The 55,422-nt window shown below is 62.7% G+C and carries 57 protein-coding genes and 1 tRNA gene (2 of these 58 only partly in view); 26 read left to right on the top strand and 32 right to left on the bottom strand.

Features of this window, described 5'->3' with window-relative positions; genetic code table 11:
* Both glcE and BLU15_RS07705 read right to left on the bottom strand, forming a co-directional pair.
* Positions 1-235, bottom strand: the start of a protein-coding gene (glcE, locus tag BLU15_RS07700; RefSeq protein WP_089044717.1) for a glycolate oxidase subunit GlcE. Its footprint begins 977 nt before the window's first position; 235 of the gene's 1,212 nt are visible here — the first part of the coding sequence; it begins with the start codon at positions 233-235; its stop codon lies beyond the left edge, outside the window.
* Complete coding sequence (locus tag BLU15_RS07705) at positions 232-1,671, bottom strand: FAD-linked oxidase C-terminal domain-containing protein (RefSeq protein WP_060584051.1); 1,440 nt, start codon at positions 1,669-1,671, stop codon at positions 232-234. The genes glcE and BLU15_RS07705 overlap by 4 nt, the downstream gene beginning before the upstream one ends.
* Positions 1,672-1,777: 106 nt before the next feature.
* Between BLU15_RS07705 and BLU15_RS07710 the strand changes: the two genes are divergently transcribed.
* Positions 1,778-2,674, top strand: a complete 897-nt coding sequence (locus tag BLU15_RS07710) for a LysR family transcriptional regulator (RefSeq protein ID WP_034800931.1) — start codon at positions 1,778-1,780, stop codon at positions 2,672-2,674.
* 72 nt (positions 2,675-2,746) lie between these two features.
* Here the strand turns inward: BLU15_RS07710 and BLU15_RS07715 are convergent, their stop codons facing one another.
* Positions 2,747-4,021, bottom strand: coding sequence for a DUF3422 family protein (locus tag BLU15_RS07715; RefSeq protein WP_034800929.1), 1,275 nt, complete (start codon positions 4,019-4,021; stop codon positions 2,747-2,749).
* Between the two features lie 287 nt (positions 4,022-4,308).
* Between BLU15_RS07715 and BLU15_RS07720 the strand changes: the two genes are divergently transcribed.
* The 6 genes from BLU15_RS07720 (at position 4,309) to BLU15_RS07745 (ending at position 10,883) form a co-directional block, all read left to right on the top strand.
* A complete protein-coding gene (locus BLU15_RS07720) occupies positions 4,309-5,097 on the top strand; it encodes a FadR/GntR family transcriptional regulator (RefSeq protein ID WP_244546716.1) in 789 nt (262 codons plus the stop codon).
* A 313-nt stretch (positions 5,098-5,410) separates the two neighbouring features.
* Positions 5,411-5,917, top strand: a complete 507-nt coding sequence (locus BLU15_RS07725; RefSeq protein WP_060516578.1) for an NUDIX hydrolase — start codon at positions 5,411-5,413, stop codon at positions 5,915-5,917.
* A gap of 137 nt (positions 5,918-6,054) precedes the next feature.
* Complete coding sequence (locus BLU15_RS07730; protein ID WP_060584345.1) at positions 6,055-7,560, top strand: inorganic phosphate transporter; 1,506 nt, start codon at positions 6,055-6,057, stop codon at positions 7,558-7,560.
* Positions 7,561-7,571: 11 nt separating this feature from the next.
* The gene (locus tag BLU15_RS07735) at positions 7,572-8,309 is read left to right on the top strand and encodes a 16S rRNA (uracil(1498)-N(3))-methyltransferase (protein WP_090294897.1); all 738 of its coding nucleotides are present in this window, start codon (positions 7,572-7,574) and stop codon (positions 8,307-8,309) included.
* Between the two features lie 243 nt (positions 8,310-8,552).
* Complete coding sequence (locus BLU15_RS07740; RefSeq protein WP_034800925.1) at positions 8,553-9,926, top strand: glutamate--cysteine ligase; 1,374 nt, start codon at positions 8,553-8,555, stop codon at positions 9,924-9,926.
* Between the two features lie 126 nt (positions 9,927-10,052).
* Positions 10,053-10,883, top strand: coding sequence for a DUF937 domain-containing protein (locus BLU15_RS07745; protein ID WP_090294898.1), 831 nt, complete (start codon positions 10,053-10,055; stop codon positions 10,881-10,883).
* 301 nt (positions 10,884-11,184) lie between these two features.
* On the opposite strand, the gene BLU15_RS07750 is transcribed toward BLU15_RS07745, so the two are convergent.
* Positions 11,185-11,481: a DUF1127 domain-containing protein gene (locus tag BLU15_RS07750; RefSeq protein WP_034800920.1), complete on the bottom strand. Its 297-nt coding sequence runs from the start codon at positions 11,479-11,481 to the stop codon at positions 11,185-11,187.
* A 207-nt stretch (positions 11,482-11,688) separates the two neighbouring features.
* Here BLU15_RS07750 and BLU15_RS07755 point away from each other — a divergent pair, with 207 nt between their 5' ends.
* Positions 11,689-12,639 (top strand): LysR substrate-binding domain-containing protein, encoded by a 951-nt coding sequence (locus BLU15_RS07755; protein ID WP_034800917.1) that lies wholly within the window; start codon positions 11,689-11,691, stop codon positions 12,637-12,639.
* Positions 12,640-12,730: 91 nt separating this feature from the next.
* On the opposite strand, the gene katA is transcribed toward BLU15_RS07755, so the two are convergent.
* Positions 12,731-14,215: a catalase KatA gene (katA, locus tag BLU15_RS07760; RefSeq protein WP_090294900.1), complete on the bottom strand. Its 1,485-nt coding sequence runs from the start codon at positions 14,213-14,215 to the stop codon at positions 12,731-12,733.
* 183 nt (positions 14,216-14,398) lie between these two features.
* Here katA and BLU15_RS07765 point away from each other — a divergent pair, with 183 nt between their 5' ends.
* Complete coding sequence (locus BLU15_RS07765) at positions 14,399-15,310, top strand: hydrogen peroxide-inducible genes activator (protein ID WP_090294902.1); 912 nt, start codon at positions 14,399-14,401, stop codon at positions 15,308-15,310.
* Between the two features lie 12 nt (positions 15,311-15,322).
* Here BLU15_RS07765 and BLU15_RS07770 read toward each other — a convergent pair whose 3' ends face one another.
* The 5 genes from BLU15_RS07770 to BLU15_RS07790 form a co-directional block, all read right to left on the bottom strand.
* Positions 15,323-16,198 carry a dienelactone hydrolase family protein gene (locus tag BLU15_RS07770; RefSeq protein ID WP_034800909.1) on the bottom strand — a complete coding sequence of 292 codons (876 nt, stop codon included), beginning with the start codon at positions 16,196-16,198 and terminating at the stop codon, positions 15,323-15,325.
* 149 nt (positions 16,199-16,347) lie between these two features.
* Positions 16,348-17,376, bottom strand: coding sequence for an alcohol dehydrogenase AdhP (gene adhP, locus BLU15_RS07775; RefSeq protein WP_060602043.1), 1,029 nt, complete (start codon positions 17,374-17,376; stop codon positions 16,348-16,350).
* 142 nt (positions 17,377-17,518) lie between these two features.
* Entirely contained in the window at positions 17,519-17,935 is a 417-nt protein-coding gene (locus BLU15_RS07780; protein WP_090294904.1) for an MAPEG family protein, read from the bottom strand.
* Between the two features lie 83 nt (positions 17,936-18,018).
* Positions 18,019-19,521 carry an IMP dehydrogenase gene (guaB, locus tag BLU15_RS07785; RefSeq protein ID WP_034800902.1) on the bottom strand — a complete coding sequence of 501 codons (1,503 nt, stop codon included), beginning with the start codon at positions 19,519-19,521 and terminating at the stop codon, positions 18,019-18,021.
* A gap of 204 nt (positions 19,522-19,725) precedes the next feature.
* Positions 19,726-20,712, bottom strand: coding sequence for an MBL fold metallo-hydrolase (locus BLU15_RS07790; RefSeq protein ID WP_244546717.1), 987 nt, complete (start codon positions 20,710-20,712; stop codon positions 19,726-19,728).
* 186 nt (positions 20,713-20,898) lie between these two features.
* Between BLU15_RS07790 and BLU15_RS07795 the strand changes: the two genes are divergently transcribed.
* Positions 20,899-22,308: a DHA2 family efflux MFS transporter permease subunit gene (locus tag BLU15_RS07795; RefSeq protein ID WP_034800899.1), complete on the top strand. Its 1,410-nt coding sequence runs from the start codon at positions 20,899-20,901 to the stop codon at positions 22,306-22,308.
* Positions 22,309-22,359: 51 nt separating this feature from the next.
* Here the strand turns inward: BLU15_RS07795 and BLU15_RS07800 are convergent, their stop codons facing one another.
* The 4 genes from BLU15_RS07800 to BLU15_RS07815 form a co-directional block, all read right to left on the bottom strand.
* On the bottom strand, positions 22,360-24,126 hold the full coding sequence (locus BLU15_RS07800) for a peptidoglycan D,D-transpeptidase FtsI family protein (protein ID WP_034800896.1): 1,767 nt from the start codon (positions 24,124-24,126) through the stop codon (positions 22,360-22,362).
* A 298-nt stretch (positions 24,127-24,424) separates the two neighbouring features.
* Positions 24,425-24,805 (bottom strand): VOC family protein, encoded by a 381-nt coding sequence (locus BLU15_RS07805; protein ID WP_090294905.1) that lies wholly within the window; start codon positions 24,803-24,805, stop codon positions 24,425-24,427.
* Between the two features lies 1 nt (position 24,806).
* A complete protein-coding gene (locus BLU15_RS07810) occupies positions 24,807-25,544 on the bottom strand; it encodes an RlmE family RNA methyltransferase (protein ID WP_034800892.1) in 738 nt (245 codons plus the stop codon).
* Positions 25,541-27,130, bottom strand: a complete 1,590-nt coding sequence (locus BLU15_RS07815; RefSeq protein WP_060516471.1) for a Ppx/GppA phosphatase family protein — start codon at positions 27,128-27,130, stop codon at positions 25,541-25,543. Before BLU15_RS07815 ends, BLU15_RS07810 begins: the two co-directional genes overlap by 4 nt.
* A gap of 317 nt (positions 27,131-27,447) precedes the next feature.
* Here BLU15_RS07815 and BLU15_RS07820 point away from each other — a divergent pair.
* The 8 genes from BLU15_RS07820 to BLU15_RS07855 all read left to right on the top strand — a co-directional run bounded on the left by BLU15_RS07820 (position 27,448) and on the right by BLU15_RS07855 (position 35,069).
* Positions 27,448-27,521: transfer RNA gene (locus BLU15_RS07820), tRNA-Gln, on the top strand.
* Positions 27,522-27,734: 213 nt separating this feature from the next.
* Positions 27,735-30,713, top strand: coding sequence for an ATP-binding protein (locus tag BLU15_RS07825; protein WP_090294907.1), 2,979 nt, complete (start codon positions 27,735-27,737; stop codon positions 30,711-30,713).
* A 6-nt stretch (positions 30,714-30,719) separates the two neighbouring features.
* On the top strand, positions 30,720-31,886 hold the full coding sequence (locus tag BLU15_RS07830) for a YcaO-like family protein (protein WP_090294908.1): 1,167 nt from the start codon (positions 30,720-30,722) through the stop codon (positions 31,884-31,886).
* Entirely contained in the window at positions 31,876-32,634 is a 759-nt protein-coding gene (locus BLU15_RS07835) for a TfuA-like protein (protein WP_090294910.1), read from the top strand. Before BLU15_RS07830 ends, BLU15_RS07835 begins: the two co-directional genes overlap by 11 nt.
* Before the next feature lie 62 nt (positions 32,635-32,696).
* A complete protein-coding gene (locus BLU15_RS07840) occupies positions 32,697-33,908 on the top strand; it encodes a gluzincin family metallopeptidase (protein ID WP_090294911.1) in 1,212 nt (403 codons plus the stop codon).
* A 16-nt stretch (positions 33,909-33,924) separates the two neighbouring features.
* Positions 33,925-34,431: a hypothetical protein gene (locus tag BLU15_RS07845; protein ID WP_090294913.1), complete on the top strand. Its 507-nt coding sequence runs from the start codon at positions 33,925-33,927 to the stop codon at positions 34,429-34,431.
* Positions 34,432-34,466: 35 nt separating this feature from the next.
* Entirely contained in the window at positions 34,467-34,736 is a 270-nt protein-coding gene (locus tag BLU15_RS07850) for a hypothetical protein (RefSeq protein ID WP_060601971.1), read from the top strand.
* Positions 34,737-34,820: 84 nt separating this feature from the next.
* Positions 34,821-35,069 (top strand): hypothetical protein, encoded by a 249-nt coding sequence (locus tag BLU15_RS07855; RefSeq protein ID WP_090294915.1) that lies wholly within the window; start codon positions 34,821-34,823, stop codon positions 35,067-35,069.
* A gap of 31 nt (positions 35,070-35,100) precedes the next feature.
* Here BLU15_RS07855 and BLU15_RS07860 read toward each other — a convergent pair whose 3' ends face one another.
* Entirely contained in the window at positions 35,101-36,273 is a 1,173-nt protein-coding gene (locus BLU15_RS07860; RefSeq protein ID WP_244546718.1) for a fumarylacetoacetate hydrolase family protein, read from the bottom strand.
* Between the two features lie 228 nt (positions 36,274-36,501).
* Here BLU15_RS07860 and BLU15_RS07865 point away from each other — a divergent pair, with 228 nt between their 5' ends.
* On the top strand, positions 36,502-36,918 hold the full coding sequence (locus tag BLU15_RS07865; RefSeq protein ID WP_210336665.1) for a hypothetical protein: 417 nt from the start codon (positions 36,502-36,504) through the stop codon (positions 36,916-36,918).
* A 127-nt stretch (positions 36,919-37,045) separates the two neighbouring features.
* Here BLU15_RS07865 and BLU15_RS07870 read toward each other — a convergent pair whose 3' ends face one another.
* Positions 37,046-37,663 carry a TetR/AcrR family transcriptional regulator gene (locus tag BLU15_RS07870; protein WP_090294918.1) on the bottom strand — a complete coding sequence of 206 codons (618 nt, stop codon included), beginning with the start codon at positions 37,661-37,663 and terminating at the stop codon, positions 37,046-37,048.
* Between the two features lie 105 nt (positions 37,664-37,768).
* Between BLU15_RS07870 and BLU15_RS07875 the strand changes: the two genes are divergently transcribed.
* Entirely contained in the window at positions 37,769-38,509 is a 741-nt protein-coding gene (locus tag BLU15_RS07875; RefSeq protein ID WP_090294919.1) for a 3-oxoacyl-ACP reductase family protein, read from the top strand.
* 74 nt (positions 38,510-38,583) lie between these two features.
* Here the strand turns inward: BLU15_RS07875 and BLU15_RS07880 are convergent, their stop codons facing one another.
* The 3 genes from BLU15_RS07880 to BLU15_RS07890 all read right to left on the bottom strand — a co-directional run bounded on the left by BLU15_RS07880 (position 38,584) and on the right by BLU15_RS07890 (position 40,725).
* On the bottom strand, positions 38,584-39,837 hold the full coding sequence (locus BLU15_RS07880) for an NAD(P)/FAD-dependent oxidoreductase (protein ID WP_090294921.1): 1,254 nt from the start codon (positions 39,835-39,837) through the stop codon (positions 38,584-38,586).
* Positions 39,838-39,901: 64 nt separating this feature from the next.
* Positions 39,902-40,405, bottom strand: coding sequence for a TIGR00645 family protein (locus BLU15_RS07885; protein WP_090294923.1), 504 nt, complete (start codon positions 40,403-40,405; stop codon positions 39,902-39,904).
* A gap of 155 nt (positions 40,406-40,560) precedes the next feature.
* Positions 40,561-40,725, bottom strand: a complete 165-nt coding sequence (locus tag BLU15_RS07890) for a DUF1328 domain-containing protein (RefSeq protein WP_034800864.1) — start codon at positions 40,723-40,725, stop codon at positions 40,561-40,563.
* 224 nt (positions 40,726-40,949) lie between these two features.
* Between BLU15_RS07890 and BLU15_RS07895 the strand changes: the two genes are divergently transcribed.
* Positions 40,950-41,159 carry a hypothetical protein gene (locus BLU15_RS07895; RefSeq protein WP_090295124.1) on the top strand — a complete coding sequence of 70 codons (210 nt, stop codon included), beginning with the start codon at positions 40,950-40,952 and terminating at the stop codon, positions 41,157-41,159.
* Between the two features lie 91 nt (positions 41,160-41,250).
* On the opposite strand, the gene BLU15_RS07900 is transcribed toward BLU15_RS07895, so the two are convergent.
* Both BLU15_RS07900 and BLU15_RS07905 read right to left on the bottom strand, forming a co-directional pair.
* Entirely contained in the window at positions 41,251-41,448 is a 198-nt protein-coding gene (locus BLU15_RS07900; RefSeq protein ID WP_090294925.1) for a CsbD family protein, read from the bottom strand.
* A 61-nt stretch (positions 41,449-41,509) separates the two neighbouring features.
* A complete protein-coding gene (locus BLU15_RS07905) occupies positions 41,510-41,833 on the bottom strand; it encodes a hypothetical protein (protein ID WP_034800858.1) in 324 nt (107 codons plus the stop codon).
* Positions 41,834-42,324: 491 nt separating this feature from the next.
* Here BLU15_RS07905 and BLU15_RS07910 point away from each other — a divergent pair, with 491 nt between their 5' ends.
* Positions 42,325-42,573, top strand: coding sequence for a glycine zipper domain-containing protein (locus BLU15_RS07910; protein WP_034800856.1), 249 nt, complete (start codon positions 42,325-42,327; stop codon positions 42,571-42,573).
* Positions 42,574-42,619: 46 nt separating this feature from the next.
* Here the strand turns inward: BLU15_RS07910 and BLU15_RS07915 are convergent, their stop codons facing one another.
* On the bottom strand, positions 42,620-42,838 hold the full coding sequence (locus BLU15_RS07915; protein WP_060584014.1) for a NepR family anti-sigma factor: 219 nt from the start codon (positions 42,836-42,838) through the stop codon (positions 42,620-42,622).
* 188 nt (positions 42,839-43,026) lie between these two features.
* Here BLU15_RS07915 and BLU15_RS07920 point away from each other — a divergent pair, with 188 nt between their 5' ends.
* A complete protein-coding gene (locus tag BLU15_RS07920) occupies positions 43,027-43,824 on the top strand; it encodes a response regulator (RefSeq protein ID WP_034800852.1) in 798 nt (265 codons plus the stop codon).
* A gap of 18 nt (positions 43,825-43,842) precedes the next feature.
* On the opposite strand, the gene BLU15_RS07925 is transcribed toward BLU15_RS07920, so the two are convergent.
* The 8 genes from BLU15_RS07925 to BLU15_RS07960 form a co-directional block, all read right to left on the bottom strand.
* Complete coding sequence (locus BLU15_RS07925; protein ID WP_370689547.1) at positions 43,843-44,973, bottom strand: AI-2E family transporter; 1,131 nt, start codon at positions 44,971-44,973, stop codon at positions 43,843-43,845.
* 137 nt (positions 44,974-45,110) lie between these two features.
* Positions 45,111-45,281 (bottom strand): hypothetical protein, encoded by a 171-nt coding sequence (locus tag BLU15_RS39475; protein WP_089044705.1) that lies wholly within the window; start codon positions 45,279-45,281, stop codon positions 45,111-45,113.
* A gap of 177 nt (positions 45,282-45,458) precedes the next feature.
* Positions 45,459-45,806, bottom strand: coding sequence for a RidA family protein (locus BLU15_RS07935; RefSeq protein ID WP_060516475.1), 348 nt, complete (start codon positions 45,804-45,806; stop codon positions 45,459-45,461).
* Between the two features lie 180 nt (positions 45,807-45,986).
* Positions 45,987-46,817: an ABC transporter ATP-binding protein gene (locus BLU15_RS07940; RefSeq protein ID WP_034800847.1), complete on the bottom strand. Its 831-nt coding sequence runs from the start codon at positions 46,815-46,817 to the stop codon at positions 45,987-45,989.
* Positions 46,814-47,656, bottom strand: a complete 843-nt coding sequence (locus tag BLU15_RS07945; RefSeq protein ID WP_090294927.1) for an ABC transporter ATP-binding protein — start codon at positions 47,654-47,656, stop codon at positions 46,814-46,816. Before BLU15_RS07945 ends, BLU15_RS07940 begins: the two co-directional genes overlap by 4 nt.
* A gap of 2 nt (positions 47,657-47,658) precedes the next feature.
* On the bottom strand, positions 47,659-48,567 hold the full coding sequence (locus BLU15_RS07950; protein WP_034800846.1) for an ABC transporter permease subunit: 909 nt from the start codon (positions 48,565-48,567) through the stop codon (positions 47,659-47,661).
* A gap of 10 nt (positions 48,568-48,577) precedes the next feature.
* Positions 48,578-49,582, bottom strand: a complete 1,005-nt coding sequence (locus tag BLU15_RS07955; RefSeq protein ID WP_034800844.1) for an ABC transporter permease subunit — start codon at positions 49,580-49,582, stop codon at positions 48,578-48,580.
* A gap of 204 nt (positions 49,583-49,786) precedes the next feature.
* Positions 49,787-51,382, bottom strand: coding sequence for an ABC transporter substrate-binding protein (locus tag BLU15_RS07960; RefSeq protein ID WP_034800843.1), 1,596 nt, complete (start codon positions 51,380-51,382; stop codon positions 49,787-49,789).
* A gap of 647 nt (positions 51,383-52,029) precedes the next feature.
* Here BLU15_RS07960 and BLU15_RS07965 point away from each other — a divergent pair.
* The gene (locus BLU15_RS07965) at positions 52,030-52,743 is read left to right on the top strand and encodes a helix-turn-helix transcriptional regulator (RefSeq protein ID WP_051659566.1); all 714 of its coding nucleotides are present in this window, start codon (positions 52,030-52,032) and stop codon (positions 52,741-52,743) included.
* Between the two features lie 10 nt (positions 52,744-52,753).
* A complete protein-coding gene (locus BLU15_RS07970) occupies positions 52,754-53,209 on the top strand; it encodes a response regulator (RefSeq protein ID WP_090294929.1) in 456 nt (151 codons plus the stop codon).
* 64 nt (positions 53,210-53,273) lie between these two features.
* On the opposite strand, the gene rirA is transcribed toward BLU15_RS07970, so the two are convergent.
* Positions 53,274-53,738, bottom strand: coding sequence for an iron-responsive transcriptional regulator RirA (rirA, locus tag BLU15_RS07975; protein ID WP_034801384.1), 465 nt, complete (start codon positions 53,736-53,738; stop codon positions 53,274-53,276).
* Positions 53,739-53,951: 213 nt separating this feature from the next.
* Here rirA and BLU15_RS07980 point away from each other — a divergent pair, with 213 nt between their 5' ends.
* On the top strand, positions 53,952-54,971 hold the full coding sequence (locus BLU15_RS07980; protein ID WP_370689548.1) for a Fe(3+) ABC transporter substrate-binding protein: 1,020 nt from the start codon (positions 53,952-53,954) through the stop codon (positions 54,969-54,971).
* Between the two features lie 80 nt (positions 54,972-55,051).
* On the opposite strand, the gene BLU15_RS07985 is transcribed toward BLU15_RS07980, so the two are convergent.
* Positions 55,052-55,422: the end of a M48 family metallopeptidase gene (locus BLU15_RS07985; protein WP_090294930.1), read on the bottom strand. Its footprint extends 685 nt past the window's final position; only the last 371 of its 1,056 coding nucleotides appear in the window; its start codon lies off the right edge, out of view; the stop codon is at positions 55,052-55,054.

The following is a 55,422-nucleotide window of genomic DNA, read 5'->3' on the forward strand; positions in this document are numbered from 1 at the left end:
CGCCGATCTCGCGCAGTGGCGTTCCCGCAAGCGCGGTAATCGTCATTTCGGCCGGATTGTAGCTGACGATGCCGGAAAGGCGGCGGGTCGACAGCACCCGATCGGCGCGCACAGGATTGCCGAGGCCGGAGCGCGTGTTGCCGCCGATCACTACGAGCGACGCCTTGTCCGCCGCCATGGCGCGAACGACGGTCGCAATCCCCTCTTCGCTGGCCGGTTCGAAATGCACGATCATGCGGCGGGACGCCCTTTAAGAGGGAAGACCTTGGACGGGTTCAGGATCCATTGCGGATCGAAGGCGGCGCGCGCCGCCATCTGCTGGTCGAGGTCGATCTGGTTGTACTGATGCAGCATGAGATCCCGTTTTTCGATGCCGACACCATGCTCGCCGGTGAGGCAGCCACCCGCGTCGACGCAAAGCTTCAGGATATCGTTCCCGGCAGCCTCGGCGCGCGCCGCATCCTCCGGGTCGTTGATGTTGTACAGGATCAGCGGATGCATGTTGCCGTCGCCGGCGTGGAAGACATTGGCGACGCGCAGGCCGTAGCTCGCGACGATCTCACCGGTGCGGGCAAGCACATGGGAGAGTTGGCTGAGCGGCACGGTGCCGTCCATGCAGATATAGTCGGCGATGCGGCCGGTGGCGCCGAAGGCGGATTTCCGGCCTTTCCAGATCGCCGCCGCTTCCATGGCCGACTGGCATTCCTTGATAGTCGCGACCCCGTGACGGCGCGCGACCGCGACGATGCTCGCGAGCATCGCATCCATCTCCGGCTCGGAGCCTTCGACCTCGACGATCAGTAGCGCTTCGACATCGAGCGGGTAGCCGGCGTGGGCGAAGGCTTCGCAGATCTCGATCGCCGGCTTGTCCATGAACTCGATCGCGACGGGAATGATGCCGGAACCGATGACATCAGCGACGCAGGCGCCGGCCGCCTCCGACGAGGCAAAGCCGAAGAGCACCGGGCGGGCTCCCTCCGGTTTGGCGATCAACCGCACCGTCGCCTCGGTGACGATACCGAGCTGGCCTTCCGAGCCGCAGACGAGGCCAAGCAGATCATAGCCCGCCGCATCCAGCGCCTTGCCGCCGAGATCGACGACGGTGCCATCGAACAGCACCATCTTCACGCCGAGCAGATTGTTGGTGGTGACACCGTATTTCAGGCAATGAGCACCGCCGGAATTCATGCCGATGTTGCCGCCGATCGTGCAGGCGAGCTGCGAGCTCGGGTCGGGTGCATAAAAGAAGCCATCGGCGGAAACCGCCTCGGAGATGTTGAGGTTGGTAACGCCCGCCTGAACGGTGGCGGTGCGATTGAAAAGGTCGACATCGAGGATGCGCGACATCTTCGAGAGGCCGATGACGACCGCATCCTCTTGTGGGATGGCACCGCCCGAAAGCGAGGTACCGGCCCCGCGCGGCACGACCGGAACGCCGTAGCGGCTGCAGTATTTCAGGAGCGCGGCCACCTGTTCGGTGGTTTCCGGCAAGGCGACCGCCAGGGGCATGCGGCGATAGGCGATGAAGGCATCGGTCTCGAACGGTTTCAGTCCGCGCTCGTCGCTGATCAGACAGCCCTCGGGCAGGAGGTCCGAGAGGTCGGCGATAATCTCGCGGCGCCGGGCGATAACCTCTGGTTTCGGCTGCAGAAAACCGATTGTCTCCGCCATCAGCTCCTCCCGCCGCATATCGATTGGTTCATTTTCTTTACCACTAGGACAGAGGCCTCGCAAATGCTATTGAGCTTTTCCGTTTTGGAAATAATGGCAACGATTGATGACGAATTTAGGCGATCTTGAGATTTTTGCACGGGTCGTTTCCACCGGCAGTATGTCGGCAGCGGGGCGGGCGCTGGGGTTTTCCCCAGCTGTGATCTCCAAGCGCATCAAGAGACTCGAAGACCGGCTCGGCACGCGCCTCCTTCAACGCACGACGCGCCAGATTTCGCTGACGGAAGCCGGCCAGGGCTTCTACGACCGGGTGCTCGGCATTCTGACCGGCATCGAGGAGGCGGAAGCCTATGCGTCGGGCCGCTCGTCGCATGCGCTCGGGGTGCTGCGGATATCGGCGCCCACCTCCTTCGGCCGCATGCACATCGCGCCGCATCTGACCAAGTTCATGAAGGACCATCCGGATCTGAAATTGCACATCGTGCTGACGGACGAATTCACCGACATCGTCGCGGAAGGCTTCGACATGGCGGTCCGGATCGGCGAACTGGTGGATTCGTCGCTCGTCGCCCGTAAGCTTGCCCCCGTCCGCCGGCTGCTCTGCGCCTCGCCGGACTACATCGCCCGCAACGGCGCACCGAAAGAGATCGGCGACCTCGCCAACCACCTCTGCCTGCCGGCGCATAACAACGACAATTGGAAGCTCGAAGGGCCGGAGGGCGCGCTGGTCTGGCACCCGGAAGGGCCGCTCGTCACCAATTCCTCGGAGATTGTGCGCGCCGCCGTCATCGCCGGCGCCGGCGTTGCACTGCGCTCCACCTGGGATATCGGCCCGGAATTGCGCAGCGGCCAGCTGGTGCAGGTGCTACCGCAATGGGAAGGTTCGAAGCAGCTGACGCTTTCGGCCGTCTACCCAAGCCGCCAGTTCCTCCCGGCCAAGGTGCGCCTCTTCATCGACTATCTCGCCGAACTCTACGGACCGATCCCCTATTGGGAGCAGTAGGCGAACCGGCCTGGCATCTTTGTTTTCCGCAATTCCGGACGCAAAACCGCTGCACACTTTTGCTGGAATTGCTTACTTATGCTCGCTGTCCTCGTGGTGGCGGCGAATGCGGCGCACGATCAGCCAGACCCCGGCAACGGCGAAGGGCACGGCAAGCCCGGTCAGGAGACCGGGATCGATCGGCAGCTCGTGGCTGACCGCCTTGGCGAGATAGCCGAACAGCCCGACCACGTAATAGGAGATGGCGGCGACCGACAGGCCTTCGACGGTCTGCTGCAGGCGCAACTGCAACCTGGCGCGCCGATCCATCGAGTTCAGAAGCGCGCTGTTCTGCCGTTCAAGCTCGACATCGACCCAGCTTCGAAGCAGCGCCGTGGCGCGGGCGAGCTTGCGCGACAGGTTCGCCTGGCGCTCCTCGACCGACTGGCAGGTGCGCATGGCCGGCGCCAAACGTCGTTCGAGGAAGGTGCCGATGGTCTCGTAGCCCGGCACCGGCGTTTCGGCGAGCGTGCGGATGCGCTCCTGGACGATGCCGTAATAGGCGCGGCTGGCGCCGAAGCGATAGAGGCTGAGCGCGGCACCGGCCTCGAGATCGGCCGCGAGCCGAGTGATTTCGGCCAACATGTCGTCGGCCTCCTCGCGCACGTTTTCCTTCATGCGCTGGGTCACCGCCGTCAACCCGTCCTCCGTCCGGCGGATTTCCGGCGACAGCGACTGCGCAAGCGGCAGGCCCATCATCGCCAGCGTCCGGTAGGTTTCGATATCGAGCAAGCGCTGGACGAGAGCGCCGGTACCGGCTTCCGTCATGCCGCGATCGATCACCAGGATCTGCGTCAGGCCGTCACCGTTCTGGCGGAAGTCGGTGACGATCACCGCCTGGCCGTTCTTGGTCTCGCTGTAACAGAGGCTCGTCGGATCGAAGAGGCCGATGGCCTCGCGTGTCTCGGGCGTATCCGGCCGGATCTCCAGGCGGATGCCCGAGATCAGAGACCCGGGCGGCGAAAAGCCGTCGCCGAACGGATGGATCGGTACATCGCCGCCGAATTTCTCCGGCGGCGGCGCGTCCCAGAAATAGGTGGAGAATTCGGTATGACGCTCCCAGCGCAGCGTGCCCTGCCCCCAAGGCATCGCGTGATGGTTGGCGTCACGGCCGGGCGGCGCGATGCCGCGGGCCCGCGAAAGCTCCGACAGCACGGCGTGATCGACGATCGAGCCACCATCTGTCAGGAAGGCGAGCTGAAAGATCACCCGCGGCGTGGTCACCAGCGCATAGGGGCGCGAATGAACCTCGCCCAAGGCCAAAGCGCGCATCGGCGCCACCGGAAATGCAAAACTACCCTTTGCCATGAAGCGCCTTGTCCCCCTCACGCGTTCATCACAACTTTCTTATCAACGGAAAGAGCAAAAGAACAAAGGACGCATTGCCGCAGTTTGACTTTTGTCAGTCGCAACCAATCGGACGCACCCAAGTGGACAATCAAATTGACCACTTTGCGCGACCTGCCTAGATTGCGGCGCTGACAGGAGGAGGCGCTGAGCATCGACGCTCCTTCCGCCCTCGCCGCATGCAAACCGACCACATTCGCGATTTCGGACGAACCCGGGCCGAAATCCTCGTGATCTGGAGACCAGACGTGACCAAAGACCAGATCGACCTTTTCGCCCGTATCAGCCATAGCCGCACGGCGGACGAGGTCGTGCAGCAGATCGAGCTTTTGATCCTCGAAGGCGTATTGCGGGACGGCGACCGTCTGCCTGGCGAGCGGGAACTCTCCAAGCGCTTCGACGTGTCACGGCCGATCCTGCGCGAGGCGCTGAAGGAACTCGAAGGGCGCGGCCTGGTCGAAAGCCGCCACGGCGGTGGCACCTTCGTCGCCGACGTCGTCGGGCAGATCTTCTCCAGGCCGCTGATCGATCTCATTGCGCGCCATCACAAGGCGACCCAGGACTACCTCGAATACCGGCGCGAGCTCGAAGGCTTGACCGCGGAACTCGCCGCCACCCGCGCCACGGATTACGACCGGGACATCCTGACACGGATCATCGAGCGCATGCGCAGAGCGCACGCCGCCGGCGATTTTGACGCCGAACTCGAAGCCGATATCGAGCTGCACCAGGCGATCGGCGAAAGCGCCCACAACATCATTCTCCTGCACACGCTGCGCGCCTGCTACCGGCTGCTCCAGCAGGGCATATTCTTCCATCGCAATTCGGTCTTCGATGCGCCGGGGGCGCGCGACCGGCTTCTTGTGCAGCACGAAGCGATCTACGAGGCGATCATGGCAAGGGATCCGGCGAAGGCGAAAGCCGCCTCGCAGAGCCATATCGACTTCGTCGCCGCCGCCACCCGCGAGGCGGAACGCACCGGAGAATGGAACCGCATCGCCCGACTGCGCATGCAGCAGCGCGACCGCGCGAACTGACAGATCGGGCCCGCGCCCGACCCCCGGCTCTACCCTGCAGCCGCCTCTCCGGTCGGAATCAATCGCCCTTGCGATCTCGAACCGTTCCACCCCGAAACCAATCGTGATCCGACGACAACGTATGGCTGTCGGTCGGTTTGCAAATATGCCGCGAAAACACCATATCCTGTCGTATCCGGACCACAGTTCTGCGCAAAGCAAACCGCATATCCGGCTGCCGAATGCCCGCGACATTTACACGCTGCAGGACGCTGCCATACTGGTCGGCAAAGCAATTAAAGCCACTGATTCGCCGAGAGGAGCACAGACGACCTTGAACTTCTTGAACAGGCTCGCATCGGATGTCCAATTGATGCTGCGTCGACCGGCGCGCATGCAGTATGCCGCGCTCTGCTATCGGATCCGCAAGAAGACCAAGGCCCTCGAAATCCTCCTGATCACCAGCCGCGATACCGGCCGCTGGGTCATTCCCAAGGGATGGCCGATGCAGGGCAAGCGCGCCCATGAAGTGGCCGAGCGCGAAGCCTACGAGGAAGCCGGCGTCAAGGGGCATGTGCAGAAGGCGACCGCCGGCTACTATCTCTACCAGAAGCGCATGGATCACGGGCTGAAGATTTCGGTCAAGGTGCAGGTGCACGCGTTGGAAGTCGACGATCTCTGCAAGCACTTCCCCGAGGAAGGGCGCCGACAGCTCGAATGGGTCGACTACAAGGAAGCGGCCTCGCGGGTTGCCGAACCGTCTCTGAAAGATCTCATCCTTGCCTTCGGTGAACGCATGGGGAGCGCGTCGAGCCCGATGCCGAAGGCTGTGAACGGCTAGCCTTTTCAAGCATTCCAAGAGCATTCGACGCCGCCAGACGCGGGTTCCCGGCCTGCGCCATACGGATGTCCATCAAATCCACTTGAATGCGTGTCGCTGTGGCCTTAGTGGCCGTCGTGACAATGGAGTTCCAGGTAGTGGCACAGCCGCGCATACGCCTCGCAAAACAAACGATAGACAAAGACCTCGACAAGCTCAGCCTTGCCGAAGAGGCGTCGCAACATGTCAAGCGCAGCCTTGCGGCACCTGCGCTCGCCGGGCTGTTCCTGCTCTTGAGCATGGCCTTCGCCGCGAGCTTCGTGACGAGCTCCGCCAGCGCGCCGATCATCATCGCGGCGGCTGCCATTGCCGGCTACATGGCCATGAACATCGGCGCGAACGACGTGACCAACAACGTTGGCGCCGCAGTCGGCGCCAAGGCGATGTCGATGGCGACGGCGCTCACCATCGCCGCGATATTCGAGATCGCCGGGGCGCTGCTTGCCGGCCGGCAGGTCGCGCTGACGATCGAGGCGGGCATCGTCTATGGCGAAGACGTGCTCGGACCACAGGCAATCGTCTGGATCATGATGTCGGCACTCGCTTCCGCGGCGGCCTGGATCAACATCGCCACCTATTCCGGGGCACCGGTCTCGACCACGCACTCGATCATCGGCGGCATCGTCGGGGCAGGCATCGCGGCGGCCGGCTTTTCGAGCGTGCAATGGTGGTCGCTCGCCGGCATCACGCTCAGCTGGTCGGTCTCGCCGCTACTCGGCGGCGCCATCGCCGCAGCCCTCCTCGCTTTCCTCAAAGAATTCATCATCTACCGCGAGGACAAGATCGCCGCGGCCAGGCGATGGATGCCGGTCATCCTTGGCGTCACCGCCGGCTGCTTCATGGCCTATCTCGCGGTGATCGCACTGGTTCAGGTGGCCGCGATCACCATGCCCGTGGGTCTTGCTGCCGGCGGCGTCGCCGGTTTTGCGGTCTATCTGCAGGCAAAGCCCTGGATCGCCAGCCAATCGGAAGGGCTCGAAAACCGCAACCAGTCGCTGCGCCGACTCTTCCGCCTGCCTTTGATCGTAGCGGCGGCACTGCTTTCCTTCGCTCACGGCGCCAACGACGTCTCCAACGCCATCGGTCCCTTGGCTGCGATCGTCTCGGCGCTCGACGGCGTCATCACGACGGACAAATCACCGGCGCCCCTGTGGGAACTTGCGATCGGCGCGCTCGGCATCTCGATCGGTCTGCTGCTCTACGGCCCGAAGCTCATCCGAGTCGTTGGCCAGGAGATCACCAAGCTCAATCCGATGCGCGCTTTCTGTGTGGCACTGGCCACCGCGGTCACCGTGCTGCTGGCATCGGCGCTCGGCCTGCCCATCAGCTCGACGCACACGGCCGTCGGCGCCGTCTTCGGCGTCGGCTTCTTCCGCGAATGGTACATCCGCAATTCCAAGCGGCGGCTCGAATATGTCCGGCAAAAAACGGGACAGGCGGATTTCATGGAATCGGCGGAAACCAACTTTGCCGAGGTGCGGCGCCGGCATCTCGTCCGTCGCTCGCATTTCCTCACCATTATCGGCGCCTGGGTTATCACCGTCCCGGCCTCTGCCGCCCTGTCGGCCGTACTTTATTTCATCCTCTCCGGCATTTTCACCTGAAGGCCTCCTCAATGCGCGCCAATTTTCGCATGCAGCGACTGTTCGTCGAACACCCCTTGAGTGCCGGCTCGGCGCACGAGGCGTCCAAGGAACAGTTCAACTACCTGGTGAACGTGCTGCGTTACGAAGAAGGCGCCTCGATCCTCGTCTTCAACGGGCGCGACGGCGAGTGGCGGGCCGAGCTTTCCTTCGCCAGCAAGAAGCGCTTGGTGCTGACGCCCGTCGAGCAGACGCGCCCCCAGCCGGCGCCTTGCGATCTCGTGTATCTCTTTGCCCCGCTCAAGGTCGGACGGCTCGACTATCTCGTGCAGAAGGCCGTCGAAATGGGCGCCGGCACTTTGCAGCCGGTCATGACGCAACATGTGCAGGGCAAGCTTGGCAACATCGAGCGGGTTCGCGCCAACGTCATCGAGGCGGCCGAACAATGCGGCGTACTCGGCATTCCCCATGTCGAGGAACCACGCCGGCTCGAAGACCTGTTTGCCACCTGGCAGAGCGACCGGCGCATCATTTTCTGCGACGAAGGCAGCGACAGCCAGAATCCGTTGCCGATCCTCGCCGGCATCAAGGAAAAGAAGCTCGCGCTGTTGATCGGCCCGGAAGGCGGCTTCTCGGAAGCCGAGCGCACGCTGCTGCACAGCCTCGATTTCGTCACCGCCATTCCGCTCGGGCCCCGCATCCTCAGGGCCGACACGGCAGCCGTCGCCGCCATGGCGGTCATCCAGGCAACTGTCGGCGACTGGCGATAGCCGGTCGTTCCCGGGCAAATCGGACACCGCTCGCTCCCCTAGAAGGGGACGATCTCTCCGGCAAGGCAGGATTGGGTCACCAGTACCCATTTCCGCGGTGCTTGCTCCAGAGCAAGCAAATGTCCTACTTTTTTTGATGAGATCTTGAAAGAAATTGACTTGCACCGCACCTGATTACGGTTCAAGCAGCCTCCATCAACTCCCGCTAACCTGCGGGAGCCGCCCAAACAAAAGAAGACGCTCATGGCCCGAGATACCACCGACCAGACGCCGGTAACCTCTGTCGCTGACCTGACCGCCTACCTGGCAGAAGGTTCGAAACCGGAGGAGCGGTTCCGGATCGGCACGGAGCACGAAAAGTTCGCCTTCTTTAAGGCGGACAACAGCCCCGTCCCCTATTTCGGCGAGGCCAGCATCCAGGCGCTTCTGAACGGCATGGCGGCGAAAAGCGGCTGGGAACCGATCATCGACGAAGGCAACATCATCGGCCTTGCCGAACAGTCGGGCAATGGCGCGATCTCGCTGGAACCGGGTGGACAGTTCGAACTTTCCGGCGCGCCGCTCGAAAACCTGCACCAGACCTGCAAGGAATCGAACCAGCATCTGGCGGTGCTGCGCGAAGTCGCCGAGCCGCTCGGCATCCGCTTCCTCGGCATCGGCGGCAGCCCCAAGTGGACCTTTGATGAGACCCCGCGCATGCCGAAATCGCGCTACGGCATCATGAGCCGCTACATGCCGAAGGTCGGCACCCAGGGCCTCGACATGATGTATCGCACCTGCACGATCCAGGTGAACCTGGACTTCTCCTCGGAAGAGGACATGCGCCGCAAGATGCAGGTGTCCTTGAAGCTGCAGCCACTCTCGACCGCGCTGTTTGCAAGCTCGCCCTTTACCGACGGCAAGCCGAACGGGCTTCTCTCCTGGCGCGGCGACATCTGGCGCGACACCGACAACCAGCGCGCCGGCCTGCTGCCGTCCGCCTTCCGTCCCGATTTCGGTTTTGCCGACTACGTGGAGTGGGCGCTCGACGTGCCGATGTACTTCGTCGTGCGCGACGGCCACTACCACGATTGCACCCACATCACCTTCCGCCAGTTCATGGGCGGCGCACTCAAGGGCGAGGTCGCCGACTGGCAGCCGAACATGGGCGACTGGACCAACCATCTCTCGACGCTGTTCCCCGACGTGCGCCTGAAGCGCTTCCTCGAAATGCGCGGCGCCGATGGCGGCCCGTGGCGGCGGATCTGCGCGCTGCCGGCCTTCTGGGTCGGCCTGCTCTACGACCGCGAGGCGCTCGACGCCGCCGAAGCACTGACGCGCGACTGGACCTTCGAAGAGGTGAGCGCCATGCGCAACGCCGTGCCGGCTCAGGCGCTTGCCGCCAAGTTCCGCACCGGCACGCTTTACGACGTTGCCCGCGAGGTCATCTCCATTTCGCGCGGCGGTCTGAAGCGCCGCAACAGGCTGAACGGCGATGGTATCGACGAAAGCCAGTTCCTGGCGCCGCTCGACGAGGTGCTGGCCAAGAAGGCAACGCTCGCGGAAGACCTTTTGGCGCTCTACAATGGCCGCTGGAACGGCTCCGTAGACCCGGTCTTTGCCGAGTACCAGTATTAAGGCCCGAACAGGGGCGCGGCGCTCGTCGCGGCCCTCTCAAAAAGCGGTTCCCAGTCCCTGATTTCCCGTTATAGTGCAAGGATATGCGTCGCTTAGAGCGCCGCGCGTCCATAAAGGGGAACTGGGATGGCACCGCTTTTCGACATGTTCGCGCAGGCGCAGAACGGCAAGGCCATCGAGCTGATGGCGCAACAGTTCGGCATCGCCCAGGAGCAGATGACGAAGGCGACGGCGGCGCTGCTGCCGGCCTTCTCAGCGGCCTTCAAGCGCAACACCGCCAACCCCTACGACTTCGGCGCCTTGCTGACGGCGCTCGGCAGCGGCAACTACGCCAAATACTTCGAAGACATGAGCCAGGCCTTCACGCCGCAGGGCATGGCCGACGGCAACGGCGTTCTCGGGCAACTGTTCGGCTCGAAGGAAATGTCGCGCGCGATCGCCGCACAGGCGGCCCAGGTCACCGGCGTCAGCCAGGAGATCTACAAGCAGATGCTGCCTGTGATGGCCGATACGCTGATGGGCGGGCTGTTCAAGCAGACAACCGGGCAATTTGCCGCCGCAAGCGATGCCTTTGCCAACAACCCGATGGCGACCGCGATGCGGCAATGGATGGAAGCGGCCGGTTTCGCCAAGAAGCCGGAACCGCAGCCGAACCCGTTCGACAACCCCTTCACCCAGGCGATGCAGGGCTTCTTCGGCATGGCCCCGAAGAAGGAAGAGAAGCCGAAGACAGCCGACGTCTTTGCCGACAACCCCTTCGTCAAGGCGTTTCAGGACATGATGCAGGCGGGTGCCGCCGGCGCGCAGAAGCCGGCACCCGACAATCCGGCGCTGGCCCAATTCTCCCAGGTCATGAACAGCATGTTCGACACCGGGCTGGAGATGCAGAAAGAATACCAGAAGAACGTCGAGGCGCTGTTCGACCTTTACAAGACCGGGCCCGGCACGAAGAGCTGAGGCCAAGCCTCCCCGTCAGCACATCCCGCGCCTCCATCGGACGCAGCGATCGCCCGCGCGTGTGGGCGTCAGCGCGTTGTTTCGAACAGCTTCGGAAAGAAAAAGGCCCGGTGCATGTCTTGGTCATGCACCGGGCCAAGCGGCAGGGTCTATTGGCTCTACCCTGCGGGGAACGTTTGGGCGCGCGACCGTTGAGGTCAGCGGCACCGAATTTCGCAGCATGACCCGCGGCGGCGGCAGGCTTTCGCGGATCATGCTCGACTGGCACATCTCAAGCGGCGGGATGCGCCATTGGGGACGATCAGTCGTGGCGGGCCCCTTTGTAGAAGAGGCTCGCCCGGTTTCGCGACGCGCGTGTCAGGTAACTCGCCGGATTGTCGAAGAAGGGCGAGGTAATCGCCTCGCGCACATCTTCGCGTTTCAGCCCCATGTCGAGGAGCTGGCGGTCATCCAGGTCGTTCAGACGGCCGATCGCATAGCGATTTCGGAGGAGCTGCCATACGGACGTTAGCATGCCTGTCACGCCGACGGCGCGGGAGGCATAGGACTGCGTTCCGGCAACGAGGTCGAGATCGAGGGCGTGCTGTGTCGTGCGCATGACAATTTCTCCTTTCAGGCACGAAGAGGCCCATCCCCTGCGGGGAGATCAAACGCAGGGGCGGGCCAAAGAGTTTGGGATTCGCCGGCGAAATTGCCGGCCGGGGATCGATGAATTTGCTTCCGATAGATCGCAAATCCTTATTGATCAGTCCAACGAATGTTTTTAATGATATTCATCAAACAATCTTATGGATGCATTACGGCCATGTCCGCACCCCTTGATATCGATCAGCTCCAGACCTTTGTCGCGATCGCCGACACGGGCAGCTTCACCAAGGCGGCCGACCGGGTCTTCAAGACCCAATCCGCCGTTTCCATGCAGATGCGCCGCCTGGAAGAGCGCATCGGCAAGGCGCTGTTCATGAAGGACGGCCGCGGCAACCGGCTGACAGTCGAAGGCGACCGGCTGCTCAATTTCGCGCGCCGGATGATCCGCCTCAACAACGAGGCGATCGCTTCCTTCGACGACAATCGCCTCGAAGGCACGCTCCGGATCGGCACGCCCGACGACTATGCCGACCGCTACATGCCCGAGATCATCATGCGTTTTGCCAAGACGCATCCGAATGTCGAGCTTTACATCATCTGCGAGCCCTCCGTGGACCTCGCCGAGAAGATGGCCAAGGGCGACCTCGACATCGCGCTCGTCACGCACAATCCGCGTGCCCGCGCGTCGGACGTGGTGCGGACCGAACCGCTCTGCTGGGTGAGCTCGATCAACCACCCGCTGCCCGAGAACGCACCGATCCCGCTTGCTGTCGGCCGGCGCGACTGTCTGTGGCGCCAGGCGGCCTGCGCCGCGCTCGATGCGACGGGTCGGGAGTACCAGATCCTGTTCACCAGCTGGTCGTCGACGGTCGTCGCCGCCGCGGTGCTGGCCGGCATGGCCGTCTCTGTCCTGCCGGAATCGGCGCTTCGTCCCGGCATGAAGGTGCTGACGCTTGCGGACGGCTTCCCGGCCTTGGCGCCGGTGCAGATCGGCATCATGAAGCGTCCGGGCCTTTCGCCCTCGCTTTCGAACGCGATCAGCAACCACATCACCGCCTGCCTCGACAACATCACGCCGATCAGCGCCAACGACGACCTCGAGGCCGACATCAAGGGCTTCCCGCGTTATCCGCGCCTCCGGCAGAGCCATATGCTGCCGGGCTGGTAAGAGCTGCAGAAAGCGGAAAAGGCCACGCACCAAGCCGGTGCGTGGCCTTTTTTTGTCCAGAGATCAGCACGCGGCCGACTCGATACCGAGTCTATTCGGCTGCCGCGCCGACAGCGTCGGCTTCGTAGCCGTGGGCCGCGTGAAGGGCGGCGCGCACACCGGCCTCATAGTCCGGGTGGACGCGCTTGAAGTGCGCAAGCTGGCGCTCGACGATCGGCCCCGGCACGCCGCCCATCGCCGCGGCGATGTTGGAGAACAGGCGCGCCTTCTGGCCGGCATCGAAGAGGTTGAAGAGCGCACGCGGCTGGACGTAGTCGTCGTTGCCTTCGCGGTGGTCGTAGCGGGCCATGTCGCCGCTGATGCGTAGCGGCGGTTCCATCGCGGAGGGCTGCTCGACCGGGCCGTTGAACGAATTCGGCTCGTAATAGGCACTCGGATTGCCGGTCTGAATGCCGCCGAACGTGTTCATCTGGCCATCGCGGTGATAGTGATGCACCGGGCATTTCGGCCGGTTGACCGGAATGTGCTCGTAATGCGTTCCGAGCCGGTAGCGGTGGGCGTCGGCATAGGAGAACAACCGGGCCTGCAGCATCTTGTCCGGCGAAAAGCCGATGCCGGGCACGATGTTGGACGGCGAGAAGGCGGCGTTCTCGACCTCGGCGAAATAGTTCTCCGGGTTACGATTGAGCTCCAGCACGCCGACCTCGATCGGCGGATAGTCTGCATGCGGCCAGACCTTGGTGACGTCGTAGGGATCATAGGCCGTCTTCTCGGCTTCGAGCTCGGGCATGATCTGCACCTGCAGCGTCCAACGCGGATAGTTACCCTCTTCGATCGCGCCATAGAGCGCTTCCTGGTAGCTTTCGCGCGTCCGGCCGATCACGTCTGCCGCCTCGGCGTTGGTGTAGTGCTTGTGGCCGTGCTGGGTCTTGAAGTGGAACTTGACCCAATAGCGCTCGCCGGCGTCGTTCCAGAACGAGAAGGTGTGCGAGCCGTAGCCGTTCATGTGCAGCGGCGACACCGGACATCCGCGATCTGACATCAGGATCGTGACCTGATGCAGGCTTTCCGGCGACAGCGACCAGAAATCCCACATCGCGGTCGCCGAACGCAGGTTGGTCTTCGGGTGGCGCTTCTGGGTGTGGATGAAGTCCGGGAACTTGTAAGCGTCGCGAACGAAGAAGATCGGCGTGTTGTTGCCGACGAGGTCCCAATTGCCCTCGGGCGTATAGAATTTCAGCGCGAAGCCGCGCACGTCGCGCTCGGCGTCGGCAGCACCCAGTTCACCGGCAACAGTCGAGAACCGCGCCAGCATCGGCGTCTCGGCGCCGGGCTGCAAAACCTTGGCCTTGGTGTATTTCGAGATGTCGCCGGTGATCTTCAGCGTGCCATAGGCGCCCCAACCCTTGGCGTGTACGGCGCGCTCGGGAATGCGCTCGCGGTTTTGATGCGACAGCTTCTCGATAAGCTGATAGTCCTGCATCATGACGCCGCCGCGCGGGCCGGCCGTCAGCGAATTCTGGTTGTCCGGCACCGGGGCTCCGGCACTCGTCGTCAATATGGGTCGATCAGACATCGCGTCCTCCTGTCAAAGGTTTCGCGTCCGGGTGGTCGCACAGGACCGACGGCAGCCGTGGCGACTGCCGGCCGCAAACTGCGCGGCGATCAAAGCCCGAACGCTCTGGCAAGAGGTTTTTCCCACGGCGCTTCGATAAGCTCCAATTGCATAAAAATTAAAAATCGATAAGATTTTCCTATCATGCTTACACTCAGACAGATGCGCTATTTCGATGCGCTCGCCTCCGCTCGCCACTTCGGCAAGGCGGCCGAACTCGTCCATGTCAGCCAGCCGGCGCTCTCCGCCCAGATCATGGAAATGGAGAACCACTTGGGCGTGAAGCTGGTGGAGCGCAGCCGCAGCGGCGTTCTCTTGACCCGCAAGGGCGAAGAGGTTTTGGCCCGTACCCGCGCCATCCTCTCTGAGGTGGATCAGCTGGAGTTGAGCGCGCGCGCCAGTTCCGGCACGCTCGAAGGGCGGATCCGCATCGGCGTCATCCCGACGCTTGCCCCCTACCTCGTGCCGCGGCTGGTGCCGCACCTGCGCCAGGTCTACCAGGCAATCGAGATCGAACTGAAGGAATCGGTGACATCAAGACTGGTCGCCGATCTCGGCGAGGGCCTGCTCGACGCCGTCGTCGCCGCCTTGCCGATCGAGGCCGACGGACTTTCGACGAAGCCGCTCTTTTCCGACCGCTTCTACATGGCAATGGCGGACGACGAGCGAAACATCCTGATGTCGCCGCTGACTGAAGACCAGGTGGATGTCGAACAGTTGCTCCTGCTCGAAGAGGGCCATTGCCTGCGCGATCAGGCGCTCGCCGTCTGCAGCACGGCCGGCAAGCGCCGTCTCGTCTCGTTCGGCGCGACCTCGATGACGACGCTCCTGCAGATGGTCGCCAACGGCATGGGCATGACGCTCATCCCCGAGATCGCGATCGCGACCGAGGCGGCGCGCAACTCCATCCGCATCGTACCCTTCGCCGCGCCTGAACCGGCGCGCGAGATCGGGCTTATCTGGCGGCGCAGCAGCCCGCGCGAGCGCGACATGGAAGCGCTCGCAGCGGCGATCAGCGGCTGCGCCGACGATATTCTCCAGGCGGCAGCGGCCTGAGCGTAGCAGCGCTCAGGCGAGCTTGGCCTTCAGGAACTCGACCGTCCGGCTCCAGGCGAGATCGGCCGCGGCCTTGTCATACCGCGCTGCCGAGGTGTCGTTGTTGAAGGCGTGGTTGACGCCGTCATAGACATAGATCGTCGCGTCCTTGCCGTTGTCTTTCAGCGCCTTCTGATAGGCGTCGATGCCGGCATTGATGCGTTCGTCGAGGCCTGCATAGTGCAGCAGCAGCGCCGCCTTGATCTTCGGCACGTCCTCGGCCTTGGGCTGCGCACCATAATAGGCGACGCCAGCCTTCAGATCCGGGGATCCGACCGCGAGCCGGTTGACGAGACCGCCGCCCCAGCAGAAGCCGATGGCGCCGACCTTGCCGGTCGATTGCGCGTGTCCTTCCAGAAACGCCACGGTCGCCGCCGCATTCGCGGTCGTTGCCGCCGCATCGAGCGCACCGATCATTTCGCGCGCCTTGTCCTCGTCCGTCGGCGTGCCGCCCGCAGGCGACAGGAAATCCGGCGCCAGCGCCAGGAAGCCTTCGAGCGCCATGCGCCGCGCGACGTCGCGGATATGCGGGTTCAGCCCGCGGTTCTCATGGATGACGATGACCGCCGGCAGCTTGCCGCTCACCTCTGCCGGACGAACGAGATAGCCTTTCATATCGCCGGCAGCGCCGGGATAGGTGATGTCCTCGCCGGTCACCCGGGTGTCGTTTGCAGCCACGATCTCCGCCTTGGCACCATTGGCCGCCAGCAGCGGCGCGATCGCCGCGGCCGCAGCCGCGGAACCGGCGAGACCGGTGAGCTTTTCCATGAAGCGACGGCGATCGAGGGTCAGATGCGTGTACTCGTCATAGGCGTCGATCATCGCCTGCGTGATTTTCGGTTCCTGCATGCCAGCCTCCTTCGGTTCTTATCTCCCGCGGCGGCAGACAGAACCGCCCGCGACAGAATAGGTCGGCGGGCGGTCTGGAACATACAAACTTGCGTTACTGCCGCGTGTTTCCTTTCGCCCTCACAGGTCGAGGGTCCCACGCACACCGATCAGCCGTTGAGGTCGAGCACGATGCGACCGTCGATCTTGCCTTCCTCCATGCGCTTGAAGATGGCGTTGATGTTCTCGATCTTGTCCCAGGTGAAGTGCGAGGCGACCTTGCCTTCACCGGCGAACTCGAGCGATTCCTCCAGATCCTGCCGCGTCCCGACGATCGAGCCGCGGATGGTGATGCGCTTCAGAACCGTATCGAAGATTGGCAGGCACATCTGGCCGGGCGGCAGGCCGACCAGCGCCATGGTTCCCTTGGAGCGGAGCATGTTGAAGGCCTGCTCCATCGCCTTGGGCGCGACGGCCGTCACCAGGGCACCATGCACGCCCCCGGTCGCATCTCGCACCTGCTCGACCGCATCCTTGTCGCGCGCATCGACGACGAGGTCGGCACCGAGTTTTCGGGCAAGCTCCAGCTTGTCCGGGAAGATATCGACGGCGGCGACATGCATGCCCATGGCCTTGGCATATTGCACCGCCATGTGCCCGAGTCCGCCGATGCCCGAGATCAGCGCCCATTCGCCCGGACGCACTTCGGTTTCCTTCAAGCCCTTGTAGACGGTGACGCCGGCGCAAAGGATGGGGGCCGCGGGCCCGAATTCGAGCTTTGCCGGCAGGCGGCCGACGAAGTCAGGATCGGCGAGGCCGTATTGCGCAAACGTGCCGTTGACGGAATAACCGGTGTTCTGCTGGCTGCCGCAGAGCGTTTCCCATCCGGTGCGGCAAGGCGTGCAGCCGCCGCAGGCGGTGTGCAGCCACGGAACGCCGACGCGGTCGCCTTCCTTCAGCCGCGCAACGCCGCTGCCGAGCTTGGCGACATAGCCGACGCCTTCATGTCCGGGGATGAAGGGCGGCTTCGGCTTGACTGGCCAGTCGCCGTTGGCGGCGTGCAGGTCCGTGTGGCAGACGCCCGTCGCCTCGTATTTGATCAGCACCTGGCCGGGACCCGGCTCCGGTATCGGCACATCCTCGATTACCAGCGGCTTGCCGAATTCGCGCACCACGGCGGCTTTCATCGTTGCGGTCATCTCGTCCTCCGATGCGTTGTTGCCCAACGCCGGAGAGACTACGCGCAAAAGCGGCATCGGGTAATTGATACGCATCAAGACGGGAAGATGAAGGCGCAGACTGTCTCAGATCTGCGTCAGAATGGCGGTGCGCCTATCCGGATCAGCTCATCGCCATCCAGACGGCAAGCCACACCCACATCGCAAACAGCGTTGCAACACCGCCCATGAACAGCGGGCGCCGGTAGCGGAGGCGATTGCTGGTGACATGCACGAAGGCGTGCACATAGCGCAGGGCAACGAAGAGCCAGGCAAGAGCGAGGGAGACGATGTTGTCGGCCTCGGTGATGTAGAGCAGCACGCAGCAGAGGTAGAAGAGAACCGGCAGCTCGAACTGGTTGGCGATGCTGTTCTTCACCACCAGGCTTTCGCCCGGCTCGTCACGGTTTTCGCGAAACTGGCCGGCATTCGCCTTACCGGCGCGCACCAGGCCCATCCGGCGGAAGGAGAGAAGAGCATAGAGGCAGAAGACGAGGAAGACATGAGCCACGATCGGCCAGAAAATCTCGAAACCCGTCATTACGCTACTCCCTCAAACACGCTTACTCTGAAATAGCGAAGGGCGCCGCGCGATGGCGCGGCGCCCTTCGAATGCAATCGCAATCAGTGCGCGCCCGGGTAGTTCGGGCTTTCGCGAGTGATCGTCACGTCATGGGCGTGGCTTTCGCGCAGGCCCGCGCCGGAGATGCGCACGAACTGGGCGCGCTCCTGGTATTCCTTGATCGTCGGGCCGCCGACATAACCCATGGAGGCCTTGAGGCCGCCCGCGAGCTGGTGCAGGACGCCTGCGACCGGACCCTTGTAGGGGACCTGGCCTTCGATGCCCTCGGGAACCAGCTTCAGCGTGTCGCGCACTTCCGCCTGGAAGTAGCGGTCCGCCGAGCCGCGCGCCATGGCGCCAACGGAGCCCATGCCGCGATAGGCCTTGAAGGAGCGGCCCTGGTAGAGGAACACTTCGCCCGGGCTTTCATCGGTGCCGGCAAGCAGCGAGCCGATCATGACGGCCGAAGCACCGGCGGCGATCGCCTTGGCAAGGTCGCCAGAGAACTTGATGCCGCCATCGGCGATGACAGGAATGCCGGCCGCCTGGGCGGCTTCGACGGCGCCCATGATCGCAGCGAGCTGCGGCACGCCGACACCGGCGACGATGCGCGTGGTGCAGATCGAGCCCGGGCCGATACCGACCTTGACCGCATCCGCACCGGCATCGATCAACGCCTTGGTGCCGGAGGCAGTCGCGACGTTGCCGGCCATGATGCGAACCGAGTTCGAGAGTTTCTTGACGCGGGCGACCGCGTCGAGAACGCGCTGCGAGTGACCATGGGCGGTGTCGACGACGATCAGGTCGACGCCGGCATCGATCAGTCGCTCGGCGCGCTCAAAGCCGTCATCGCCGACCGAGATGGCGGCGGCGGCACGAAGGCGGCCCTGCGCATCCTTGGAGGCGTTCGGGTTCAGCTGTGCCTTCTCGATATCCTTTACGGTGATGAGACCGACGCAACGGCCGTCGCCGTCGACCACGAGCAGCTTTTCGATGCGATGGGCGTGCAGCAGGCGCTTCGCTTCCTGCTGGTCGACGCTTTCCTTGACCGTGACCAGGTTCTCATGGGTCATGAGTTCGTGGATCTTCTGGTTCGGATCAGAGGCGAAACGAACGTCGCGGTTGGTGAGGATACCGACGAGGCGGCCCTGCTTCTGGCCACCGGCACCGCCGTTTTCAACGACCGGGATGCCGGAAATGCCATGCTGCTTCATCAGGCCGAGCGCATCGGCGAGCTTGGCGTCGGGACCGATGGTCACCGGATTGACGACCATGCCGCTTTCGAACTTTTTGACCTGGCGAACCTCTTCGGCCTGCTCGGCCGGCGTCAGGTTGCGGTGGATGACGCCGATGCCGCCGGCCTGCGCCATGGCGATTGCGAGACGCCCTTCGGTCACCGTGTCCATGGCCGACGACAGGATCGGCAGGTTCAGGTCGATGTCCTGGGCAATGGTGGTCGCGATGTTGGTCTGACCCGGCATGACTTCGGAATGCCCGGGCAGGAGCAGGACGTCGTCGAAGGTCAAAGCCTCCAGACCAGTTGCCGTTTCGATGATGCGCGCCATGGCCAATTCCCTTCAAATAGCGAAAATCCCCGGGGACGGGCTGCGATTTGTCCACCGGGCGACTTCAAAGCGTGTCTTGGAAGTTGGCGAGGGCTCGTAACACGGATATGTCAGGATGAAAATAGCCAAAGCCGGGAAATGTCCCGCCGTCGGCCGATATTTGTTGCAGAGCAGCAATTTCGCGCGAAGAGGCGCGGCAACCGATCAGATATCGAGCTGATAGCTTGCAGGCACGAAACGGTAACCCTCGCCCTGCTTCTCGACGAAACCGACCGCAGGAAACGGCATGTGGTAGCCGATAAAGGGCAGCCGTTCGCTGGCGATCATGTCGAACACCCGGCGGCGCGTCTCTGCTGCCTTCGCCTTGTCCATGTCGAAGCGCACTTCCCAGTCCGGCCGCTGCAGCGACAACACATAGTGGTTGGCGGTATCGGCCGTCAGCATCAGCGCTTTGCCGTCGGAATCGAGACGGAACACCATGTGCCCCGGCGAATGGCCGAAGGCGGCAATGGCCGAAATGCCCGGAACGACCGCGGCACCGTCGCCGATGAAGGTGGTCTTTTCCGCAAGCGGCACGACCTTTTCCAGCACGGCCTTGTGACCGTTTTCTGCTGGCGTGCCGGCGCGCGCCGGATCTTTCCAGAAGGCGTATTCGACTTCGCCCATCACATAGCGGGCATTGGCGAAGGCCGGTTTTTCGGCCTCCATGAGGCCGCCGATGTGATCGCCATGCATATGGGTTACCACGACAACCGAGACCTGCTCCGGCGAATAGCCGGCAGCGCGGATCCCGTCGAGCAGGCGGCCAGCGCCGGTCTCCCGACCGCCCTCGCCCATGCCGGTATCGAAGAGCACGAGGTCCGATCCGGTATCGACAAGAACCGGCGAATAGCTGTTGAGCAGCGCATCGGTCGGCAGGAAGTTCTGCTGCAGCAGTTCGGCCACCGCCTGTTGCGGCTGGTTGGTGCCGTAGGTCTCGTGCGGCTTGTCGCTGACGCGAGTGCCGTCATTGACGACAACGATCTTGAACGCGCCAAGCTTGAGCATTCTTGTCGGAGGGCTGGCTTTCATGCCGGTGTTTTCCGATTTTTCCTGAGCGACTGCAATGCCCGTCATCAGCGAGGGCGCTGCGAGCACGCCGAGCGTTCCCGCTCCCATCAAGGTCCTGCGCTTCATCGACATTTCACTCATGGTTCGTTTCCGCTTTCTGTTGGATCCGTTGCCATCGGCGGCAACTCGGCCAGAACTAGCGTCTTGACAGCAAAGGCCAGTCGGGATCACAGGCTTTTGATCCGCAATCACCGGTTTTGCCCCGACAAAAGCCATGACCGGCATTATTAGCTTCTGCTTATCGCTGACCGTCCGAAGCATCGTTTCATGAACCGTATCGTCCCGATGATCCTTGCCGTCGCTCTTTTCATGGAGCAGATGGACTCGACCGTGATTTCCACGTCGCTGCCGGCAATCGCCCGCGACATCGGCGTCGGGCCGATCACGCTGAAGTTGGCGCTGACCGCTTACATGGTGGCGCTGGCGATCTTCATCCCCTTGAGCGGCTGGATGGCCGACCGCTTCGGCGCCAAGAGGATCTTTCGCGCGGCGATCCTGGTCTTCATTGCCGGATCGATCTTCTGCGCCATTTCGAACAGCCTGCCCGCCTTCGTCTTCTCCCGGTTCCTGCAGGGAATGGGCGGCGCGATGATGACGCCGGTCGCTCGCCTCGTGCTGGTTCGCGGGACACCGCGCAGCGAACTGGTGTCGGCCATGGCACTGTTGACGATCCCCGCGCTCGTGGGTCCGCTTGCCGGACCGCCGCTCGGTGGCTTCATCACCACCTACTTCTCCTGGCACTGGATCTTCCTGATCAACGTGCCCGTGGGCATCGCCGGCTACATCCTGTCGGGCATCTACCTGCCGAAGATGGAGCCGCTCGATCCGCCGCCGGTCGACGTGCTGGGCTTCCTGCTCGGCGGGATTGCTGCCTCCGGCATCGTCTTCGGCCTGTCGGTGATCAGCCTGCCTGCCCTGCCCCCCGTTGTCGGCATCGCCTCGGTAGCGATCGGCCTTGTTTCGGCCCTGCTCTACATCCGCCATGCGCGGCGTCATCCGGCCCCGGTCCTCGACCTGAAGCTCTTCCGCGACAACGCCTTTCGCGCCGCTTCGATCGGCGGCACGATCTTCCGCATCTCGGTCGGCGCCGTTCCCTTCCTGATGCCGCTGATGCTGCAGGTGGGGTTCGGCCTCAATCCGTTCCAGTCCGGCCTCATCACGTTCATCGGCGCGGTCGGCGCGATTACCACGAAGTTCTACGCGCGGCGCGTTCTGGCCTTTGCCGGCTTCCGTACCACGCTCATCATCGCTGCGATCATTGCGGCGATCACCACCTTCGCCAACGGCTTCTTCACGCCGGAGACGCCCTATCTGGTGCTGATCACTATCCTCCTGATCGCCGGCTTTGCGCGCTCGTTCTTCTTCACCAGCGTCAACGCGCTGTCTTTTGCCGATATCGACGATGCGGATGCCAGCAAGGCGACCTCGATGAGCGCGGTGCTGCAACAGATCAGCCTGGCGCTCGGCGTTGCGGTCGCCGGCGCGATCCTCGAAATCGAGACGAAGCTCAGCGGCGGCCCGTTGCAGCTCGACGATTTCCACACCGCTTTCATGATCATCGCCGCCGCCAACCTGATCGCGGCGATCCCGTTCCTCACCATGGCGAAGAACGCCGGCTCCTCCGTGTCGGGACACCGGCTGCCGGCGCGCGAAGTCGAGACGGCTGCGGGGAAATGATCCCTTGGGCACCGACTGATCGACGGTGCCTTCCCAGCAACGGTGCCGGCCTTAGTAGTTGGCCAGCCACTGTTCGGCGCCCAGGTCTCCAAACCGGGGCTTCACCCCAAGGAGCGGCGCAGACCGACCGATGATCGACTTCACCATCGGAGCGGCGTTGGCCGCGGCCGTCCGCCCGCCGTTTTCTCCGGTTTTCGGCGCGTCGATGATCGACAGCACGATGTATTTGGGCTTATCCATCGGGAAGGCCGCAAGGAAGGCGTTGAAGTTGATGTCCTTGGCATAGCGGCCGTTGATGACCTTGTCGGCCGTGCCGGTCTTGCCGCCGACATGGAAGCCTTCCACCTGCGCCCGCCTGCCGGAGCCCTTCACGCCGTTCCAGTTGTAGAGGAAGCGCATGTCGGCGCTGGTCGTTTCCTTGATCACCCTTTGCGAGACGAACTTCGTTTCCTCCGGCGAGCGCGGCAGGAAGGTCGGCGGGATCAGGTGTCCGCCATTCATCAGCGCCGCGGCGGCGACGGCCGTCTGCAACGGCGTGGTCGCCACGCCGTGACCGAAGGAGATCGTCACTGAATTGATCTTCTTCCACGTGCGCGGTTGGGTCGGGATGGCGACCCCCGGCATTTCGGTTTGCATGCGGGACAGGAGGCCCATCTTCGTCAGGAACTGCTGGTGACCTTCGATCCCGACCATGTCGGCAACCGCCGCGGTGCCGATGTTGGAGGAGTACTGGAAGACCTCCGGGATCGATAGCGGACGGTTCTTGCCCTTGAAGTCCTTGATGGTGAAGCCGCCCATGCGGATCGGCCGCGACGCGTCGACGACCGAGTTCAGGTTGACCTTGCCCGCGTCGAGGCCCATCGCCAGCGTGAAGCTCTTGAAGGTCGAGCCCATCTCGAACGTGGCGTTGCTCATCCGGTTGAACCAGCCCTTTTCGTACTCCTTGTCGACGCCGCCGCCAGGCAAGGTTCGCGAGGGTTCGTTCGGATCGTAGTCGGGTACCGAGGCCATGGCGAGCACCTCACCGGTCTCTGCATCGAGAACCACAGCGCCGGCCGCCTCGGCCTCATAGTCGGTCATCGCGTTGGCGACCACTTCGCGCACGATGTTCTGGACGCGCAGATCGATCGACAGCCGCACAGGCTCGAGCGAGGCGTTGCTGGTAAGGCCAGCGGCCCGCAGATCGGCAAAGCCCTGCTGGTCGAGATAGCGCTCGATGCCGGCCAGCCCCTGGTTGTCGACATTGACGTGACCGAGGATGTGCGAAGCGGTGACGCCGCCGGGATAGAAACGGCGCTTTTCCGGGCGGAAGCCGATGCCGGGTATGCCGAGCGCCAGAATGTCCGACTGCTGCTTCGGCGTGAGCTGGCGTCGCAGCCACTGGAATGCCGATCCGGACTGGAGCTTGCGGTGCGTATCGCGCCAATCGAGATTGGGGATCACGGTCGCGAGCTTCTCGACGACCTCGTCGGCGTCGACGATCTTGCGCGGTTCCGCATAGAGCGACATCGTGTTGAGATCGGTCGCCAAGAGATGGCCGTTGCGGTCGACGATATCCGGGCGAGAGGCGATGACATGGCCGCTGCCGCCGATCGACGCGGTTTCGGCCGGCGCCGACAGGCCATATTGAACCAGCCGCCCGCCGACGACGAGAAAGACGACGGCAAAGCCGGCGATCAGGATCCCCACCCGCTGCCGCGCCTGGTTCCTGCGGCCGGCGCTGGTGCCGATGATCACCCCCGGCTTGCCGGCACCATTCCTCTTGACGGAAAAATGCGCGCGGCTTCTGAGCCGAACGGCAAGCGAAATCATCGACATCCAGGTACTTCCACATGCAGCCAACCGGGCACGTGCTCGACCCGTCGCCAATCGTCGATCGGCAGCCAGCGCTCGGTGAAATTTAAACCTTAGGAGGTCCTAATGGACCAGATAGTAACACCAGAGTTGCACTCAACTGGTTAATGGCCGATTAACCACGATGCGCCGTCTTTGGGGGGACCGGGTTTTGGAGGGCGATCAGGAGTGCGGCCGATCGGCACAAGCCGGCCTGGCCCCGTGGCGCCTGCGTGCTTTCGCCATCAGGAAATCGTTGGAAACTCGGCGCCCAAGCGGCAGGTTACTCCGGCCGCTCGCAGACGGCGGCGATCTTGTTGCCGTCGTGATCGCGAACCCAGGCACCATAAAAATTTGCGTGAAACGGGCGTAGGCCCGGCGCACCCTCGTCCGTGCCGCCATTGGCAAGGGCTGCGGCATGAAAAGCGTCGACGGCGGCGCGGGTCTCGGCGGCAAGCGCGATGCTCACGCCATTGCCATAGGTGGCAGGCGCGCGGTCGAAGGGCGTCACAACCCAAAAGCGGATGCGATCGCCCTCAGCGCCATAGCCGATCTCGGTCTCGTCCCGGCGCTGCCGGTGGTAGCCAAGGGTCGGCATTACCGCATCGTAGAACGCACCGGCGCGTGTCAGATCGTTGCTGCCGACGGTGACGTAAAGCAGCATGTTATTTGGCCGCTTCGTCTTCGGTTTCCGTTTCGCTGCCGGCCTGCTGGCGCCCCTTGAAATCCTTGGCAAGCAGGAACATCTCGACCGATTCGGCGCGCGAGGAGGCCGGCTTCACATGGATGACCTGACGGAAATTCTGCTTGAGCATGTTGAGCAGCTCGCGCTCGGTGCCGCCCTGGAAGGTCTTCGCCAGGAAGTGCCCGCCCTTGGCCAGCACGTCGACGGCGAAATAGGCCGCGACCTCGCACAGATGCATGGTGCGCAGGTGGTCGGTCTGGCGGTGGCCGGTCGTCGGCGCCGCCATGTCGGAGATCACCAGATCAGGTGTTCCGCCGATCGCTTCCATCAGCTTGCCCGGCGCTTCCGGATCGAGAAAATCCATCTGAAGAATGCGCACGCCCGGAAGAGGGTCGACCTCGAGGAAGTCGATCGCCGCAACGCGCGGATCGGTATCGGTGGAGTTGGTGACCTTGGCGGCAATCTGCGACCAGCTGCCGGGGGCAGCGCCCAAGTCGATGATGCGGCGCGCGCCGCTCAGGATCTTGTGCTTCTCGTCGATCTCCAGGAGCTTGAACGCCGCGCGGGCGCGGTAGCCCTCGAGCTGCGCCCGCTGCACATAGGGGTCGTTGATGTGGCGCTCGATCCAGCGGCGGGAGGATGCCTTGAGCTTGCCCTTCTTGACCTTCTGGCCAAGCTTGCGGCCGCTACGGTTGGCGCCGACGGGGGGTTTCGTCATGGTTTGTTTCCTTCGTGGCTGCCGGAGGCATTGGAACCGCGCTGGTGGCGGCGCGGCCGCGAGCGGCGCCAGGCGCCGTCGTCCGCCATCATATCGGTGAGCAGGCCTTCGCGCAGGCCACGATCGGCAACCCGCATGCGGGTCGACGGCCAGCGCCGGCGGATCGCTTCGAGGATGGCGCAGCCGGCAAGCACCAGATCGGCGCGATCAGGGCCGATGCAGGGATTGGCGGCGCGCGCGTCGAAATCCCAGGAGAGAAGCCGCGCCTGCATGGCCGAGACTTCGTCGTCCGTCAGCCACAGGCCATCGACGCGGCGGCGATCATAGCGCGGCAAGTCGAGATGCACGCCGGCAAGCGTCGTCACCGTGCCTGACGTGCCGATCAGGTGGAAACCGCTGCCCGACGTGCCGTTCGCCAGAGCTTCGACAGGCGGGCTGTCGAAGCGGGAAAGCATGCCTTCCACTTCCTGCACCATCGCCTCGAAGCTTGCCGGCGTCACATGCTGGCCGCCATGGCGCTCCGAAAGCGTCACGACGCCGACCGGCAGCGAGGTCCAGTGGGTGATGTGGTTGGCGAGCCGGTTCGAGCGCGAATCACCGATGCGGATGACGGCGATCTCGGACGAGCCGCCGCCGATATCGAAGAGCACGACCGAGCGCGTCTCGCGATCCACCAGCGACGAGCAGCCGGAAACGGCAAGCCGTGCCTCGGTTTCGCGGTTGATGATTTCGAGATCGAGACCGGTTTCGCTCGCAACCCGCTCAAGGAAGCTTTCACCGTTTTCAGCCGCGCGGGCAGCCTCCGTCGCAATCAGGCGGCTGCGGCGAATGGTACGGGCGCCGAGCTTCGACGCGCAGATCTTCAGCGCCTCGACGGCACGCTCCATCGCCTCGTCCGACAGCCGGCCGCTGGCACCGAGCCCTTCGCCGAGACGGACGATGCGCGAGAAGGCGTCGACCACCCGGAACTGGCCGGGACGGGTCGGCTGAGCGATCAACAGACGGCAATTGTTGGTGCCGAGATCAAGTGCGGCATAGAGCGGCGCGGGCGGTTCGCTAGCAGCGATATAGGGTGCACGCGGTTGTTCGCCGCGATTGCCCGAACGCGGCTGTGCGCCCGCCTGACCGCCGCCGGCGGCAGAAGTCTGCCGCGCATTGCCGCCGCCATCGGCGCCACGCTGCTGCGCCGGCTGGCGCTCGCCGCTCGTCAGCGGGCGCCCCTGGAGCCCGCGGCGGTGCTTGGCCTTCTTGCTGCGCTTGTGGCCCTTGCGTTCGCCAAGCGACGCATCGACGACCTGAACGCCGCTGCTTTGCGACGCGGATCCGGCCTGAGCCTGCTGTTTTGCTGATTTCGAACGACGCCGCCGCTTGCGCTTGCGCGCCGGCTCCGTTTCGTTCTCTCCTGCGGGACGCCCTGCCAAACCGGCTGCGCCGGACTGGCTGGCAATTGCAGACGGCGAAGCAGACGACTTGCGTCGTTTACGCTTGCCCTTGCCGTTGCGCGGACCGAGCTTCGATCCATCACTGCGGCCTGCTGCCGACGCCCCGGATTCGGACGGCTTATCGCCGTGATCGGGGTCTTTCACTTGTTTCAACCATGGCGCCGCGCAAGGCCTTAGGGCCGCTCAAGGCGCTCTCTCGATTTTTCGTTGGCGCGACTGTACCAGCGCAACCCCCATTCGCCAAACTTTTTTTGAGAACCGGCTTGTGCACAACAAAGGCGTCGGGCGCCCGAACCCAGCAAACACACCGGGTTGAGCACCTGGGTCCCTGTTCCGGCCACCCTCGATGGCTGCGATCTCACTTCAGCCGCGATTTTTTTTGCAAAAGGTATTTGCATCAGCCGCCGATTTGTTTATAAGCCCGCCAACCACACCGACGGGCTTCGCTCCGACGGCGGCTTTGGGGAATAGGTTAACGGTAGACCCACGGACTCTGACTCCGTTAGTCCTGGTTCGAATCCAGGTTCCCCAGCCAATCTTCTCTCTTTAAATCCTTGATTTTCAGATCGCGCTGGATGTCGCTTTGACATCATTGGCGGCCCGATACGGCGCCGAAATCCCTGCCCACCGTAAGCTCCGTCACCTCTGAGGTAGGAATATTAGGATATTCTGCCCCATGGTCGCTTGCCTATGCGTGGCAAATGGAGTGGGATGTGGTCAACTCGGCTGACGTTGGGCGATGGCGAGAATGAAGGGGTCCGATTCGCAAATTCAGCTCGGCGGCGAAAGGCGCCAGGTGACGGCGGTTTTCTACGATATCGTCGGTTCGACCGAGCTGTTGCTCAGCAACGACCCGGAGAAATACCTCCGCTCCATCGCCAGTCTCCACAACAGTTCGGAAGACATCATTCGCCGCCATGGGGGCAATCTTAGCCGGCGGCTTGGCGACGGCGGATGCGGCTACTTCGGCTATCCGGCGCAGGTCGAGGACGCAGCCGAAATGGCCGTCCAGGCGGCTCTGGAGCTCATTGAGATGGCGACCCGGCAAAGCCACCGCCCGCGCACGGTACCCTTCAAGTTGCGCGTCGGCGTCGCAACCAGCGTCGTCGTCCTCTCCTCCGACGGCAAGGATATTGTCGGCACCGCACCGATACTGGCGGCGCGGCTTCAGGCGGAAGCGCAGCCTGATACGGTCCTTGTTGCCGAGGCAACCTACCAGCTCACTCGAAACAGGTTCGACTATACTTTCTTGCGCGACGCCGCTCTCAAGGGCTTCTCTGAACCGTCGGCGCTGTGGCAGCCTCTTGCCAGAAGCCCCGGATCTCTCCGCGACCGGTCGAACCCGGCGCGCGGCGCGCCGATGGGCGGGCGCGAGAAAGAACTGGCGCGGCTCACAATCGAGTGGAACGCCGCAAGCAGCGGCGCCGGCAGATCGGTCGCCGTCACCGGGGAAGCCGGTATCGGCAAGTCCCGGCTCGTCGCCGAACTGCGCCGCTCGCTCGGGCGCGAAAACGATGCCGATATTCTTCTGCAATGCGATGCACGGATGACCGGCGAGCCCATGCAGCCGCTGATCGGCTTTCTGGAAGCAAGCGTGGGAAAGGATGTCCTGCAGCGCGGCAACGCACCGCAACTGCGGGAGGCCCTGCACGGCATAGGGCTTCCCGTCGATGAGCGCGCGGCGCGCGCGATCGCCACGTTTACCGGCGGCGATTCGCGACGCAAGGCCGGCAATATCCAGGTTGCCGATCTCTCCGGCGAGGCGTTCCGAAAGGATGTCATCCGGGCGGCCGTGCAGATCCTGTGCGCCGGCGAGGCGGCCAAGCTCATCGTGATCGAGGACGTGCACTGGGCCGACAGCATGACCCTGACGATGCTCGAGCACCTGGTGAGCCACGCTCGCCATCGTCCGGTTCTCGTGGTCCAGACCTCGCGTGGACCGACGGCGGTTGCAGCCGCCGAAAGCCTGCCCCTCCAAGGCCTCGGAACCGCGGCGATGAAGAGCCTAGTCGCCTCCGTATGGGGCGGCGCGCCACCCGCAGGCCTAGTGTCCTTCATTCTGCAGCAATGCGACGGACTGCCGCTTTATGCCAAGGAGCTCGCGCTTCTGCTTCGCAGCCGGCATTCCGTCGCGCCTGCCGCCGCCAGCTGGACGAAGCTGCTCGTCGAAGAAGGCGTTTCGTCGCTGAACGATCTCCTAGCCGTCAAGCTTGCGAAGGTTGGAAGCGCCCGCCGCGTTGCCCAACTGGCAAGCGTCATCGGCAGGGAGTTCAGCGTCAGCCTGCTCAATCGGCTGCTCGATGGCGCAGCTGCAGCCTCGCTCGAAGCGGACCTTGCCGCACTCGTCGCGCATGGCGTGATCGAACAAGGCGCCACATCCAACGACGCCTTCCAGTTCCGCCACGTGCTGCAGCACGAGGCGACCTATGGCAGCCTGCTTCGCACCGACCGCCGCAGGTTCCACAAACGCATCGCCCAATTGCTAAGCGAGGAGGACGTGCCGAGCGTGCCGCCAGCCGTGGCCGCCTGGCAATGCGCCGAAGCTGGCCTCCATCTCCAGGCGGCGCAATTTGCAATGAAGGCGGCGGAGGCGTGCGTCCTGCGATCGGCGATGCGCGAGGCCCGCCAGTCGCTCAATCTTTGCGCCCGCGAGATCGCGGCGATGCGGCGGCACGTGGATCGCCGTCAGTTCCTGCTGGACCTGCTGCAGCTTCAGGGCGTCGTGGCGACGGCGCTCGAGGGCGAAGGGTCGCAACTGGCCCGCCGGACCTACGCGCGCGCCATTTCACTGCTCAAACGCGACGGCTCTGCCAACCGCGAAGAGCGCCTGCCGCTCTATTGGGGCTGGTGGTTCACCGCTCCGAACATTTCTCTGCAACAATCGCGGGCGCGCGTGCTGGTGAGCGACATGGAGGGCGCCCGGGATCCCGAAACGCGGCTTCAGGCTTATCATTGCGGCTGGGCGACGAGCTTCCATGCAGGCCATCACGACTACTGCCTGGACTGCGTCGGCAAGGGCATCGCCCTATATGACGCGGAACGGGCGCTTCGCAATCGCGCCTTCTACGGCGGCCACGACGCCAAGGTCTGCGGCCTTGGTGAAAGTGCCTTGTCCTACCTTCTGACGGACGCGCACGAACCGAGCGAGGCGGCCATCCGGCAATGCCTAGAGTGGGCCGACAGGACGGAGCATGTCGGCAGCATGGTGCATGCGCTCTACTACGGAATCGTGTTGCGTCGCTGCCAGCAGCGATATGAAGACGTGCACAGCCTCGGCGAACGCATGCTGGCGCTCGCCGACGAAAATGGCCTGGTGGCGAGCCAGGCGCGCGCCAATATGTATTGCGGCTGGGCGGAAGCCATGGCCTCGTCACCGGAGCGGGGCGCTGCGCGCTTCGAGGAAGGGCTGCGCCTCCAGAAGCTCACGGGGACCGACGACAATCTGTCGATCCACAGCGACATGCACTCCGAGATCCTGGAACGCATGGGAGATCCCGGAGCGGCGGTCGTCCCGATCGAGAACGCCATCGCGCTTGGCCGCAAGAGCGGCCAATGGTTCTGGCTTGCGGAGCTCTACCGGCGAAGGGCGCATCTGCGGCTGGCGCTCGGCGACGCTCCTGCGCGGGCACGGCGCGACCTGCGATATGCCTTGCAATCGGCCGAGACGCAGGGCGCCGAATGGCTGGCCAAGCGCGCCGGGCACGATTTGCGACATCACTTCGGCTAGTCGGCGATGGCGAGCGTTCCGATCCAGGACCGATCGCTCGAGGGCGTGCTGAACGCCCCCTCCCCAGCCCCTCCCGACACTTGGCAAACCGTGGAGAAAATTCTCGCCCTCCGACGGGATTTCGGGATCACCCGGCTCGGATCGGTAACCGGGCTCGATCGGATCGGCATACCGGTCGTGCAGGTGGTCCGCCCGGCCTCGCGCTCGGTTTCGGTCAATCAGGGCAAGGGCCTCAACTATGCCCAAGCCGCCATTTCCGGCCTGATGGAATCGCTTGAAGGATGGGCATCGGAGCGCATACCGGCCGAGCGCGTGTGGCGGGCCAGCCTTGCAGACATGAATGCCGGCGGGATGTGGTCGCATCTCCATCCGGCTGCAACGCCGCCGGCCGACAGCAACGATCTCGCCTGGATTTCAGGCTGGGATCTGATCTCCGGCTCTTTCCGGCCCGTGCCGCTGGCGGTGGTCGACACAAATTACGTCATCCCCTCGCCGCATCCGCAATGGCTTCAACGCAACACCACCGGGCTTGCCGCAGGCACGAGCCTGCAGCAGGCACTGATTCACGGCTGCCTTGAGATCCTCGAACGCCACGCGCATCATCTGGCCACCAGGCGGCCGCATTTCTTCGACCGCTACCAGATCGGTGTCGACACCATTGGCGGGGGCAAATCCGGCGAAATCCTTGGCCGGCTGCGCCAGGCGGGGCTGGCTGCGGGCGTATGGGCGTTACCAAGCCCGAGTGGCCTGCCCGCCTATTGGTGTCATGTCATGGAAGACCCGGCGCGGGTTCCGCTGGCCCCCTTGCCGGCGTCTGGCTTCGGCTGCGACATCGATCATGACCGCGCCCTTGCCAAGGCTCTTCTCGAGGCGTGCCAGTCGCGCCTCGGCGCCATCGCCGCGACCCGGGAAGACGTGATTGGCCGCTTCTACGCCCCACCGGAACGAAGCGAACTGATCGCCTGGTTCGAAACCCTGTCGCGCGGCGGTCTGCCTTTTCCCGAAAACGCGTCTGCGCACGGGGGCGAAAACCCGTTACCGGCCATTCTCCAGGCGATGGTCGCCGCTGGTGTCAAAGCGGTTGTCGTCGTGGTCCTGTTCTCGGACGAAGCGGTCCCTCTGCATGTGGTCAGGGTGGTTGCCCCGCCCCTGGAGGTCAGCATTGAAGAGTGAGACGATCGTCTTCCTCGGACCAACGCTGAGTGCCGCCGAGGCGCGAGCACAGCTCGATGCGACCTATCTTCCGCCCGCCGGGCAAGGGGACGTCGTGCGCGCCGTGCTGAAACATCGCCCGGCGGTGATCGCGATCATCGATGGCGAGTTTGCGCAGCGGCCAGCGGTTCGGCACAAGGAGATCCTCTGGGCCTTGGCAAAGGGCGTGTATGTCTTCGGCGCATCCAGCATGGGCGCCGTCCGCGCGGCGGAACTCAGCGACGAAGGAATGATCGGCTATGGCTTCGTCTACCGATGGTATCGGCGCACGAGGCTTGCCGACGACGCTGACGTCGCCGTGGCGATGGCGCCACCCGAACTGGGGTCAAAGGCGCTCACCGAAGCCCTCATTGACATCAGGCTGACACTGAAACAGTCTGAACGGAGGGGCATCATCACACGCGAACTGCGCGTTGCACTCGAACAGGCGGCGCGATCGCTTCACTATTCAGAGCGCAGCTACAGCACCATCCTCGACAGTGTCAGGAATAATAACAACGACCTTGATATTGAGCGATTAAGACGTCATCTCGCAATCGGATTACCGAGACAGAAGAAACTTGACGCGATCGAACTACTAAAATCGATCTCCGCCTTTAAACTTCGGCGCAAAGGCCCGGACAAAAGCAACGCGTTCGAGATGACCGAGGCTTTTGCATACGATCTTCAATACGCTGAGCTGCTCGATGAAATATTCCGAGCGGATTAGTACGAACAAGTTAATCGAATTTTACAATCACAGGTGATATTGAAACCGCGAGGGAGGCCAACATGGATGCCGCCGCTCACACGTCCGACGCCGACCCGGGCAGAGCCGCTTCACCGCGTCTCGGAACGCGCTTTCTTGTCTTTCCGCAACCCCCATACATTCCAGGTTACGAGAAACCCGAGGTGGTCTGGCTCGCCCCTTCGGCAGGCGGAATTACGGCCGGCCCGTCCGACCGGCGCATGTATGTCGCCGATCCGCTCGAAGCCAAGAGGCCCTATGCCTACCCTATCCTGCCGCCCTATGCCGGCGCACTCTGCCCGCCGGTGGAACCGGACGCTGACGGACATTTCGATTACATCACGCCGGACTCGCCTGCCTTTCTGGCGACACACAGCTTTGCCTGCGCACGGCGCGTGCTGGATATCTTCGAGGGCTATGTCGGGCGCGAAATCAGATGGTTCTTCGAACCGACCCTGAGCCGGCTGGAGATCATTCCGCACATTGCCGACTGGGACAACGCACAATCGGGCTTCGGCTTTGTGGAATTCGGGGAAAGCGAACCTGCGAGAGTGACGTCGCGATTCGCGCTCAATTTCGATTCCGTCGCCCATGAGATGGGCCACCTGATCCTTCTCAGCGAACTGGGCCTGCTTGAGGGCGACGGCGCCGGCAGCGAGTTTTTTGCCTATCACGAAGCGGTCGCCGACTTCGCATCGCTGCTCGGCTTGCTGCATTTCGATACAGCCGCGGATCGCATCCTGCGCCGCACCGGCGGCAACCTTTTGATCAACAACGAACTCGATCGCTTCGCCGAGCTCAGCGACGAAAGGCAGATCCGCACCTTCAACAATTCGCTGCGCGCGGGCGACGTCAGCCATGAAGTGCACGATCATTCCAAGCCATTTGCCGGAGGGCTCTTCGACTGCTTGGTCGAGGTCTATCAGACACTGCTCTTCGAGCGAGGACTGTCCGACCTCGATCCTCGCCAGTTCGGCAACCTGCGCCAGCAACTGGCGCCTGAACTCATCGAAGCGACACTGCGTCCGTCAAGGGCGGACTACGAGCTGAAGCACTTTGCCAGCAAGGCTGCCCTAGAAGAGGCACGGGACATCGTCGGCGAGAGCGTCGTTCGCTCCTGGCGGTTTCTGGAACCCGACGACGTCACCTTCGAAGCGGCAGCGGAAGCCTTTTTGACGGCAGCCGATCGGGGGCGTGGTCGAGCCTATGTCGAACAGTTTGAAGATTGCATGCGATGGCGCGAAATTCTTTGGTGAAACGGAGGGAATTGTGATGACCGATGTGAGCGTACCTGCACCTGCCAAATCAGGCCCATACCACGCAGAAGCGATCATACTATACGGCGTGAAACTGAATGCCACAGAAGACTATGGCAGCTTCGATATGAGTCAGGGCTCCAATGCCGAATTGCGAGTTCAGCTATTCAGGGCGGGCGACGCGCAAACCAAACAGAAATACTCAGTTGTGTTGGCCTATGGTTATGCCTTCGAAGGTCATTGCTACAGGTTCGACGCAAATCGTATTTTCATCGTCACAGGCCCCGCAGGCGAGCCAGCTGTTGGCTGCGGCTTTGATGCTTTGCCGGGTGCGAAAGAATCGGATCCCTCCTATCAGATGTGGCGGATACGAGCTTCGACCGATCTACTCGAAGTCGCTGTCAACTTTGACGACGCAAAGACCCTCATTCTAGACGCGAACCTACCCGGCAAAAGATCACCGACCTCGTATGCCATCACGCAATCCATGGCACACCGCAACGGTCGCCTTTCTCGCGACTAGTCGCATTCGCCTTTGCCTGTGAAAGGAGAAGCCCTATGTTTGAAGCGACCGTGGAGTTCACGAAAAACCTAACAAACGTATCAATAAGAGATTACGTCGATGGCGGAAAACCGCTCTGCAAGAAGAAGGATGGTACTGTCATTGAGAACATTTCCGCGTCCGCCAAGACAACAATAATATTTCTTGCGGAGCAGTTCGACGGTACGATGTCAGGATATGTTCACATTACAGGTACTGACGGTAATATACACGTAGAAAAGCATGCAGATGGGATAAGAGAAGGTAATCCCGTCAAATTTCCCTAGGTCAATGCACTTACTGCTGACGCATTAAATGAATCGGCGCATAATCATTGCGATCACGACGAAGGATCAGGCGGAGAAAAGCCGATGCTCGATATCAACAGGAAAGCGGACGCCTCCTATGCGATCGAGTACTTCCAGGAACATCCGGAAGCCGGACTGTGCCAGGAGGGTCGAAGCTGGTGGATTACCCCAAACGCCAACGAGACGGACGGGCAGGTTTTTTCCATGGATATGACGGAGGCCGTGCGGCTCAAGGACGATGCGCGCCTTCGAGCCGTCCCCGACATCGCGCATGCGGGTCGGTCGCTCTGGGTCATGCGGGACATGACGTAGTCGCCGTCGCGAAGACGGAAAGACGTTTGCCCTACAGCAGCCCCCTGCCCGCGAGATTGCGCATCAGAGCCGCGGATCCGAAGGTCCATGGCGCGCACTGCGTCGACAACCTCACCGTATTGGTGAGATGGCCGAGTTCGGCATTGGCGATCGTCACCACGTCGCCGAGCTTGTGGGTGAAGCCCTGGCCGGGCACGTCGCGGTCTTCGACGGGCGCAAAGAGGGTGCCCATGAACAGCATCAGGCCATCAGGATACTGGTGGTGCGGGCCAATCGTCTGAGCGACGAGGTCGAGCGGGTCGCGGCTGATTTCGGCCATCGAACTGCGGCCGGTCAGGCGGTAGCCGTCCTCGCCTTCGACCAGGAGCGTCAGTTCGGCCTTGCGGACATCGTCGATCCCGTAGGTTTCATCGAAGAGGCGGATAAAGGGACCGACGGCGCATGAGGCGTTGTTGTCCTTGGCCTTGCCGAGAAGCAGCGCCGAGCGCCCCTCGATGTCGCGCAGGTTGACGTCGTTGCCGAGGGTGGCACCCCTCACCTGACCGCTCGAGGAAACCGCAAGCACGATCTCCGGCTCCGGATTGTTCCAGCGTGAGGCCGGGTGCAGGCCGACATCGGCGCCCGGGCCGACCGCCGAGAGCGCTTGCGCCTTGGTGAACACCTCCGCATCCGGACCGATGCCGACCTCCAGATACTGCGACCAGATGCCCTCTTCGATGAGGGCTGCCTTGACGCGGGCCGCCTCCGGCGAACCGGGCTTCAGGTTTCGCAGGCTGTCGCCGATGACGGTTGTGACGCGGGCGCGGATCGTTTCGGCGCGCGACGCATCGCCCGCCGCCCGCTCCTCGATGACGCGCTCGATCATCGAGCGCGCGAAGGTGACACCACAGGCCTTCACCGCCTGAAGATCGCAGGGCGCAAGGAGATGCAGGGCGGACGGATCCGCCTTCTGTGCGAGGCAATCCTCGAGCGCGACAAGCCGCTCGCCCTGGGTGGAGCGGATGTGCGCAACGGGATCCGGGTGTTCGAGGAGGTCGCGCATGGTGGGCGCTGCCTTCGAGGTGATGTCGAAGAGCGCGCCGTCACGGATCACAACTACCGACGGGCCGCCGACATCGGCTCGCCAGGCGCGACCGACAAAGGTGCCATTTTGAAATACCGGATCCGCCATGCCGTTCCACCCTCCCGTGAGCGCTACCATCATGCAGCGGAAACCTCCGCTGTAAAGCGGGCGACGACGATCGAACGTCCCTTGGGTTGTAGCGGTCGGAACATTGCAAATTTTCACGCGTTTACGGTTACGGCGCGCCGATCCGAGCGCGCCCCGCCGCTCTGTCTCGCGAGCGCACGAAATCCGGCGCCCACCGCTGCCCCGGGAAGGTTCAGGAGCAGCCGGCCGAGGCCACGAGGAGATCAAGAAAGGATCAACGCAATGAACCAGCACGAAGAGTTCAAGGAAAAGCCGGTCATCGACCCCGTGACGGGGCAGCCGCTGCCCCAACCCACTGCGCGAACGCACCTCAGCGACGTACCTGTCGAGCCCCCCAGACGCAGCAGCTGGCCAATCATCATCATCCTGCTCGCCGGCCTGGTGCTGGCGTTGATCGCCTGGCTGCCGGCGGAACTCAGCCGCGACACCGCCAACACGGCAGCGCCGCCGGCGACCACCGACCAGCCGGCAACCGGAACGACGGGCCAGGCCACACCGCCGGCTGATACGGGCACGGCTCCCGCCGGTGGAACGACGACCCAGCCGGCCCCGGAAGCGACGCCGCAGCAGGGAACACAGGGCGCTAGCCCGAACTCGACCCCTGGCACGACACCCGAAATGACGCAGCCGGCGCCGTAAGCAGGACGGAGCACGCGCAAACCGGTGGGCCGGAGGCTTTTGATCTCCGGCCCTCGCGTCGTCGTTCACCAGAACAAAAATCATGAGGCCGAATGACGGATCGGGTGTGTCCGTTAAACGTCGTTCGTCAGTCCGGCCGGATGTTTGCGGAAATCATCGCGTCCCAGCCGGCTGCGGCGCAGTCGGCGATCGCGGCCAGGGTTTCCCGTGTGGCGCCGTCGCGCGCCTGGATCGACATGCCGTGCTGCAGCGAGGCGACGTAGGCGGCAATCGCGGCGCAGTCGACACCCACAGGCAGTTCGCCTTCCTCGACTGCGCGCTCGAAACGCTGCTCCAGAGCCATCTGCTTCTCCAGCCGACGCACCTTCAGTGCGTCACAGACCTCCGCATCCCCACCCGCCATCTGCGGTGCCGACAGAACCACCATGCAGCCTCTCGGCTCGCCACGCTGTGTAAAATTCTCGGCCGTGCGTCTCAACAGGTCGTGCACCGCCGCCTTTGCGGTCGGAACCGTCTCCAGTTCATCCCAGATGCCGGCACCGTCGGTGCGGCCGTAAAGGTCCACGGCCTCGATGAAGAGCTGCGCCTTGCTGCCGAAGGCAGCGTAGAGGCTCGGCGGGTTCAATCCCATGGCCCGGGTCAGATCCGACAGCGAGGTATTGTCATAGCCCTTGTCCCAGAAGAGCTGCATGGCGCTTGCAAGCGCCTCGTCCCTCGAAAAATTGCGTGGCCGCCCGCGGTTCATCTCGGCTGATCCTTTTTTGTATCGATCAATACATAAATCGCTTGACAGCGGCTGGCAAGTCGCTTCCCCTTATATGTATCGATCACTACAGATTTGGAGAAACCAGTGACGAGTTTGAAAGACAAGGTCGCCCTGGTGACGGGCGGCAGCCGCGGCATCGGTGCAGCGATCGCAAGGCGCCTGGCAAGCGACGGCGCAACGGTGGCGGTGACCTACAGCCAGTCGAAAGAAAAGGCCGAGGCGCTCGTGGCGGAGATCACGGGGGATGGCGGCAGCGCACTGGCGATCCAGGCGGACAACCGCGATCCGGGCGCGGTTGAAGCCGCCGTCAAGACGGTCGCGGAAAAACACGGTCGCATCGATATCCTCGTCAACAATGCCGGCATCTTCGACGCCGGGACGCTGCACGAGGTGACTAAGGAGGATTTTGACCGGACGATCGACGTCAATGTGAAGGCGGTGTTTCTCGCCACGCGCGCCGCGTCGGCGCACATGCCGGATGGCGGGCGCGTCATCACGATCGGCAGCAACCTCGCCGCCCGCGTCCCATGGCCGGGCATGAGCCTTTATGTGCTGAGCAAGAGCGCGCTGATTGGCTTCACCAAAGCGGTGGCGCGCGATCTTGGGCCGAAGGGCATCACCGTCAACATCGTCCATCCTGGCTCGACCGACACGGACATGAACCCGGCCAACGGCGAACATGCCGGCCCGCAGCGCGGACTGATGGCGATCCCGCGTTTCAACGAGGCGAGCGACGTAGCAGGCGTCGTCGCCTGGCTGGCGGGGCCTGACGGCCGCAGCGTAACGGGCGCCGAATTCACCATCGACGGCGGCACCAACGCCTGATCAGGCAAGGAACAAGGCCGGAAACGCAGCGTCCGGCCTTTTCCTACTTCGTGATGCTATGGCTTCGGACCGTGTCAGGCCAGGAAACGCTCCGGCCGGTAGGGCGCGATGTCGATGACCGTCTTTTCGCCGGTCAGGGCTTCCGCCAGCGCCCGACCGGTGACCGGCCCAAGCGTCATGCCGTGATGGGCATGGCCGAAGGCAAACCACAGGCCCTCGTGACGCGGCGCCTTGCCGATAAGCGGCATCATATCCGGCGTGCAGGGACGCGCGCCCATCCAAGGTTCTTCGTCGCGACGTTCGGCAAGCGGGAAGAATTCGCGCGCCACCCGCTCGGCCCGCGTCAGCTGCACCGGCGTTTTGGGCGCATCGCGCCAGGCAAATTCCGCACCCGTCGTCAAACGGATGCCGCGCAGCATCGGCGCCAGGAAGTAGCCCTTTTCGGCATCGAGCACCCAGTTGTTGAGCTGCGCGCCGTCCTGCATGCCGTAGTGCATGTGGTAACCGCGTTTGACCGCAAGCGGGAAATGATAGCCGAGCTTGCGGGTAACCGTATCGGCCCAGGGGCCGAGCGCCACGACGACTTCGCGGGCTTCCAGCGGCCCTTCCGGGGTGGCGACGCGCCAACCGGGACCTTCGAGTACGTGTTCGGTCGTCGCCGCATCGCCGGAAATCAGCCGTCCGCCCAGGGACTGGAAGTAGGCGAGATAGGCCTTGTTGAGGCTGTGCGGATCGCGGATCGACCAGGGATCGCTCCAGCGCAGACCGCCGACGAGATCGGCCTTGATCGACGGCTCCAGCGTCTTCAACTCGCTCGTCGAAAGCTTCTGGTGGTTGACGCCGAAGCCCGCCGAGAGCTTTTCCGCTTCCTTGTACGCGGCGTCGCGTTCCTTCTCGGTGCGGAACACTTTCATCCAGCCGTCCTTGCGGATGAGGTCGCCGGCGCCGGACGCCTCGATCAGATCCTGATGTTCGGTGATCGAATGCTCGATCAGCGGCGCATAGAGCTGGGCGATGCGCCGGTGCTGGGTAAAGCCGGAATGCCACCAGTAGCGGGCGAGGAACGGCACCAGGCCCGGAAGGGCGCGGAAATGGTAATGGGCGTCGATGGTGTTGTTGAGCGCGTAGCGGAAGAGCGCGCCGAAATCATGCGGGAAGCCGTATGGAAAGACGCCTTCGCGCTGGATCAGGCCGGCGTTGCCGTAGGAGGTTTCCTCGCCGGGGCCACGACGATCGAGCAGCACCACCGACTTGCCGCGGCGGGCGAGATGGATGGCGGTGGAAATGCCGACGATGCCGGCGCCCAGAACCACTACGTCAGTCTTCATCTCAGGCTGCCCCGTTGCTCGATCAAGACAAACCGCGGCTTTGCGTGAAGCCGCGGCACCAATATCACTTCTTCTTCAGCGCATTCATGATTTGCTCGAGATAGCCGAGTAGTACGGCCGAGACGACAAAGGCCAGATGTATGATCGTCGCCCACATCAACTGCTCGTTCGAATATTGCTGCGCGTTTAAGAAGATCTGCAGCAGGTGGATCGAGGAAATGGCCACGATCGACGACGCAACCTTGATCTTCAGGCTGCCGGAATCGAGCTTGCCGAGGAAGGAGACCTCCGCATCGCCTTCGTCGAAGCGGCTGACGAAGTTCTCGTAACCGGAAATCATCACCATCACGATCAGGCTGGCCACGAGCGCTGCATCGATCAGGCCGAGCATCGCCAGAATCATCTGCGCATCGTCATAGACGAAGACCATGCTGGCGATCTTCAGCAGCTTGAAGGCGAACGAGATGCCGTAGAGGGCAAGTGCCGCGACCAGGCCAAGGTAGAAGATGACGAGAAGCCAGCGGCTGGACAGGATGATCCGCTCGACGAGCAGTTCCAGCGATTTCATGATGTTCGATACCCCGGGGCGAAAACGACAATTGGGGCATCAATAGCCAAGCGGGCCAGCAAGGGCAAGCAAGACGATTCGGCCACCAAACACATCGAGGGCGGCTGTGACGCCGCCCGTTTCCTGTTTATGCCTAACAACTCAAATAAGGCCGCTCAGCCGCGGCGCACCAGGCCGGCAACGAGCGAAATCACCAGAAAGACCAGGAAAAGGAAGAAGAGGATCTGCGCGATGCCCGCGGACGTGCCGGCAATACCCCCAAACCCAAGTACACCCGCTATGATTGCCACAACGAGGAAGACAAGCGCGTAGTATAACATAGCAATTCTCCTTGCCTAAATCACTGCAATGCAAACGCGATAGCTTTCAATTTGTTCCAGTTCTCGAGCAAAATCGGCGCGCGGAATTCCGTGGCGTCACTCGATATTAATATTCTGTTTACGATGAAAGACGAAAGAGTCCCAAATCGGCACGGTTTGCACCGGAAATGCCCGGAACCTTCGCAATACTCTGACGTTCTTCATCCATGGAACGCAGGGTCGAAATGAAGATGCCGACAGCACATATCTGGAAAACGGCGACCGAAGCCGGACGGGAGCGGACGCATCTCTCCGATAGAAATCTTCACATCGGAAAGACGATGCGCGACCTGTACACGGACGGCGAAGAACAAAGCGCCAAGCTTCAGTCTCTGCTTGAAGAACTTCGCAGGCGAGAGGCCAAGGCAAAGAAGAAATATGCGCGATGCGCATGACAAACAAAAAGCCGCGCGACAGGTGTCGCGCGGCTTTTGTCTTGGCGTCGTTCTTCCGGGGAAGCAAGACTGACTGCTTGCCGCGAACCGCCTAGCGGCGCGACATCCAGTCGTCGATCTGCCGCTCCGCCTCGTCACGTGCAACGCCGTATCGCGCCTGGATCCGCCCGGCGAGTTCTTCCCTGCGGCCATCGATGATATCGAGGTCGTCGTTGGTGAGCTTACCCCACTGCGACTGAGCCTTACCCTTCAACTCGTGCCATTTGCCTTCAACAATGTCCCAGTTCATTTCCGATCCTTTCGGTTGATGCAGTCGCCCTAGCGCAATTGCCCAAGAGCTACCGGTGAAATCAGTTGCGAGCCTTGGCGCCGCTTTCGCTTCGCGCGGCAACGGCATAGCTGCCGTCATCGACCTTGACCTCGACCTGCAGACGGCCAGGCGCCTTCACCTGCCACTCGATGGTCGCGTCTTCTACGAACAGCGCCGGATCGACTTCCGCGCAGGCGCCATAAGCGTGCTTGAAGCTCGTCGATGTCGCCTCGATCGCAGGCGAAAGCAATTCGCGGCATTCGTCTACGGTCTCGAAAGCCACGGTGGGCGCCGGCACTTCGCGGCAGGCCTCTGTCGTCTGCATGCAGCCGACCAGGACCATGATGGCGGCAATGTGTTCCATTCGCATGCTCCCTTGCGTCAAACTCCAACAGCAAACGGAAATGTGCGATCTGCGGTTCCGCGAATGGGCGCGAAATATTTCCTGGAACCTTGGCGTCAGCTGCGCGTTTGAGCGGCCCAGAGACGGTCGGGAGGCGTCATTCGCCCACAGCGTTCAGCGGGCGACCACGGCCCACAACCGGGACGGCCATCGACCGTCGGCCACCCCAACAATGGAACAAAAATGCCCCGGTCTCGTTTTCGCAACGATAACAAGCGCTGCGACCGCGGCCGAGCGACGGAGGATATACTGGCGAGGCAAGGACACACCACAAGCGGCTCGCTCATTGCGAGCGCCGAAAGGTAACATCAAAAGTCGATCAGGACGGCGCGGCATCGGGTACGGGCTATGCCTCATTGTCGTCATTCTGTTCGTCACCAGTCGCGGGCAAATCGATTTCACCGAAAATTGATTCTCAGTTCAACAAAGCAACCCTCGGATAGGAACGCGTCATGAAGAAGATACTTATCGTAGCAAGCCTGATCCTCCCCCTCGCGGCATGCACGCAGACAGAAAAGGGCGCGGCGATCGGCGCAACCGGCGGTGCCATCGTCGGCGGTGCGGCGACGGGCAATGTCAGGGGTGCGGCCGTGGGCGCGGCCATCGGCGGCGTCGCCGGCGCGCTCATCGGCAACGCCAACGAACCGGGCCGCTGCATCTATCGCGACCGCTACGGCCGCCGCTACGAAGCCGCCTGCTGATCGGCGCATCTCATAAAGAAACGGGCAGCCGCCCGTTTCTTCCCCCTCAAAGCGGAACCCCACCCTTCGACGGGACTTTGGCCGCAGCCTCCGCTTCATCGAGTTTTTCAAGAAGATTGAGAAAGAGTTCCGGAACGGGCTCCTGCTCCAGCGACCGATAGAGCGCCTTCAAGCTGGTGCCGATCGAGCCGCCGATTTCGAGCGTTTCGGCAGTGCCTCCGCGCTGTTGGCCTACGCCGCCGTGCTTTCCGGTTTCTTCATCCATGCTGCGTCCCACCACCGCTTAGTCCTTCACGGCTTTTGCTGCCCTTGCGAAATCGCCGGCACACCGTTTCGAACACGTCCCCCATTTGCTCTAAGCCGAAAAACGTGTTCAAAACATCCATCTATTCCGCCCCATACCCCCTATCCTCAGAAATCAAACGAATCGCATTGCACGTAAGGAAGTCGTTGATGTCACTTTCGACCCGGATTGCGCCCCACCTGCCCTTTCTGCGCCGTTACGCGCGGGCCGTCACAGGCTCGCAGGCCGCAGGCGACGGCTATGTGGCCGCCGTTCTCGAAGCCCTGATCGAGGATATCAGCCTCTTTCCGGAAGCCTCGAACGACCGGATCAGCCTCTACAAGCTGTTCTGCTCGCAGTTCGAAAAGATCTCGATCGACCGCAGCGAAAATGCCTCACCGTTCGCATGGGAAAAACAGGCGGCCGCCAATCTCTCGCTGATCGCGCCGGCGCCGCGCCAGGCGTTTCTGCTCGTATCGGTCGAGGGTTTCTCCATCGCCGATGCGGCCGAGGTCATGAACCTCAGCCAGGCCGAGTTTTCGAAGCTGCTGACAGTCGCCTCGGAGGACATTTCGCACCAGGTCGCAACGGACGTCCTGATCATCGAGGACGAGCCGCTGATCGCGCTTGATATCGAGGATATGGTGACCAGCCTCGGCCACCGCGTCACCGGGATCGCCCGCACCCACGGCGAGGCGCTCGATCTCTACCGCAAGACCTCTCCGAAGATGGTTCTGGCCGACATCCAGCTTGCCGATGGCAGCTCGGGCATCGACGCCGTCAACGAGATCCTCACGCAGGCCGCTGTGCCGGTGATCTTCATCACCGCCTTCCCCGAGCGGCTGCTGACCGGCAAGCGGCCGGAGCCAGCCTTTCTCGTGACCAAGCCGTTCAATCCGGACATGGTGAAGGCACTGATCAGCCAGGCGCTGTTCTTCGACGAGCACGCACGCTCTGCCCGGCGCTAGGCCGGGCAACACATCCCCTTATCCGGGCAGCTGACGTTCAGGCGGCTGGTCGCTGATTTCCTCGACGATGGCGAGGACGATGAGAGAGAGCGGCAGCGCCAGCATGGCGCCGACCGCCCCCCACATCCAGGTCCAGAACACGATCGCCAGGAAGATCAAGAACGGGTTCACCTCAAGCTCGTTGCCGAGGATGGCCGGAATGGCAAGGTTTTCCATCGCAAGGTGAACGACGAAGAAGGCCACCGCCGGCGCCAATGCCAGCCACAGCACCTCGTGCGTCATCAGCCCCGCCACCAGCAGGCTCAGCGTCATCGCCGTGACGCCGAGATAGGGAATGAAGCTGGAGACGAAAGCGAACAGGCCCCACAGCGGCGCCATGCCCAGACCCCCGACAAAAGCGATCACCGTCGTAACGAGGCCGAGCGAGAAATAGATGACGCTGGCGATCGAGAAGTATCGCGCCAACGCATCCTCGATGCCGTTCATGATGCGAATGGCGCTAAGCCGCCGCTCACGGCTGGCAAAGGCAAGGATGACCGCCTTGCGCAGTTGCAACCGTCCGAGCAGAAACAGGCCGAGTGCTGCGAGAAAGATCAGTGTCTGCACCAAAGCGGGTGTCAGCCCGGCGGCGGTGGCGGCAAGCATCGGGCCGGCATTCTTCATGACGGTATCGGCAATCGCATCGTTGCCGACGCTGCGCGCGACGGCCAGACGCAGCCACTCGAACCGGTCAATGAACGGCATCACCCGCGCCACCACGCTTTCGGCAAGCTTCGGCGCCTCCGAGGCGAGCGCCGTCAACGGACCCAGGAGGGCATTGACGAGCCACGAGAGGCCGGTGACGAAAATGATCGCCAGCAGCAACCCTCCGAAAATCGGCGGCAGGCCATAACGCGCCAGTCCGTCGGCCGTCCGGCCGAGCACGACGCCGACGACGATTGCGAGCGTGATCGGCAGGAGGATCGTTTCCATGGCGTAGATGCCCGCGCATGCGGCAATGGCGAAGAGGCCGATAATACTCCAGGCGACCATCAGATCGATGCCGTCGCGCCGCGGGGCTGTCGATGGCGCCGCCGTCGCCACAGCAGCCTCTTCCTCGACGATCCACCGCGCACGCTTGCGCTGCTGGGCGGCACCCGCCCGACGCAGCGTATTCGCGATCATGCCTCGCCGTCCTTCAGCCAGGGCCGCGCGCGGTTCGTTCGCGTTTCCGGTCAACAGATCAGGCCGCCCTGCCTTTTGCTCCGGCCCGGCTTGCGGCACATCGCGTGAATGATCTTGCACGGTCAATGGTGTTCCGGCGGGAAGACATGCAGGGTCAGCGACAATAGGCCAAGCCCCAGAATGATGACGAGCAAGGTATGGGCGACACCTGCGGCGGTGTAGGGAAGAAGACCGAAACCGATCATGACGCCCGCCAGGAGAAGGACACAGACACGGGGCAGCCAGTAAAGCATAGACAGTCCTCCCAATCGTGGCGGCCGGTTTTGGCCTGCTTCTTCGGATTGGACACTTAACGTGCCGGTGCGCCGTTTGGTTCCGCGCAAGGGAACTGAAATGGGAACGAAAAACGCCGCCGGACGGCAGTCCGGCGGCGCAGGAATAAGAAGACGGGAAATCCCGTAGCGCAGGCCTTAGGCGGCAGCGGCGACGACGATGACTTCGACGAGGTATTCCGGGGTCGCGAGCTTGGCTTCGCCGGTGGCGCGAGCCGGGGTGTGGCCCTGCGGTGCCCAGGCGTCCCAGACCGAGTTCATCTTCGGGAAGTCTGCCATGTCGGCGAGCCAGATGGTGGCCGAGAGGATGCGGGTCTTGTCGGTGCCGGCGAGCGCCAGAAGACGGTCGACTTCGGCAAGCGCCTGCTTGGTCTGCGTCACGACATCGTCACCGGCGTTGCCGACCTGGCCGGCGAGGTAGACGGTGTTGTTGTAGACCACGGCCTGGCTCATACGGGGGCCGGTTTCGAAACGCTTGATTTCCATGAACGTGTTCCTGAGGTTGGGCCGAACGATCGGTCCGGCCAAAAAGCGGCTGCCCGCCGCCAAGAGGCGAGAAGTGAAGGCGGCGCGACACCTCTACACCATCAAGCCCCCAAGTCAAAGAAGCCGGGCATTGGCTGCCCGGCTTCTCTTGTTTCTTCAGCAAAAATCAGCAGCGGCGGATCAGGCCGCCTGCTTCTTCTTGGCAAGGCGCGCCTTGATGCTCTCGACATCCGCACGCGGCGTCGCTGCAAACAGCGTCTTGGTGTAGCTGTGCTTCGGGTCGGCAAAGACCTCGTCGCGGCTGCCGTATTCGACCGCTTCGCCGAAATACATCACCATGACATCATCAGCGATATAGCGCACGACAGAGAGGTCGTGGCTGATGAAGACGTAGGTGAGCTTCAGTTCGTCCTGAAGGTCGGCGAGCAGGTTCAGCACCTGTGCCTGGACCGACAGGTCGAGCGCCGACACCGGCTCGTCGAGCACCAGCAGCTTCGGGTTCAGCATCAACGCGCGCGCAATGGCGATACGCTGGCGCTGGCCGCCCGAAAACATGTGCGGATAGCGGTTGAAGTGCAGCTCGGTGAGGCCGACCTTCTTCAGCATCGTCATCGCCCGGTCGCGACGTTCGTCGGCCGGCGTGTCGGTGTTGATGACCAGCGGTTCCATCAGGATGTCGCCGATCTTCTGGCGCGGGTTGAGCGAGCCATAGGGGTTCTGGAAGACGATCTGCACCTTGCGGCGCATCTCCGGCGTCATGTCGCCTTTGGAGATATCGATCTTCTTGCCCTCGATCAGCAGTTCGCCGGAGGTCGCCGGGTCGATCAGGGTGAGGATGCGGCCCAGCGTGGACTTGCCGCAGCCGCTTTCGCCAACGATCGCCAGCGTCTTGCCCTGTTCGACGGAAAAGCTCACGCCTTTCAGCGCATGAACCGTCTTTGCCTTTTTGATGAGGCCGCCGGGGATATGGTAGTCGCGCACCAGATTGCGCGCTTCGAGGATCACGCTCATTGGGCCGCTCCTTCGTCGACGAAGAGTTCGGAAATCGTCGGCAGACGATCGCCGGTCGCGTTGTCAGGCAGCGCCGCCAGAAGTGCGCGCGTGTAGTTGCTCTTCGGGTTTTCGAAGAGCGTCAGCACGTCGGCCTCTTCCATCTTGCGGCCCTTGTACTGCACGACCACCCGGTCGGCAGTCTCGGCGACCACGCCCATGTTGTGCGTGATCATGATCAGGCCCATCTTGTGCTCGGCCTGCAGCCTCATCAGGAGGTCCAGGATCTGCTTCTGGATCGTCACGTCGAGCGCGGTGGTCGGCTCGTCGGCGATCAGGAGCTTCGGGTTGCAGGCGATCGCGATCGCGATCATCACGCGCTGGCACTGGCCGCCCGACATCTGGTGCGGATAGTGGCCGAGCCGCTCGGCCGGATCGGGAATGCCGACCGCCTCGAACAGTTCGATTGCGCGCTTGCGGCGACCGGCCTTGTCGAGGCCGATGTGGATGCGCAGCACTTCCTCGATCTGGAAGCCGACGGTGAAGCACGGGTTGAGGCTGGCGATCGGCTCCTGGAAGATCATGGCAATATCCTTGCCGACGATCTTGCGCCGTTCGTTTGCCGACATGCCGAGCAGGTCGCGGCCGTTGAAAGTGAGCTTGTCGGCGGTCACTTTCGCCGTCCAGGGCAGAAGCCCCATGGCGGCCAGCATCGACACGGACTTGCCCGAGCCGGACTCGCCAACGATCGCAAGCACTTCGCCTTCATGGACCTTCATCGACACGCCGTTGACGGCGCGGAAGGGACCGGAGGCTGTCTGGAATTCGACGACCAGGTTTTCGATTTCGAGAAGCGCCATGATCAGGACCTCTTCAGCTTGGGATCGAGCGCATCGCGCAGGCCGTCACCCATAAGGTTGATCGCCAGCACCGTGATCAGGATCGCGATACCCGGAAGGGTCACCACCCACCAGTGGCTGCTGATGAACTCGCGGGCTTCGGCGAGCATCGTGCCCCATTCCGGTGTCGGAGGCTGTGCGCCCATGCCGAGGAAGCCGAGGGCCGCAGCGTCAAGGATCGCGCTCGAGAAGGAGAGCGTCGCCTGGACGATCAGCGGCGCCATGCAGTTCGGCAGGATCGTCTTGAACATCAGACGGCCATGACCAGCGCCGGCCACCTTGGCGGCAACGACATAGTCACGGGTCTTTTCGCTCATGACGGCAGCACGCGTCAGGCGCACGAAGTGCGGCTGGAAGACGAGCGCGATTGCGATCATGGCGTTGACGAGGCCCGGGCCGAGGACAGCGACCAGCACGAGGGCGAGCAGCAGCGACGGGAAGGCGAGGATGATGTCCATCACGCGCATGATGACGGTATCGACCCAACCACGGAAGTAGCCGGCGATGACGCCAAGCGCGATACCGCCGACGAGCGACAGGGTCGTGACGATGACACCGACGAACAGCGAGAAGCGCGTGCCGTAGATCAGCCGGGACAGCATGTCGCGGCCGACGGCGTCGGTGCCGAGCAGGAAGCCGGCGCGGCCGCCCTCCTGCCATACCGGCGGTACCAACACCGCATCGCGGTACTGTGCCACCGGATCGTGCGGTGCGACCCACGGTGCGAAGACCGCGAGCAGAACGAGGAACACGAAGAACACGAGACCGATCACGGCGCCGCGGTTCTCGGAGAAGTAATACCAGAACTCGGCCAATCGCGCCCGGCGGGACGGATCGGTCGAAACGGTGCTTGTTGCAGCAGCTTGAGACATGACGCCCTCCTTAGTGCCGGATGCGCGGATTGATGAGACCGTAGAGCAGGTCGACGATGAGGTTGACCAGCATGATCACCGCGGCGATGACGAGCAGGCCGCCCTGGATGACGGCGTAGTCGCGACGCGACACCGAATCCACCATCCACTTGCCGATGCCCGGCCAGGAGAAGATCGTTTCCGTCAGGATCGCACCGGCGAGCATGACGCCCACCTGCAGGCCGATGGTGGTGACCACCGGGATCATCGCATTGCGCAGCGCATGGACGCCGACGACCCGGAAGGTCGAAAGGCCCTTGGCCCGTGCCGTGCGCACGTAGTCTTCGGAGAGAACTTCAAGCATCGCCGAGCGCGTCTGGCGCGCGATGACCGCAAGCGGAATGGTTCCAAGCACGATCGTCGGCAGGATCAGGTGGCTGACGGCCGACTTGAACGCGCCGGCCTGACCGGACAGGAGCGAGTCGATCAGCATGAATCCGGTTACCGGCGGGAAGAAGTACATCAGCGAGATGCGGCCGGAGACCGGCGTCCACTGCAGCATGCCGGAAACGAGCATGATGAGCAGCAGGCCCCACCAGAAGATCGGCATGGAGAAGCCGACGAGTGCCGTCCCCATCATCGCCTGGTCGACGGCCGAGCCGCGCTTGATCGCAGCAATCACGCCGGCCGGAATGCCGAGAATGACCGCAAACAGGATCGCGCAGAGCGAAAGCTCGACGGTTGCCGGGAACAGTTCGAAGAACTGATCGATGACCGGCTTCTTGGTAACGATCGAGGTGCCGAAATCACCCTGGAGCACGCCCCAGAGATAATCGAGGTATTGCACCACGATCGGCCGGTCGAAGCCGAGTGCGTGTGAAATTTCCGCATGTCGCTCCGGCGACATGACGCGCTCGCCCGAAAGCAGCGCAACCGGATCGCCCGGAAGCAGGCGGATGAAGGAGAAGGCGATGATGGAGACGCCGACGAAGGTCGGTATCAGGACAGCCAATCGCCCCAAGAGAAATCGGAACATGTTAAACCCCGCGCCATGTTGCCGCGGCATTGTATCCCGCCGCTGGCACCACCGCATGCTTTCCCACTTAACGGCCAAGCATACAGCAAGTCGAAATGCCACAGCGACCTTTTGCGCTCCAGCCGGAACTCAGGGTCGCTATAGTGGATGCAAAGAGGGGCGCTTGCCCTTGGCAAACGCCCCCTTAAGGATCAGTTAACTAAATTACTCGGTGATGTCCACGCCGTCGAAGGCAAAATCACCAAGTGGGCTCTGAACGAAGCCCTCGACGTTCTTGCGCATCGGCACGACCGAGAGCGAGTGGTCGATCGTCGCCCACGGCGCTTCGCGCTTGAAGACGACCTGCGCCTCTTCGTAGAGCTTGGTGCGCTCTGCGGGGTCAGAGGTTTCCTTCGCCTTCTTCACGAGAGCATCGAATTCCTGGTTGCACCACTGTGCACGGTTGTTGCCGCCGACAGCGTTGCAGCCGAGAAGCGTGTCGAGGAAGTTGTCCGGGTCGCCGTTGTCGCCGGTCCAGCCGAGGATGACGGCACCGTCACGATCCTTGGCCTTGGACTTGTCGAGGTATTCGGCCCATTCGTAGGAGACGATCTCGACCTTGACGCCGATCTTGGCGAAGTCCGACTGCATCAGTTCAGCTGCGCGACGGGCGTTCAGCATGTACGGACGCGAAACCGGCATTGCCCAGAGCTTCATCGACAGGTCCTTGACGCCTGCGTCTTCGAGCATCTTCTTGGCAACTTCGGGCTCGTAGGTGTCGTCTTCGATCTTGTCGTTGTACGACCACATCGTCGGCGGGATCGGGTTGACGGCCGGCTGGGCAGCACCCTGGAAGACGGCATCGACGATCGCCTGCTTGTTGATCGCCTTGTTTAGCGCCTTGCGGACTTCCGGCTTGTCAAACGGAGCCTGCGTGGTGTTGTAGGCGAGGTAGGAGACGTTGAGGCCGGCCTGTTCCATGACCTTCAGGTTCGGGTCTGCCTTCATCTTCGAAACGTCGGCAGCATTCGGGAACGGCATCAGGTGGCATTCGCCAGCCTGGAGCTTCTGGAAGCGAACCGAAGCGTCAGACGTGATCGCGAAGACGAGGTCGTCGATCTTCTGCTTGCCACCCCAATAGTCCGGGTTTGCCTTGTAGCGGATGACGGCATCCTGCTGGTAGGCGACAAAAGCGAACGGACCGGTGCCGAGCGGCATCTGGTTCATCTGCTCCATCTTGCCGTCAGCCTGCAGCTTGTCGGCATATTCCTTCGACAGGATCGAAGCAAACGGCATCGCGATGTTGGCGAGGAACGGCGCTTCCTTGCGCGTCAGGGTGAACTTGACGGTCAGGTCGTCGACCTTCTCAACCGACTTGATGACTTCCGGGAAGCCCATGCCGGCTGCGTATTCCCACGAAGCGCCAGCAATGTACTTGTTCCACGGATTGTCAGCCTTCAGCTGGCGCTCGTAGGAGAACACCACGTCGTCGGCAGTGAAATCACGCGACGGCGTGAAGAATTCGGTGGTCTGGAACTTGACGCCCGGACGCAGCTTGAAGGTGTAGACCAGGCCGTCGTCGGAGATCGTCCAGCTTTCGGCGAGGCCCGGCTCAACTTCGGTCGTGCCCTTCTTGAACTCGAGCAGGCGGTTGTAAACCGTGTGCGCAGCCGCGTCGAAGGTCGTGCCGGCGGTGTACAGGCCCGGGTCAAAACCCTCTGGCGAACCTTCCGAGCAATAAACGAACGTCTTCGACCAGGCGGAGCCGGCCATCAGCGTGGCAAGCGCCGTCGCTGCAAACAGAGTAGTGAGCTTTTTCATGAGCTTTGCTTCCCAGATTTGTTTTTGTTCTCGTGTTTTCCTGACGCGGAATGCCGTTGCCCCCGGTCAAGGCCGGATGGAACGACATTTGGCGTCGCATTGCAATAAGTCGCCGCAGAAATTTGTCTATGCGAAAAATTCGTCCGCAGGTAGAGCCGGGATATTCGTCCACTGTTTTAGAATCGCCTGACAAAACAGTACACCGCGGCACCTAAAATCCACGACGTTCCGGCCACTTCCACAGGGTCTGCAGCCTCCCCCGCCAGCCCCTTGGGCGGCGCGATGCCACACCGGGGAAGCCACCTTGGTTCCGGGTGAATACCCCTACCGAGAATGCCGTGATCGTTGGCCGCACGAACACGCGATTCGGCCTCGACAGGTTTTCGTCAATCCCAAGATACTATGGTAGAAATCCCGAACGGGATTGTGCAATAAAATGTATACAAAACTCGGGGGAGATATTCGACGTGCCCAGACGTCCTTGGGAGGGACCGGCAGCCGCCTTTTACAGCTTTCAGTCGCTCGGTGGGCTTGCCGAGGGACGCGCATGACCCTGCCTGTCGGCAATACCGGCAACGCACTTTGCCGATTGATCGCTGCGGCTCGCGGGATAAACTGCCGCACGACGATAAGGGGATAGCCAGTCCGTGGCGGCTTTGCTGGAAAATCACAGGCGATACGACCTTCGCGACGAGCTAGAGAAGGCGCTCAACCGCGTCGATTTCTTCCGCATTTTTCATACCATGGCATTGCGCTACGGCTTCAGCCATTTCGGCATTCTGCAGCTCGGCAACGAGAACGACGCCTGCATGCTGTCCACCCGCCTAGTATTGCACGACCTACCATCCGGGCTCGCGGAGGAATACGACAAGCGCCATCGCTTTGGCGACTCCGTGTTCTACAAGACGCTGCACCGCTCGGCGATCTCGTCGGTATGGCGGGCGGACGACCCCGGCTGCGACGCCAGCCAGAACCTGCTGGTGCAGCTCGGTTTCGAACTGCTCGTCAGCGTACCGGTGCACGCAGCTTCCACCGGCGCGCGCTATGCCGTGCTCTTTCTCGGAGACGGGGAGGATATCGGCCGGGCCGAGCATGTGGCGCTCGCCTATGACGCGATCGCCGCCTTCGACTATTTCTATCGCATCGCGCTTGCCAACAAGGCCGGGATGGGACTGACGCCGCGCGAAACCGAAATCCTCAAGTGGATCTCGCATGGCAAGACGGCAAGCGAGATTGCGCTCATCGTTTCGGTGTCGGAGCACACGGTGAACTCACACACCGCAACGATCCTGAAGAAACTCGACGTCGTCAATCGCACCCAGATGGTGGCGAAGGCAATCCGAGAGCAGATCATCCAGTAGCAGCCGATGCGTGGCCGCGTTTCGCACCGCCACGCCCAACGAACGGGACGCCCGCCATCAGCAAGGGTATTCGGTCATGACGCGAAAAGCACACATCCTGCTCGTTGACGACGACCCGGCAGAAAACCTGATCCTGCGCGCGCTCATCCGCAAGGTGAGCAGCATCGACATCGAGCTGCACTACTGCCAGACGATCGACGATGCGCTTGCATTCCTGCGCTCGGGCAAACCCATATCGATGATCCTGCTCGACAACCGTCTGCGGCCGCAGCTCGATTTCCGCGAGACGGTCCCGGCCCTCCGGCATCAGGGCTATATCGGCCCGATCGGGGTAATCTCAGCATCGCTCGCCGATGCCTATTTTCAGAATCTGGAGGAGTACGGCGCCGATTTCCGCATCGACAAGGCTGAAATCGACCCCACTGCGATCGACTTCATATTGCGGGAATATCTACCGCAAGAGTAACACCCGGCGGCACTTCAGCCGCCAGGTCATGCCGCACCATTTGCGCGGGCGTTGCTCGGAGATATCAGGCCGCCGAGGTCTGCGGACGCTTGGTTTCTTCCAGACCGAGCAGGAAGTTGATCTGCGGGCGCGCCTTGACCAGGTCGTCAATCGTGTAGCCCTGCAGCACTTCGAAGAAGGCGTTCAGCGCCTTGCGGAGCGCCGAGTTCAGGCCGCAGCTGTCGACGAGCGGGCATTCGATCTCGCCCGCCTCGAAGCACTCGGCCATCGCGAAACTGTCTTCCGTCACCTTGACGACGTCGAACAGCGTGATCGCCGAAGCGGGCTTCGGCAGGCGCACGCCACCGTTACGGCCACGCACCGTTTCAACGAGGCCGGCCTTGGTCAACGGCTGCAAGATCTTGAAGAGAAACAACTCGGAAACACCGTAAGCCCTGGCGATTTCGGGAATGCGGCTGAGCTTTTCCCCGTTGGCGGCGCAGTACATCAACATGCGAACCGCGTAGTTCGTTTGCTTCGTCAGACGCATCATTCACTCCGGCATCGAGAGGTTCACGAACTCATCATATAGGACGGATCGTAGTTTGGAACAATTCCAAAAAGCCAGAAAAATCACTTCTTGTTGAGCGTTTACGGTTTCCTGATTGACTGTTTTCAGCGCTCCGGTCAGAAAGATGAGGAATTTTGTTAACTTAGCTCAAACAAGAAAATGGAGGAAGCGATGTCCGTTTCAAGAGCAGCGATGGGCGTTCTGTCCCTGACGGCAACCCTGCTGGCAACGAGCGCCGCCTGGGCCGATGGTGAAGTCAATATCTACTCGTACCGGCAGCCCGACCTGATCAAGCCGCTGCTCGACGCCTTCACCAAGGAAACCGGCATCACCACCAATGTGCTCTTCCTCGACAAGGGCCTCGTCGAGCGCATCCAGGCCGAAGGCGCCAACTCGCCGGCCGACGTGATCCTGACCGTCGACATCAGCCGCCTGACCGAAGCCAAGGATGCAGGCGTAACCCAGCCTGTCGTCAACGAGACGATCAACAAGGATATCCCGGCGCATTTCCGCGACCCTGAAGGCAACTGGTTCGGCCTCACCACCCGCGGCCGCGTCGTCTACGCATCCAAGGAGCGCGTCGCCCAGGACGACATCACCTATGAAGAGCTTGCCGACCCCAAGTGGAAAGGCAAGATCTGCACCCGCGACGGCCAGCACTCCTATAACATCGGCCTCTTCGCTTCGATGATCGCCCACCATGGCGAAGCCGAGACCGAGAAGTGGCTGACCGGCCTCAAGAACAACCTCGCCAAGAAGCCTGACGGCGGCGACCGCGACCAGGCCAAGGCGATCCTGGCCGGCGAATGCGACCTGGCACTCGGCAACACCTACTATGTCGGTCTGATGATGACCAACGAGAAGGAGCCGGAACAGAAGGATTGGGCAGCGGCGATCAAGGTACTCTTCCCGAACGCCAAGGACCGCGGCACGCACGTCAACATTTCGGGCATGGCACTCGCCAAGAATTCCCCGAACAAGGACAACGCGCTGAAGCTGATGGAATTCCTGTCGGAAGGCGAAGCCCAGAAGATCTACGCCGAGCAGGTATTCGAATATCCGGTTCTGCCGGGCGCCGAGCCGTCTGACGTCGTGAAGTCCTTCGGCACGATCAAGCCGGACGAACTGCCGCTCGCCGACATCGCCGCAAACCGCAAGAAGGCTTCGGAACTGGTCGACAAGGTCGGCTACAACGACGGTCCGCAGGACTGATCAACAAGGCAATTGCTTGAATGCGAACAGCGGGCCACCGGCCCGCTGTTTTCGTTTCAACAAGCGAAATTCAAGGAGGCTCATTGCGCCTTGGCGCGCAACTCCGCGGCGTAGTCGAGGATCGCCTTGCGCCGCTCCGGCGTCCCTGGATGCGTTGAGAGAATGCTGGTGTCGCCGTGATCGTCTAGCTTCTTTTCAAGCAGGTCGAAGAAGCGCGCGGCCGCCGTCGGATCTCGCCCTGCCTTCTGCATCAGCTCGACCGAGTGTCGGTCGGCAGCAGTTTCCGCGCCGCGCGAATAGGAAAGCGACAAGAGACCAGCGCCCTGCACCAGGACGTCGTCCACGCCCGAACCGATATCGCCGCCGATCATCATGATGAGGCCGGCAACGCCGGCAGCACGGTAGATCTGCCGCAGACTATGTTCGAGCTCGACATGGCCGATCTCGTGCG

It is taken from the genome of Ensifer sp. YR511 (assembly GCF_900103045.1).
Classification (GTDB): domain Bacteria; phylum Pseudomonadota; class Alphaproteobacteria; order Rhizobiales; family Rhizobiaceae; genus Ensifer; species Ensifer adhaerens.

What these genes read in the sequence shown, in the direction of transcription:
- BLU15_RS07705 (WP_060584051.1), bottom strand. Translation starts at nt 1,671, where the DNA reads ATGGCGGAGACAATCGGTTTTCTGCAGCCGAAACCAGAGGTTATCGCC.
- BLU15_RS07710 (WP_034800931.1), top strand. Translation starts at nt 1,778, where the DNA reads ATGACGAATTTAGGCGATCTTGAGATTTTTGCACGGGTCGTTTCCACC.
- BLU15_RS07715 (WP_034800929.1), bottom strand. Translation starts at nt 4,021, where the DNA reads ATGGCAAAGGGTAGTTTTGCATTTCCGGTGGCGCCGATGCGCGCTTTG.
- BLU15_RS07735 (WP_090294897.1), top strand. Translation starts at nt 7,572, where the DNA reads ATGCGCGCCAATTTTCGCATGCAGCGACTGTTCGTCGAACACCCCTTG.
- BLU15_RS07740 (WP_034800925.1), top strand. Translation starts at nt 8,553, where the DNA reads ATGGCCCGAGATACCACCGACCAGACGCCGGTAACCTCTGTCGCTGAC.
- BLU15_RS07745 (WP_090294898.1), top strand. Translation starts at nt 10,053, where the DNA reads ATGGCACCGCTTTTCGACATGTTCGCGCAGGCGCAGAACGGCAAGGCC.
- BLU15_RS07750 (WP_034800920.1), bottom strand. Translation starts at nt 11,481, where the DNA reads ATGCGCACGACACAGCACGCCCTCGATCTCGACCTCGTTGCCGGAACG.
- BLU15_RS07755 (WP_034800917.1), top strand. Translation starts at nt 11,689, where the DNA reads ATGTCCGCACCCCTTGATATCGATCAGCTCCAGACCTTTGTCGCGATC.
- katA (WP_090294900.1), bottom strand. Translation starts at nt 14,215, where the DNA reads ATGTCTGATCGACCCATATTGACGACGAGTGCCGGAGCCCCGGTGCCG.
- BLU15_RS07765 (WP_090294902.1), top strand. Translation starts at nt 14,399, where the DNA reads ATGCTTACACTCAGACAGATGCGCTATTTCGATGCGCTCGCCTCCGCT.
- BLU15_RS07770 (WP_034800909.1), bottom strand. Translation starts at nt 16,198, where the DNA reads ATGCAGGAACCGAAAATCACGCAGGCGATGATCGACGCCTATGACGAG.
- adhP (WP_060602043.1), bottom strand. Translation starts at nt 17,376, where the DNA reads ATGACCGCAACGATGAAAGCCGCCGTGGTGCGCGAATTCGGCAAGCCG.
- BLU15_RS07780 (WP_090294904.1), bottom strand. Translation starts at nt 17,935, where the DNA reads ATGACGGGTTTCGAGATTTTCTGGCCGATCGTGGCTCATGTCTTCCTC.
- guaB (WP_034800902.1), bottom strand. Translation starts at nt 19,521, where the DNA reads ATGGCGCGCATCATCGAAACGGCAACTGGTCTGGAGGCTTTGACCTTC.
- BLU15_RS07790 (WP_244546717.1), bottom strand. Translation starts at nt 20,712, where the DNA reads ATGAGTGAAATGTCGATGAAGCGCAGGACCTTGATGGGAGCGGGAACG.
- BLU15_RS07795 (WP_034800899.1), top strand. Translation starts at nt 20,899, where the DNA reads ATGAACCGTATCGTCCCGATGATCCTTGCCGTCGCTCTTTTCATGGAG.
- BLU15_RS07800 (WP_034800896.1), bottom strand. Translation starts at nt 24,126, where the DNA reads ATGTCGATGATTTCGCTTGCCGTTCGGCTCAGAAGCCGCGCGCATTTT.
- BLU15_RS07805 (WP_090294905.1), bottom strand. Translation starts at nt 24,805, where the DNA reads ATGCTGCTTTACGTCACCGTCGGCAGCAACGATCTGACACGCGCCGGT.
- BLU15_RS07810 (WP_034800892.1), bottom strand. Translation starts at nt 25,544, where the DNA reads ATGACGAAACCCCCCGTCGGCGCCAACCGTAGCGGCCGCAAGCTTGGC.
- BLU15_RS07825 (WP_090294907.1), top strand. Translation starts at nt 27,735, where the DNA reads ATGAAGGGGTCCGATTCGCAAATTCAGCTCGGCGGCGAAAGGCGCCAG.
- BLU15_RS07830 (WP_090294908.1), top strand. Translation starts at nt 30,720, where the DNA reads ATGGCGAGCGTTCCGATCCAGGACCGATCGCTCGAGGGCGTGCTGAAC.
- BLU15_RS07840 (WP_090294911.1), top strand. Translation starts at nt 32,697, where the DNA reads ATGGATGCCGCCGCTCACACGTCCGACGCCGACCCGGGCAGAGCCGCT.
- BLU15_RS07845 (WP_090294913.1), top strand. Translation starts at nt 33,925, where the DNA reads ATGACCGATGTGAGCGTACCTGCACCTGCCAAATCAGGCCCATACCAC.
- BLU15_RS07850 (WP_060601971.1), top strand. Translation starts at nt 34,467, where the DNA reads ATGTTTGAAGCGACCGTGGAGTTCACGAAAAACCTAACAAACGTATCA.
- BLU15_RS07855 (WP_090294915.1), top strand. Translation starts at nt 34,821, where the DNA reads ATGCTCGATATCAACAGGAAAGCGGACGCCTCCTATGCGATCGAGTAC.
- BLU15_RS07860 (WP_244546718.1), bottom strand. Translation starts at nt 36,273, where the DNA reads ATGATGGTAGCGCTCACGGGAGGGTGGAACGGCATGGCGGATCCGGTA.
- BLU15_RS07865 (WP_210336665.1), top strand. Translation starts at nt 36,502, where the DNA reads ATGAACCAGCACGAAGAGTTCAAGGAAAAGCCGGTCATCGACCCCGTG.
- BLU15_RS07870 (WP_090294918.1), bottom strand. Translation starts at nt 37,663, where the DNA reads ATGAACCGCGGGCGGCCACGCAATTTTTCGAGGGACGAGGCGCTTGCA.
- BLU15_RS07880 (WP_090294921.1), bottom strand. Translation starts at nt 39,837, where the DNA reads ATGAAGACTGACGTAGTGGTTCTGGGCGCCGGCATCGTCGGCATTTCC.
- BLU15_RS07885 (WP_090294923.1), bottom strand. Translation starts at nt 40,405, where the DNA reads ATGAAATCGCTGGAACTGCTCGTCGAGCGGATCATCCTGTCCAGCCGC.
- BLU15_RS07890 (WP_034800864.1), bottom strand. Translation starts at nt 40,725, where the DNA reads ATGTTATACTACGCGCTTGTCTTCCTCGTTGTGGCAATCATAGCGGGT.
- BLU15_RS07895 (WP_090295124.1), top strand. Translation starts at nt 40,950, where the DNA reads ATGAAGATGCCGACAGCACATATCTGGAAAACGGCGACCGAAGCCGGA.
- BLU15_RS07900 (WP_090294925.1), bottom strand. Translation starts at nt 41,448, where the DNA reads ATGAACTGGGACATTGTTGAAGGCAAATGGCACGAGTTGAAGGGTAAG.
- BLU15_RS07905 (WP_034800858.1), bottom strand. Translation starts at nt 41,833, where the DNA reads ATGGAACACATTGCCGCCATCATGGTCCTGGTCGGCTGCATGCAGACG.
- BLU15_RS07910 (WP_034800856.1), top strand. Translation starts at nt 42,325, where the DNA reads ATGAAGAAGATACTTATCGTAGCAAGCCTGATCCTCCCCCTCGCGGCA.
- BLU15_RS07915 (WP_060584014.1), bottom strand. Translation starts at nt 42,838, where the DNA reads ATGGATGAAGAAACCGGAAAGCACGGCGGCGTAGGCCAACAGCGCGGA.
- BLU15_RS07920 (WP_034800852.1), top strand. Translation starts at nt 43,027, where the DNA reads ATGTCACTTTCGACCCGGATTGCGCCCCACCTGCCCTTTCTGCGCCGT.
- BLU15_RS39475 (WP_089044705.1), bottom strand. Translation starts at nt 45,281, where the DNA reads ATGCTTTACTGGCTGCCCCGTGTCTGTGTCCTTCTCCTGGCGGGCGTC.
- BLU15_RS07935 (WP_060516475.1), bottom strand. Translation starts at nt 45,806, where the DNA reads ATGGAAATCAAGCGTTTCGAAACCGGCCCCCGTATGAGCCAGGCCGTG.
- BLU15_RS07940 (WP_034800847.1), bottom strand. Translation starts at nt 46,817, where the DNA reads ATGAGCGTGATCCTCGAAGCGCGCAATCTGGTGCGCGACTACCATATC.
- BLU15_RS07945 (WP_090294927.1), bottom strand. Translation starts at nt 47,656, where the DNA reads ATGGCGCTTCTCGAAATCGAAAACCTGGTCGTCGAATTCCAGACAGCC.
- BLU15_RS07950 (WP_034800846.1), bottom strand. Translation starts at nt 48,567, where the DNA reads ATGTCTCAAGCTGCTGCAACAAGCACCGTTTCGACCGATCCGTCCCGC.
- BLU15_RS07955 (WP_034800844.1), bottom strand. Translation starts at nt 49,582, where the DNA reads ATGTTCCGATTTCTCTTGGGGCGATTGGCTGTCCTGATACCGACCTTC.
- BLU15_RS07960 (WP_034800843.1), bottom strand. Translation starts at nt 51,382, where the DNA reads ATGAAAAAGCTCACTACTCTGTTTGCAGCGACGGCGCTTGCCACGCTG.
- rirA (WP_034801384.1), bottom strand. Translation starts at nt 53,738, where the DNA reads ATGCGTCTGACGAAGCAAACGAACTACGCGGTTCGCATGTTGATGTAC.
- BLU15_RS07980 (WP_370689548.1), top strand. Translation starts at nt 53,952, where the DNA reads ATGGGCGTTCTGTCCCTGACGGCAACCCTGCTGGCAACGAGCGCCGCC.